Raw genomic sequence first — 54,634 nt, 5'->3', positions numbered from 1 at the left:
GCTATGGCGTACGTCGGGTACATCGCCCGGTACAGGTCCGCCGCCTCCTCGACCCGCTCGGCCGGGAACCAGTTGACCAGTTCGTCCTCCAGGGGCGGCCCCAGCCGGGTGACGACGAGATCGGCGTCTATGTGGGTGCCGGTCCGCTCGGCCAGCGCCAGGTAACAGGCGCGGATACCGGGCCGGGAGTCGATGAGCGTCATGTCGAGGTCGAAGCCGACGGTGAGCGGCGCGGACGGAAACGGGGCGGACGGAGGAGGGGTCATAAAGGCCATACCCGCCATTGTGCCTGCGACTCTTGCGAGGTCAGCGGGGGCGTTGGGAGCGCCAGGCGAGGAACAGGGCCGAGGCCACCGCCGCGGCCCGGACCACCCAGGGCCAGGTCTCGGAGACGGCGTCGTCCATGGTGCCGTCGGCGATGGGGGTGCCCCAGCGTTCCTCGGTCCGGCCCCAGAGCCAGACGATCCCGCCCGCGGTCGCGAGGCCCGGCAGGACGACGACCGCCCACTTGATCTCGGCCTGGGTGAGGCGGCGGGAGGCGTAGGCGATGACCCAGCCGAGGAGCAGGGCGAACCAGTTGCCCAGGAGGGCGCCCACGACCAGCAGGCCCGCGGCGACCAGGAGCAGGGGGTTGCTCCAGCGGCCGGACGGGAGGCGTGGGAACCGGCGCCCGGCGGAGCCGGTTCCGGTCTCGGCCTCGGTTCCGGGTCCGGCTTCGACGGCGGCCGGCGCGGGCGTCTTCCCGTGGGGGCCCTTCGTCCCGTCCGGTTCCCTCGACGGCGGGGGCTTGAGCAGTTCGGGGATCTCCACGCCGCCGACGAAACCGGTGACCTCGTCGCCGACGCCGAAGGGGCTGTCGTCCACCCGCCACCAGTCGGGCTGGGTGGTGCTGTCCCCGAGTTCGTCCGTACCGGCCTGGTGCGGCGGGGACGGTACGCCGGTGGAGGGGGGCGCGGGGTGCGGGTTCCCGGCCGGACGGGGGCGGGGGACGGCGCGGCGCAGGACGTCCCTCGCGCGCCCGCCGCGGTCCCCGCTCCGCTGGGCGGGGACCGCGGCGGGCGGCGGTGCGGGTCTGTTCGCGGTGGGCCCCTCCGGCCGGAGATCCGCGCCGCCGGTCCCGGCCGCCCCGGCCGTCCCGGAGGGGTCCGCGGCCGCCGCCACGACCTCGTCCGGGGTGCCCATGCGGGAGATGATGCGGCGCACGGCGGCCGGGGAGTCGACCGCGGACCTCGCCCGGCGCCGGTCGATCTCGTCGCGCAGCCGGGCGACCAGACCCATCCGGGTCGCCGACGGCAGCTGCCGCTGCTGCGCCACGTCGCCGACGCGGCTCAGGTACTCGTAGACGACCTGGTCACTCTCGATACCCACGAAGTCCCCTCCGGGGCGGATGCGTTGGTACACGACGTCGGACGACGGTACCGCGAGTCCGGCCGGCCGTCCCAACTCCGCGCACCCCACCGGCGTACCCACCCGCTACCGTGAGGCGGATGAGCACCGAGGAGAAGCCCGCGGCGGCCCCCCGATCCCTCGCGGAGGCACTCCGGGGACGGGACGACGCCGGGCTTGCCGCGCTCCTGCGCAGCAGGCCGGACCTCATCACGCCCGTGCCCACCGACCTCACCCAGCTCGCCACCCGGGCCGGGACCCGTGCCTCGGTCGTGCGGGCCCTGGAGCGGCTGGACCGGTTCGCGCTGCAGACCGCGCAGGCGCTGGCCGTGGCGGCCGATCCGGCGTCGTACGACGAGCTGCTCGGGCTGCTGGCGGGCGACGAGGGCGACCCCGCGGTGTCCGCCGCGCTGCCGCAGGCCGTGCGGACACTGCGCGAACAGGCGCTGGTGTGGGGCGGCGACGACCGGATGCGGCTGGTCCGCACGGCCCGTGAGCTGCTCTCCCCCTCCGCGCAGCACCCCTCGCCGACCGGTCTCGGCCCGAGCGTGCGGGAGGCGACGGCCGGGATGTCCCCGGGGCGGATCCAGGAGATCGTCACGGCGGCCGGGCTGCCGTCCACCCATGACTCGGTCTCCGCGGTGACCGCCCTGACCGGGCTGTTCACGGACCGGGCGCGGATGTCGGCGTTGCTCGCCGAGGTGCCGTCCGAGTCGATGGAGGTGCTGGAGCGGCTGGTGTGGGGACCGCCCTACGGCCAGGTCACCGCCGAGCCGGCGCCCCGGCTGCGCCTGCTGCTGGACCGGGGGCTGCTGCTGCCGACGGGGCCCGGGACGGTCGTCCTGCCGCGTGAGGTGGCGCTGCATCTGCGGGGCGGGCGGGCGCACCGGGTGACCGAACCGGTGGCGCCACCTGTTGAACCCGTGCCTGCGACCGCGCACCGTCCACAGGCTGTGGACGCGGCGGCGGCCGGGCAGGCGTACACGGCGCTGGCGACCGTCGAGGAGCTGCTGAAGGACTGGGACGAGGGCGGTCCGACGGTGCTGCGGTCCGGCGGGCTGAGCGTGCGGGACCTGAAGCGGACCGCCGTCGCCCTGGACGTGCCCGAGCCGGTCGCCGCGTTCTGGGTCGAACTGGCCTACGCGGCGGGATTGTTGGCCTCCGACGGGGAGGCCGACGAGCGGTACGCGGCGACCCCGGCCTACGACACCTGGCTGGAGCGGCCCGCCGCCGAGCGCTGGACGGTGCTGGCCACGGCGTGGCTGGCGGCGACCCGGACCCCGGGGCTGGTCGGCGGGCGGGACGCGAAGGACCACACGGTGGCGGCGCTCGGCCCGGGGCTCGACCGGTCGGCGGCGCCCGAGGTGCGGCACCGGGTGCTGGCGCTGCTGGCGGGGCTTCCGGAGGGGGCGGCTCCGGTGGCCGAGACGGTGTGGGCGCGGCTGCGGTGGGAACGCCCGCCGCGCGCCGGCGGGGGCGACGGCGAGGACCTGCGCTCCCGGCTCGCCCGGTGGACGCTCACCGAGGCGGAGATGCTGGGGATCACCGGCCGGGGGGCGCTGTCGGCCCACGGGCGGGCGCTGCTCGGTCTGCCCGCGCCGAAACCGGCCCCCACGGCGGAACCGGAGCCCCGGGGGCCGGGCGACCGGTTGCCGGTCCACCATCGGCCGGTCCACCACCGGTCGGCCCCGCAGCCGGCCCCCCTCTCCCCCGCCGAGCCGAGGAACATCGCCGCCGCAGCCCGGCTGCTGGCCCCGCTGCTGCCCGAACCGCTGGACCACGTCCTGCTCCAGGCCGACCTGACGGCCGTCGCGCCGGGCCCGCTGCAACGGCCGCTCGCGGACATGCTGGACATACTCGCGGACGTGGAGTCGAAGGGCGGGGCGACCGTCTACCGGTTCACGCCGGGCTCGGTACGCCGTGCCCTGGACGCCGGACAGGCCGCCGCGGACCTGCACGCCTTCCTCGCGGCGCACTCCCGCACACCGGTTCCGCAGCCGCTGGCGTATCTGATCGACGACGTGGCCCGCAGGCACGGGCATCTGCGGGTGGGCGCGGCCTCCGCGTACGTGCGCTGCGACGACGAAGCGGTACTGAACGAGATCCTCGCCGACAAGCGGGCCGCGGGGCTGGGGCTGCGCCGTCTCGCGCCGACCGTGCTGGCCGCGCGGGCCGATCCGGCCGGCCTGCTGGAGGGGCTGCGCCAGATGGGGTTCGCTCCGGCCGCCGAGTCCGCCGAGGGCGACGTCCTGATCACCCGCGCCCATGCCCGCCGCACCCCGCCGCGCACCCCGCCCGAGCCGGTTCCGGAGGGGCCGCCGGTGCCCGACGACACCCTGCTCACGGCGGCGATCCGGGCCGTACGGGCGGGTGACCTCGCCTCCACCGCCCCCCGCAAGCCCCGGGCCGGGGCAGGGGAGGCGACCGGAGCGGGGAGCGGGGGCGGCGAGCTGCCGCGCACCGGGTCCGCCGAGACCCTCGCCACCGTGCAGGCCGCCGTCCTCACCGGCGAGGCGCTGTGGATCGGCTACGTCAACGCCGAGGGCGCGGCCAGCCAGCGCGTCATCGCCCCGGTCCGCGTCGAGGGCGGCTTCGTCACGGCGTACGACCACACCGCCGACGAGGTCCGTACCTATCCGCTGCACCGGATCACGGGCGTCGCGGAACTGGCAGAACCGGCGGACGACGAAAGCTGAGCCCGCTCCGCGGCGCGGCGTAGGCTCCACCCATGGTGCGGAGCACGGTGCAGGACGTCGAAAGCTACCTCGCGGAGGTCCCGGAGCCACGCAGGGCCACGCTGGCCGAACTGCGGCGGTTGTGCAGGGCGGAGCTCCCGGGCTTCACCGAGGTGATGGCGTACGGCATGCCCGCCTACGAACGGGACGGCAAGGCCGAGATCGCCTTCGCCTCCCAGAAGCAGTACCTGTCCTTCTACCTCCTGCGTGGCGACGTCCGTGCGGCCTTCGAGAACCGGCTGGCCGGGCAGGACATGGGCAAGGGCTGTCTGCGGTTCCGCAAGCCGGAGGATCCGGCGACCATCGACTTCGACCTGGTGCGCGACCTGCTCCGGGCCACAGCGGCCGAGCCGGGCCCGATCTGCTGACGTACACCGGCGATCCGCTGACGAGCTCCCGCCCTCCGGACCCAAAGTGACGGGCGTCACTCCGGATCCCGGAGGGCGGGCGATCAGGCAAACTGGGCGTTTGGCCGAGCTGTGCCCGTGCCGAGCCCGTCGCAGAAAGGCAGCCGCGCGTGAATGGTCCGCTCATCGTCCAGTCCGACAAGACGCTTCTCCTGGAAGTCGACCACGAGCAGGCGGACGACTGCCGTCGCGCCATCGCGCCCTTCGCCGAACTGGAGCGGGCCCCGGAGCACATCCACACCTACCGGGTGACCCCGCTCGGCCTGTGGAACGCGCGGGCCGCCGGCCATGACGCCGAGCAGGTGGTGGACGCGCTGGTGCAGTACAGCCGCTACCCGGTGCCGCACGCGCTGCTCGTCGACGTCGCCGAGACGATGGACCGCTACGGGCGGCTCAGCCTGCTCAAGCACCCGGCACACGGCCTCGTCCTCACCAGCACCGACCGGCCCGTACTGGAGGAGGTGCTGCGCTCCAAGCGGATCGCCCCGCTGGTCGGCGCCCGCATCGACCCGGACACCGTCGCCGTGCACCCCTCGGAGCGCGGGCAGATCAAGCAGACGCTGCTGAAGCTGGGCTGGCCCGCCGAGGACCTCGCCGGGTACGTGGACGGCGAGGCGCACCCCATCGAGCTGGTCGAGGACGGGTGGGCGCTGCGCCCGTACCAGAAGCAGGCCGTGGAGAACTTCTGGCACGGCGGCTCCGGCGTGGTCGTCCTCCCCTGCGGCGCGGGCAAGACGCTGGTCGGCGCCGGTTCGATGGCCCAGGCGAAGTCGACCACGCTGATCCTGGTCACCAACACCGTCTCGGCCCGGCAGTGGAAGCACGAGCTGGTGAAGCGGACCTCGCTGACCGAGGACGAGATCGGCGAGTACAGCGGGACGAGGAAGGAGATCCGCCCCGTCACCATCGCCACCTACCAGGTGCTGACGACCCGTCGGAAGGGCGTCTACCCCCACCTGGAACTCTTCGACTCCCGGGACTGGGGCCTGATCCTCTACGACGAGGTGCACCTGCTGCCCGCCCCCGTCTTCAAGTTCACGGCCGATCTGCAGGCCCGGCGGCGGCTCGGCCTGACGGCGACCCTGGTGCGTGAGGACGGCCGCGAGTCGGACGTGTTCTCGCTGATCGGGCCGAAGCGGTTCGACGCGCCGTGGAAGGAGATCGAGGCGCAGGGCTACATCGCGCCCGCCGACTGCGTGGAGGTCCGGGTCAACCTCACCGACTCCGAACGGATCGCGTACGCGACGGCGGAGACCGAGGAGAAGTACCGCTTCTGCGCGACGACCGCCACCAAGCGGAAGGTGACGGAGGCGATCGTGCGCCGCTTCGCCGGTCAGCAGATCCTCGTCATCGGGCAGTACATCGACCAGCTGGACGAGCTGGGCGAGCACCTGGACGCCCCCGTGATCAAGGGCGAGACGTCGAACGCGCAGCGGGAGAAGCTGTTCGAGGCGTTCCGGCAGGGCGAGATCGGCGTGCTGGTCGTGTCCAAGGTCGCGAACTTCTCGGTCGACCTGCCGGAGGCCACGGTCGCCGTCCAGGTGTCGGGCACCTTCGGGTCCCGGCAGGAGGAGGCCCAGCGGCTGGGCCGGGTCCTGCGGCCCAAGGCGGACGGCCACCAGGCCCACTTCTACTCCGTGGTCGCCCGCGACACCATCGACCAGGACTTCGCGGCCCACCGCCAGCGCTTCCTGGCGGAACAGGGCTACGCCTACCGCATCGTCGACGCGGACGAACTCCTCGCGGAGAGCTGAGCGGGCGCCTCCGGGGCGTCGTCCCCGGGAGCGTCGTCCCCGGGAGCGTCGTCCCTCGGGTCGTCGTCCCTCGGGAAGGTCGAACGCCGGCGGGAAGGTCGAACACCGGCAGGATGATGAACAGCGGCGGCACCGGGGAGAGGAAGGCCGCCGCGACACACGGGGCCGACCTACGGGTTCTCCAGGGCGGCAGCCAGGACGTGAGCCAGGCGCAGAAGGTGAGGACGCCGCCGAGGAGCCTCGCCCAAAGGACCACGCCCAGGGCGGTCCTCAGGTCCTGCGAGCAGTCGTCGGGGCCGCGACTGCCGGTCGCCACGGGGGACATCGCTCCCACCGGCAGCTCCACCGGTCCCGGGACCGCCGGGAGCACGGCCGCGACGGTGGGCGCCGTCCAGGCCCGGCGGGCCCGCTCGGCCGGGTGGGGCACCGGGGGCCTCAGGGGGCGAAGGCGGTCGTGGCTCATGGTGCCCCGGTCAAGCCGCGTGACCGGTGCCCGCGCATCGGCGTACGTACTCGGACGGACGGGGGCGGGTCACTCACTTCAGCACCCGAACGGACGCGTGTCGGTTGCCCGGTCGGCGGACCGCCGATGGTATGACAGCGGGTCCGCTGCCGCGGGCCCGACTCCCGGTCGCCGCGAGGGAAGGGCCTGCCCATGCCACGGACCGCCACCGCCACACGGATACCCCTCACCCGAGCCGCCGGCGCGGCGGCCGGAGCACTGGTGCTGCTGCTCGGGGCGGTCGGCCCGGCGTCCGCGGGCGGACCGGGCGGCGGCGACGGCGTGGTGCTGCGGTGGCGGGACTGCCCGGACGTCGCGCAGACCGGGTTCGAGTGCGCGACGGCGAACGTGCCCCTGGACCACACCCGCCCCGGGGACCGCACCATCGAGCTGGCGGTGATCAGGCACCGCGCCGCCGCGCCGGACCGGCGGGTCGGCACGCTGTTCTTCAACCCCGGCGGCCCGGGCAGCCCCGGCACCGTGGGACTGCCGCAGCTGTACGACAGGTTCCCGGAGGAACTGCGGGACCGCTACGACATCGTCAGCTGGGACCCGCGCGGGGTCGGCGAGAGCACGGCCGTACGCTGCTTCGACACCGCCGAGGAGGCCGCCGCCTGGCAGACGAAGGTCCCGCCGTTCCCGGTGGGCGAGCGCGAGCAGCAGGCGTTCGCCGCCGCGTACGCCGACCTCGCGAAGCGGTGCGAGCAGCGCGATCCGCAACTGCTGCGCCATGTCTCGACCGCCGACACCGCCCGCGATCTGGACCTGCTGCGCGCCGCGGTGGGCGAGCGGCAACTGCGGTACTGGGGCGTCTCGTACGGCACACTGCTCGGCGCGACCTACGCGAACCTGTTCCCCGAGCGGGTCGGACGGCTCGTCCTGGACGGGAACGTGGATCCGCTCGCCTGGCTGGGCGAGGGCGGGGCGGCGGGTGGGTCCGAGGAGGTGAACACGTTCCTGCGGCTCGGCTCCCACCTCGGTTCGGCCGACACGCTGGCGCAGTTCCTCGACCACTGCGGGCGCGCACCCGTGACCGCTTGCGTCTTCTCGGCGGGCACCCCGGCGGCCACCCGCGACAAGTACGACACCCTGCTGCGGCGCCTCGCCGCACGGCCGGCCGGCGACTGGACGTACGCGAGGGCCGTGAGCGAGGTGCGCGGCGGGCTCTACACCGTGCACCCCGGCTGGACCGGTGTCGCGGACCTGCTGGAGGCGCTGTGGTCCGGCCGGCCCCTCCTGGCACCAGGCGTCCCGGCGGGTGGCCCGGCGCGCTACCCGGGCTTCGAGCAGCCGCTCGCGGTGATGTGCGCGGAGAGCCCCAACCCGCGGTCACCACTGCGCTACCCCGAGCTGGAGCGGCGGGCGGTGGCGGAGTCCGGGGAGCTGGCTCGCTGGTGGGTGTGGGCCAACGAGCCGTGCGCCACGTGGCCGGCCCGGGCGGCCGACCCGTACACCGGCCCGTGGGACCGGGCCACCGCCCATCCGGTGCTGGTGGTGAACACGACCCACGACCCCTCCACCCCGTACCGGGCGGCCCAGGACATGGTCGGGGAACTGGGCGACGCGCGGCTGCTGACCCTGGACGGTTACGGGCACACCGCGCTGGACAACCCGAGTGCGTGCGTGGGACGGCACGTGGTGCGGTACTTCCTCACCGGCACGCTGCCGCCGAAGGGCGCGCGGTGCACGCAGGACCTCCCGCCGTTCGCCCCGCCGGCCGAGGCGCCGTCGGCGTCGGAACCGATGCGGGCGCAGCCCGGGACTCCCGCCGGAGACCTGCCGCGGGCCGCGACCCCGGGCGGGCCACTGCCGTCGTCGTACGGCGCCTGGCCCCTGGAGGTCGTCGAGGGCCTGCTTCCGCCGCGTACGTGATCAGCGGCGGCGGACGCCGGCCTCCTCGTCGTACTTGCCGAGGACGGTGACCGAGAAGAAGGCCTCGGCGAAGACCCTGACGGCGCGCAGGGCGCTGCCGACACGGTGCGGGCAGTGGTGGACGGAGCCGGTGGCGGTGGCACCGCGGCGCAAAGGGCCCCGGTCACCGGCCCGGTCGCCTGCGATGAAGGTCGCTGCGCTCATGTGTCCAGAGTGCGCCGGATCACCCGTTCGGAGCATCAGCCCTCGGGCCCTGCTTCGGGTCCCACCCGGTCCCCCCTGAGGCGGCCGGCCTCCCCTGCGAGGAGGACCCGGAACCTCGAGAACCCCTGAGGGGTACGGCCGGGAGGGAAACCGTTCGCCCTCGGGGCCGGCGGCCGACTAGAATCTCCCGCTCGCCCCGGCCGCGTTGTCAGCGCTGTCAGCGCTGTCAGCGCTGTCCGCGTTGTCCGCGTTGTCCGGGGATTCCCGCCTCCCTCGCCGGAGCGCCACCGCCCGGACGGAAACCGGCCGGTCAGCCATGCCGTGATCATGCGGCATCACCGTCAGCACCAGCCGGAGGCAGCCCCGTGCCCGCGCACGTCCCCGAACCCGCCCCCACGCCCGCGCCCGCCGATGCCGGCCCGCTGGACCGCGAACGCGCCCACCTCGCCGCATCCCGTACCGCCCTGCGGGCCATGCGCGCGGACGTCGAGGCCCTCGACCTGAGTGACGTCACCGCGAACTGGGTCAACGCGCAGATCCTGGAACGCCAGATGGCGGAGCGCGTCAAGGCACTGGCCGACCTCAGCGACACCCCGCTGTTCTTCGGCCGGCTCGACTACCTGCACGCCCCGGGCGCCGAGGGTGCGGAAGGAGTCGAGGGCGAGGTCTTCTACGTCGGTCGCCGCCATGTGCACGACGCCGACGGCGACCCGATGGTGATCGACTGGCGGGCGCCGGTCTCGCAGCCGTTCTACCGGGCGTCCAAGAAGGACCCGATGGACATCGCGCTGCGCCGCCGTTTCGGCTACACCGGTGGCGACCTCACGGCGTACGAGGACGAGCACCTGTCCGACCCGGCCGAGGCATCGGTCACCAGCAAGCTGCTCCAGCAGGAGATCGAGCGCCCGCGCGTCGGCCCGATGCGGGACATCGTCGCCACCATCCAGCCCGAGCAGGACGAGATCGTACGGTCCGGCCTGTCGGGCAGCGTCTGCGTGCAGGGCGGCCCCGGCACCGGGAAGACCGCCGTCGGCCTGCACCGGGTGGCGTACCTCCTGTACGCCCACCGCGAGCGGCTGGCCCGCACGGGCACGCTGGTCGTCGGGCCGAACCGGTCCTTCCTGCACTACATCGAGCAGGTGCTGCCCGCGCTGGGCGAACTGGCGGTCGGGCAGGCGACGGTGGACGACCTGGTGGCCCACGTCGAGGTGCGCGGGACGGACGACGCGCGGGCCGCGCTCGTCAAGGGCGACGCGAGGATGGCCGAGGTCCTGCGCCGGGCCCTCTACGCGCACGTGACGATGCCCACCGAACCGGTCGTCGTCGTACGCGGCTCACGTCACTGGCGGGTACCGGCGTACGAACTGGAGGAGATCGTCCGCCAGTTGCTCGACCGCGACATCCGCTACGGCGCCGCCCGCGAGGCCCTGCCGCAGCGCGTCGCGCACGCCGTGCTGGTGCGGATGGAGCGTGCCGGGGAGGCGCCGGACGACAGGGTGCAGGACACGGTGGCCCGCAACAGCGCGGTGAAGGCGGCGGTGAAGACGGTCTGGCCGGCCGTCGACCCGGCGAAACTCGTCCTGCGCCTGCTGGCGGACCCGGACTTCCTGGCCGATCACGCGGCCGGACTGCTGGACGAGGACGAGCAGAAGGCGATCCTGTGGACGAAGCCGGCGCGGTCGGTGCGGTCCGCGAAGTGGTCGGCGGCCGACGCGGTCCTGATCGACGAGGCCACCGACCTGATCCGGCGCACCCCCTCCCTCGGGCACGTGGTGCTCGACGAGGCGCAGGACCTCTCCCCCATGCAGTACCGGGCAGTGGGCCGGCGCTGCACCACCGGCTCGGCGACCGTCCTCGGCGACCTGGCACAGGGCACCACCCCGTGGGCGACCCGGAGTTGGCAGGAGGCACTGGCCCACCTGGGCAAACGGGACGCGGCTGTCGAGGAGTTGACCGCGGGTTTCCGCGTCCCGACGGACGTGATCGCGTACGCCTCCCGGCTGCTCCCGCACATCGCGCCGGGGCTGACGCCGGTGGCGTCGATCCGTGACAACCCGGGCTTCTTCGAGGTCCGCCCGATCAGCGGCAGCGGCGAAGTGGTGTCGGCCTGCCGTGAGTTGCTGGGCCACGAGGGTTCGGTCGGCCTGATCGCCACGGACGCCCGCTTCCCGGAACTGGCCCGGGAACTCACCGCGGCGGGCCTCGGGCACGTCGCGCCCGGCCAGGAGACGACGCACGACACCCGGCTCACCCTGGTCCCGGCGTCCCTGGCGAAGGGCCTGGAGTACGACTACGTCGTCCTGGACGAGCCCCGCGCGGTCGTCGACGCCGAGCCCGACGAACGCACCGGCCTGCGCCGCCTGTACGTCGCCCTGACCCGAGCGGTCTCGGGCCTGATCGTGACCCACGCGGCCCCGCTGCCGGAGCATTTGCTGAACTGATCCGGCCCATGGAGCCGGTGTCAGCCGGTGTCAGCCCCCGTCCACCACCCGGCGCCACTCGGCCACGGCCTCCGCCGAGACGGGCCCGTCCCACCCGTCCGGCCGCGCCGCGCCGCCGATGTGAAAGGCACGGATCCCGGCGCCGAGCAGCGTGGGCACCTGCTCCAGCCGCAGCCCGCCGCCCACGAGCAGCTGCTGCTCGTACCCGGGTTCGCCCTGCCCCCCTCGCCGGGCCTCGGCGAGCAGCGTCGGCAGCCCGTCGGCCACCCCGCCGGGCGCGCCGGCCGTGAGGTAGGCGTCGAGGCCCGGCAGCCCGTCGAGTTGCTTGCGCAGGGCGTCGCGGTCGGCGGCGCGGTCGATGGCACGGTGGAAGGTCCAGCGGCAGCCGTCCAGCGCGCCGACCACCCGCTCCACCGCGCCCAGATCCACACCGCCGTCCGCGTCCAGGAACCCGAGGACGAACTCCTCGGCCCCCGCGTCCCGCATCTCCCGCGCCGTGTCCACCAGCCGGCCGAGGTCACCCGCGGCGAACCCGTCCGCCAGCCGCAGCATCACCCGCGGCGGGATGTCGACGGCCCCGCGCACGGCGGCGACGGTGCGGGCGGACGGGGTGAGCCCGTCGGCGGCCATGTCGGTGACCAGCTCGAGCCGGTCCGCGCCCCCGGCCTGCGCGGCGACGGCGTCCTCGACGTCGAGGGCGATCACCTCCAGGACTGCACGCTTGCTCATGGGACCCCATTCCTCGGCATCGGTCGGCGGCGACTAGAGGTCTAGTCCAATCCACCCTACGCCCGCCACCCGAGGATCCGCGCCCCTGGAGCCCTCGCCGCGCCTCACTCGTCGAAGATGTTCAGCTCCGCCGCCTGTGCCCCGGCCAGCTCGTACGCGGCGCCGTCCACCGGCCGTCCCGCGTAGAGCCGTACGAGCGTCGGCCCGTCCCCGATGTACCGCGCCGGGGGCCTCCGGCCCGAGGTGTCGCCCAGCCGCAGGGGCTCGTCCACGTCGTCGAGGTCGGCATGCAGCGGAAGGTGCCCCTTGCGACCGGTCACGTAGGCCAGCAGGGAGAACGCGGACGGCAGCCCCGCACCCGCGTACGCGCCGGGCTCCCCGAACGCCTCGCGCACGTCCCCCGCGTGCACCCACTCGCCCAGCGCGAGGACGTCCAGCGCCCCGTCCGCCTTCGCGATCACCGGCCCGGCCTCGGTCATCCCGCGCTCGAGCTCGTCCACGACGCGCCGGTTGCTCCATTCGGCCCGCTCGGCGATGTCCCGGTCGTTCGACTCGGGCGAGAACACCCCCTCCTCGAACCGGCGCTCCACCACCCGCGTCAGCGCGGCCGAGCAGTGCGCCAGCACCCCCCGCACCGTCCACCCCGGACACGCCACCACCGGCAACGCGAAGTCCGCGTCGGACCTCCTCCGCAGCAACGGGATCAGCGCGTCCCGCTCGACGGTCAGCAGCCGCCCGGGCAGCTCCGGGTCTCGTACGTTCTGCACATCCGCAGGAGTCGTCATGCCATCCACGCTAGTGGCGGCTCCGCCCACGGGAGGGGAACCGTTGCGGGGCGGGCGCGGGGGTCATTCCGTGAACGGGGCCGGGGCCGGGAGCGCGGCGAGTTCGCCCAGGGTCCGGGCCGCCGGCGCCGGATCGACCAGCCACTTCAGGTGACTGCCCGCGAGCGTGCGGACGTCGTACGGGTTGTCCGGCGTCAGCTCGTCGCCCTCGCGGATCAGCCGGTCCTGCAGGGCGAGCGGCATGCTCGCGTCGTCGGCCAGGCGGACGAAGGTCTTCGGGACACGCCCCCAGGTCGCCGCCTGCGCCCGGTCGGCGGAGGTGCCGACGTCCAGGTTCTCGTCGGGCTGGAAGGTGTTCAGGAAGGTCAGGAACTCCTCGTCGGTGCCGTCGGCGAGGAAGGCCGCCTTGAGCGCCGCGAGGGCGGCCGGGTCCGCGGTGCGGAAGTTGGCGCGGAGCAGGCCGAGTTCGGCGGGGTTCCCGGCCATCGCCAGGCCCAGGGAGGCGGCGTCGACCGTGGCCATCTCCGGCTCGGCGTAGTAGTCGCCGACGTCGAGCGCGACCGGGCACCAGGCCGCGACGTAGACGATGCGGTCGATCAGGTCGGGCCGCGCGTTGGCCGCGGCCGTGGCCGTGACGCCGCCGCGGCTGTGGGCGACGAGGATCACCGGGCCGTTCCGCCTGGCCCGCTCCAGGACCCCGATCAGGTGCGCGGCGTTGTCGGCGAGCGTGACGCCCTTGATCGCACCGGGCGCGGTGGCGAGCCCTTCGGGATCCTGCGGCGCCTGGTAGGCGCGGGTGTAGGTCGCCGCGAAGCCGTGGCCGGGCAGGTCGACGGCGACCGAACGGTGCCCGAGCAGGCCGAGTTCGGCCTGGAGCGGCGCGAAGGAGAAGGAGTTCGCGAAGGCTCCGTGGACCAGTACGAACGTCGGTTGCACCTGGCGGCTCACTTTCTGCTTTCTCGCGGCATCGGCGATCTTTTCCGGAAAGCACTCGGGCCGCTCCCGAAGGAGCGGCCCCAGGACCTGGTGCAGCCATGTGCACCGTGTTCTGTCTGCTGCCGCCAATGCTGCCAAGGCCGACGGAAGCGGTCCAAGCCGACGCCACGCCATTCTTTTCTTTACGGCGTTTTTCGGTCAGTGCGTGTGGCGTGCATGAGCGATGAACGCGGACCAAGCGGCCGGGGCCACCGTGAAGGTGCCTCAACCGGTGTCCTTGGAGTCGCGGACATGGACGCGGGCGGAGAGGGCGGCGCCCGCGTCAGAAGGAGGGCCGGGCAAGACGGTACGGGCCGAGCTGGAGCTCTGTGGCGAAGTTCCCGCGATCCGCCGGGTCGGGAAGAATGGCCGTATGGTCGACACCGACGTCCTGCGCGCCCGTTTCGCCCGTGCTCTGGAGGGGGCCCGGGGTTCCGGGGGCGGGCCCGACCCTGTGCCGTATGCCGAGAACCTGCTCGCCCGCTGGCAGGAGCCGCAACGGCACTATCACACGCTCGCCCACCTCACCGCCGTGCTCGATCACGTCGACGAGCTGGAGGCGTACGCGGACGACCCGGACGTCGTGCGGCTGGCGGCCTGGTTCCACGACGCCGTGTACCTGCCCGACCGCTCCGAGAACGAGGAGCGGTCCGCGCGGCTCGCCGAGCGGGCGCTGGCCGAGGCCGGGGTTCCGGAGGCGAAGGTCGCCGAGGTGGCGCGGCTGGTGCGGCTCACCGTCACGCACGATCCGGCCGAGGACGACCGGGACGGTCAGGTGCTGTGCGACGCCGACCTGGCGGTCCTCGCCTCGCCCCCGTCGGCGTACGCCGTCTACACCGCCGCCGTCCGCGCGGAGTACCACTTCGTGCCGGGCGACGCCTTCCGCGAGGGCCGGGCCGCCGTCCTGCGCCAACTCCTCGCCCTGCCCCGCCTGTTCCGCACCCCGCACGGACAGGAGCACTGGGAGGCCACCGCCCGGTACAACATCGGCTCCGAGCTGGAACTGCTGACGCAATGAGGCCGACCGGAGTAGCGTCATAGACCAGCTCTCTGCTGGAAGGATCACATTCCGTGAGTGAGCAGCCCGTCCATCCGGAAGCGCCTGTCGAACCGCCGCCCATGCGGACCCTCGGCGAAGTCCGGGCCGCCCTTGCCGCCGGGCTTGGTTTCCCGGGCGACCTGGCCCGCCTCGAAGCCGAACTGGCTGCCACCCTCAACCGTGTCGACTTCACGGACCTGCGTGAGGTGTCCGAGCTGATCGCGACGTATCGCGGGCATGTCCTGACACGCTGCGATCCCGGCTTCGAGGCCTCCCCCGCCGAGGGCGTCGAGCTGGCCCGCGCGTTGAAGCTGGAGAGTCCCCTTTGACCGAGCCGACGGCCGTCGTGGAAGTCACGCACACGCACGCAAGCGCCTCGACCTCCTGGGCCCCGCCGCTGAGGCGGTCGTCGAGGCGTTACGTACAGAGCTGGAGCGGACGCAGCAGCTGGGCCGTCGCGTCCGTGTACTCGACCGGGGCGCGGAGGTCTGGGTGACGCGTGTCGAAGCCCGTGCGAACTGCCCCGCCTTGTCCGTCACGTATGTCCACCTTCCCCACCCGGCTCCCCCGACCTGCGCCATCGTGTCGGTCGTACCGGACGACTCGGGGAACGAAGGGGGCGAGGATGACAAGGGCTGACGAGCCGGCGGGCGAGAGCACGATCCGCATACCCACCGACCGCCTCACCCTGGCGAGCATCACTCCCGCGGTCGCGTCCGACCTGTCGTCGAGCGGTGACGGCGGCTACCGGTGGGTCGGTTCCGCTCCCGCCGACGGGACCCGGGTGGGGGCCGGGTTGATGGTCAAGCAGTACGAGGAAGGGACCTTCCACCCGGAGTGGACCATGTATGTCCTGGTCCGGCGGGAGGACGACCTCGCGGTGGGCGCCATGGGATTCCACCGCGCTCCGGACGGGGACGGCCGTGTGGAGATCGGCTACGACCTCGTCGAGGGCGCCCGCGGTCACGGCTACGCCACCGAGGCGCTGCGCGCGCTGTCGGCGTGGGCGCTCGCGCAGGACGGCGTGCGGACCGTCACCGCCGTCATCGACCGCGCCAACGTGCCCTCGCAGAACGTCGTCACCCGCGCCGGATTCACCCGGGTCGCCGAGAACGCGGGTGAGAACGCAAGCGAGTACGTCTACGAAATCCGCCGCTGAACCACGCCGTCACGCACCACGCCGTCGCGCACCGTGCTCTTGCGCACCCGCAGCCCCGCCCCGTACAGCAGCCGCACCACCTCGCGGCTGCTGACCTCCACCGCCCCGGCGAGCACGACGTCCGGGTACCGGTGCTGGGGGATGTCGTAGTGGTCGCGTTCGAAGGCGCGGCGGGGGACACCGAGGGAGGCGGCGAAGGCGTGCAGTTCGTCGTAGGAGACGTCGCTGACGAGGTGGGACCAGAGTCGGCCGTGTCCCGGCCAGGTGGGCGGGTCGATGTACAGGGTCACGTCGAGGCCGCCCCGCCCAGCGAGCCGACCGCCGCGACCTTCACGCCCGCCAGGTGGCACACCCAGTGCGGATCGGGGCCCAGTTCCGGTTCCACCTCCAGCGCGTGCGGGTCGCCGGAGCCGCACACCGGGCACAGCGGCCAGCGGCCGTACCGCTCCAGCAGGGCGTCCTGCACGTCCTGGGCGACCAGGCCGGCGACGAACCCGGCGCCCTCCGGCCACTGCTCGACCCACCAGCGGCGGTGCGCGACGGACTCCTCGACGAGCGAGACGACGTCCGCCTCGGCGACCTCGTGCGCGACCAGGTCCGCGAGCACGAGCGCGCGGGCCGCGTGCAACGCCTGCTCCAGGGGACTGACAGGGCCGACGGGGGTGTCGTCGGGATCGCCGGGATCGCCGGGATCGTCATGGGGGGCCATACCCCCATTGTGCGCACCCTTGACCGCACCACCGAAACGAAAATATCTTTCAAGGGTGACCCAGGACGTGAAGGAAATTTTCGCTCCGCCCGCCCCCGCCGCCCTCGCGGCCAAGGTGCGCACGCTGGCCCCCTCGATGACCCGTTCCATGCATCGGGTCGCCGAGGCCGTCGCGGGTGACCCGGCCGGCTGCGCGGCCCTCACGGTCACCGGCCTCGCCGAGCTCACCGGCACCAGCGAGGCCACCGTCGTCCGCACCGCCCGCCTGCTCGGCTACCCCGGCTACCGCGACCTGCGGCTCGCCCTCGCCGGGCTCGCCGCCCAGCAGCAGTCCGGCCGCGCGCCCTCCATCACGACCGACATCGCGGTGGACGACCCCATCGCCGACGTCGTCGCCAAGCTCGCCTACGACGAGCAGCAGACCCTCGCCGACACCGCGGCCGGGCTGGACACCGTCCAGCTCGGCGCGGCCGTCGCGGCGCTGGCCGGCGCCCGTCGGACGGACGTGTACGGCATCGGCGCCTCCGGCCTGGTCGCCCAGGACCTCACCCAGAAGCTGCTGCGCATAGGCCTGATAGCCCACGCCCCCAGCGACCCGCACCTCGCCGTCACCAACGCGGTGCAGCTGCGCGCCGGTGACGTGGCCGTCGCCATCACGCACTCCGGGTCGACGGGGGACGTCATCGAACCGCTGCGGGTGGCCTTCGAGCGCGGGGCGACGACGATCGCGGTGACCGGCCGCCCGAACGGCCCCGTCACCCAGTACGCCGACCACGTACTGACCACGTCCACGGCCCGCGAGAGCGAGCTGCGCCCGGCCGCGATGTCGTCCCGGACCAGTCAACTCCTGGTGGTGGACTGCCTGTTCGTCGGCATCGCCCAGCGCACCTACGAGTCGGCGGCCCCGGCCCTGTCCGCGTCGTACGAGGCCCTGGCCCACCGGCACCGGAGCGGCCCGCGGTAGCGGACGGGGGCTCGGGGGACACAGCGGGGCCGAGCACGCCCCGCCACGGTTCCGGCGCCGGCCGGAGACACCGGACACAGACACCGCACACAGATCACCGGACACAGACCACCGGACACAGACCACCGGAGAGAACCGTTCCATGAGCCACACGTCCGAACCCCGTGGTCTCCGCGCAGAGTTGGAGACTCTGACCACCGAGGCGTTCCGTCCGGAGCTGGCGGACGTCGACCGGCTGCCCACCCTCGACATCGCCCGGCTGATGAACGGCGAGGACGCCACCGTGGCCGGTGCCGTGGCCGAGCAGCTGCCGCGGATCGCCGCCGCGATCGACGCCATCGCCGACCGGATGGCCCGGGGCGGCCGGCTGGTCTACGCGGGCGCGGGCACCGCCGGCCGGCTCGGCATCCTGGACGCCTCCGAGTGCCCGCCGACCTTCAACACCGACCCCGCCAGGGTCGTCGGCCTGATCGCGGGCGGCCCCGGCGCCATGGTGACCTCGGTCGAGGGCGCCGAGGACTCGGCGGAGCTGGCCGCGTCCGACCTGGCCGCGCTGGGGCTGACCGCCGACGACTCGGTGGTCGGCGTCTCCGCCTCCGGGCGCACCCCGTACGCCGTCGGCGCCGTCACCCACGCCCGCGCGCGGGGCGCGCTGACCGTGGGCCTCTCCTGCAACCCGGGCAGCCCGCTCGCCGCGGCGGCCGAGCACGGCGTCGAGGTGGTCGTCGGCCCGGAACTCCTCACCGGCTCCACCCGCCTCAAGGCCGGCACCGCCCAGAAACTCGTCCTGAACATGGTCTCGACGATCACGATGATCCGGCTGGGCAAGACGTACGGGAACCTGATGGTCGACGTCCGCGCCTCCAACGAGAAGCTGCGCGCCCGCTCCCGCCGCATCGTCGCCCTCGCGACCGGCGCGGCGGACGCCGACATCGAGCGCGCCCTGGCCGCCACGGACGGCGAGGTCAAGCACGCCATCCTGGTCCTGCTCGCCGACGTGGACGGCCCGGCGGCCACCCGCCTGCTGACCGAGGCGAACGGCCACCTGCGCGCGGCGCTGGCGGCTGCGGCCGGCCGGCCGTGACGGCTGGGATACTGGACCTCCCCCCACCCGGAGACGAACCATGAACCACGCGCAGCTCACCGCCCTGGGCCGCGCCCTGCGCGTCCTCGGCGAGCACGGCGAGGCGCTGGCCGCCGACACGCCGGACGCCAAGCTGCACGAGGTGCGGGCCGACCTGAAACGCGCGCTGGACCGGCTGGAGGAGAGCGTCGAGACGGCCGCGCCCAGCACCCGCTGCCCCGAGCACCCGACCGGGCCGGTCGACGAGAGCGCCCCCGACCTGTGCCTGCTGTGCGAGACCCGGCGCCGGACCGCCCGCCGCGCCGAGTTCAACGGACCGGCGCCCCACCACCCGCCCACCGAGCCCGTCCCGTCCCGGTACGGGATGCACGGCGACCGCCCCCAGCCGCAGCAGCGCTGGCTGCCGGAGCTGTGGAACGGTCAGGCGTGGCAGCTGTGCGGCACCCCGCGCCGGGACCGGCGCGAGGCCGAGCTGTACATCGCGGCGCAGCGGCGCGGGCCCCGGCCCGCCATGGCGTACCGGGTCGTGCACGAGTTCACCGACTACGAGGTGCTGCGCGTGTGGGGGACGCCGGTCCGGGCCGACATCGAGCCGTTGGGCGGCCCGTAGCCGACGGGGCCTGCAGGCCACGCACCGGAACCGCCCGCAGCCCGGCGCAGCTCAGCTCAGTGTCCGCAGCGACGCCGCGTCGTACGGCTCGAGCTCGTCGAAGCGCCCGCCGAGGACCTTCGCCGCCCAGTCCGGGTCCTGGAGCACCGCGCGCCCCACGGCGACGAGGTCGAACTCGTCACGCTCCAGCCGGTCGAGCAGGTTGTCGAGGCTGCCCAGTTCGGCGCCCTTCCCCCGGAACGCGTCCTGGAAGTCCCCGTTCAGGCCGACCGAACCGACCGTGATGGCGGGCCTGCCGGTCAGCTTCTTCGTCCAGCCGGCCAGGTTCAAATCCGAGCCCTCGAACTCCGGGAGCCAGTAGCGGCGGGTGGAGGCGTGGAAGGCGTCGACACCGGCCGCCGCGAGCGGGGCGAGGATCGCCTCCAGCTCCTCGGGGGTCTCGGCGAGGCGGGAGTCGTAGGCGTCCTGCTTCCACTGGGAGTACCGGAAGATGACCGGGAACCCGGGCGAGACCCGCTCGCGGACCGCCGCGACGACCTCCGTCGCGAACCTCGCCCGCGCCACCGGGTCGCCGCCGTAGGCGTCGGTGCGGCGGTTGGTGCCCGCCCACAGGAACTGGTCGATCAGGTAGCCGTGGGCGCCGTGCAGCTCCACGCCGTCGAAGCCGATGCGCTCGGCGTCCGCCGCGGCCTGCGCGAACGCCTCGACCACGGCGTCGATGTCGGCCTGCGTCATGGCCTTGCCGGTGCCTTCGGTGCCGTCGGTGCGTACGCCGGACGGGCCGACCGCCGGGGCCTCGGGATACGGCGCCTGCCCCTGCTTGCGGACCATCCCGATGTGCCACAGCTGCGGCACGATCGTGCCGCCCGCCGCGTGCACCGCCTCGGCTACCTTCGTCCAGCCGGCCAGCTGCTCCTCACCGTGGAACCGCGGCACCCGGTCGCTCAGCCCGGCCGACTCGTGCCCCACGTAGGTGCCCTCGGTGACGATCAGTCCGACACCGGCGGCGGCCCGCCGGGCGTAGTACGACACCACGTCCTCACCGGGAACCCCGCCCGGCGAGAACATCCGGGTCATCGGCGCCATCGCGATGCGGTTCGGCACGGTGAGGCCGTTGATGGAGACCGGGCGGGACAGGATCCCCGAGGCTCGGGCGGCGGTGGTGGAGGCGGCGACGGTCATGTGGGGGCTCCTCATGGGATGTACCAGTCGGTATGTGCGCGTGCATCAATCGCACTCCATCCCCAACCGCCAAGCCCCGAAGGGCATTCCACCCACCGGCACACCCGCCTGTGACCCCGACCACATCCGCACCGAAGCTCAGGCGCCGGACCGGTCCCGCACACGAGGGAACGCAGGAACGCGGAAACGCCCGAGGGCGGTACCCCCTGTCGGAAACAGGGGGTACCGCCCTCGGTACTGACGGACCGGGTCCGAACCTGAGGTGAGTCAGGCTCAGAAGTCCATGTCACCGCCCGGCATGCCGCCCGGAGCGGCCGCGGCGGCCTTCTCCGGCTTGTCGGCGATGACGGCCTCGGTGGTGAGGAACAGCGCGGCGATCGACGCGGCGTTCTGCAGCGCGGAGCGCGTCACCTTGGCCGGGTCGATGATGCCTTCCTTGACCAGGTCGACGTAGTCGCCGGTCGCGGCGTTCAGGCCGTGACCCGGGGTCAGGTTGCGCACCTTCTCCACCACGACGCCGCCCTCGAGGCCGGCGTTGACGGCGATCTGCTTCAGCGGGGCCTCGAGCGCGAGCTTCACGGCGTTGGCGCCGGTCGCCTCGTCACCCTCGAGCTCCAGCTTCTCGAACACCTGGGAGGCCTGGAGCAGGGCCACGCCACCACCGGCGACGATGCCCTCCTCGACGGCCGCCTTCGCGTTGCGAACGGCGTCCTCGATGCGGTGCTTGCGCTCCTTGAGCTCGACCTCGGTGGCGGCACCGGCCTTGATGACCGCGACACCGCCGGCGAGCTTCGCCAGGCGCTCCTGCAGCTTCTCGCGGTCGTAGTCCGAGTCGCTGTTCTCGATCTCGGCGCGGATCTGGTTCACGCGGCCCTGGACCTGCCCCGAGGAGCCGGCACCGTCGACGATGGTGGTCTCGTCCTTGGTGATGACGACCTTGCGGGCCTTGCCGAGCAGGTCGAGGCTGGTGTTCTCCAGCTTGAGGCCGACCTCCTCGGAGATGACCTCGCCGCCCGTGAGGATGGCGATGTCGTTGAGCATGGCCTTGCGGCGGTCGCCGAAGCCCGGGGCCTTGACGGCGACGGACTTGAAGGTGCCGCGGATCTTGTTGACGACCAGGGTCGACAGGGCCTCGCCCTCGACGTCCTCGGCGATGATCAGCAGCGGCTTGCCCGACTGCATGACCTTCTCCAGGAGCGGCAGCAGGTCCTTGACGTTGCCGATCTTGGAGTTGGCGATCAGGATGTACGGGTCGTCGAGCGACGCCTCCATACGCTCCATGTCGGTGGCGAAGTACGCCGAGATGTAGCCCTTGTCGAAGCGCATACCCTCGGTGAGCTCCAGCTCCAGACCGAAGGTCTGGGACTCCTCGACGGTGATGACGCCTTCCTTGCCGACCTTGTCCATCGCCTCGGCGATGAGCTCGCCGATCTGGGTGTCGGCGGCGGAGATGGAGGCCGTGGAGGCGATCTGCTCCTTGGTCTCGACGTCCTTCGCCTGCTCCAGCAGGGCACCGGAGACGGCCTCGACGGCCTTCTCGATACCGCGCTTGAGGGCCATCGGGTTGGCGCCGGCGGCTACGTTGCGCAGGCCCTCCTTGACCAGGGCCTGGGCGAGGACGGTCGCGGTGGTCGTACCGTCACCGGCGACGTCGTCCGTCTTCTTGGCGACTTCCTTGACCAGCTCGGCGCCGATCTTCTCGTACGGGTCCTCGAGCTCGATCTCCTTGGCGATGGACACACCATCGTTGGTGATCGTGGGGGCGCCCCACTTCTTCTCGAGGACGACGTTGCGGCCCTTGGGGCCGAGCGTCACCTTGACGGCGTCCGCGAGCTGGTTCATGCCGCGCTCGAGGCCGCGCCGCGCCTCCTCGTCGAACGCGATGATCTTGGCCATGTGAAGTGGTCCCTCCAGGACTGGGGGTGATTACTTCGGACCGCGCCCGCGCCCGCGACGGACGGCTCACAGAACCGGTGGTTCCTTGCCCCACCGGCCTGCGGGCCTCACCGACCCGGTCCTTACGTTGTCACTCTCACCTTCAGAGTGCTAACGCCAATGATTAGCACTCGACCCATGCGAGTGCAAGCGCCCCCGGGGGGATCGCCGGGGGAGTCAGCCGCACGCGAACAGCGTGGGCGGCGCGGAGCAGGCCGCGCGCGAACACCCCCGGGCACCGGTCACCACCCGGGCCCCGGCACGGCGAAGGGTCCGCACCCCGGGGGGTGCGGACCCTTCGCCAGCAGGAAATTCTTGCGGTGGGTAGCGCGTTCAGGCGCTGAGACGAACCATGTCGGCCTGCGGGCCCTTCTGACCCTGCGAGATCTCGAACTCGACCCGCTGGCCTTCTTCGAGGGTGCGGTAGCCGTCCATCTGGATCGCGCTGTAGTGGACGAAAACATCCGCACCACCGTCGACCGCGATGAAGCCGTACCCCTTCTCCGCGTTGAACCACTTGACGGTGCCCTGAGCCATGCCTAACTCCCCTATTACTGGCCCTTGCACAGATCCACACTTCGCGGATCCGGGTCAGACCTCACCCCCCGACGATCGGGGGCGTGCGCCGGAACGCGTCGACCGCGGCCGAATGTATCCGTCCAACTGCCCTCTGCAACAGGTCAATCAGACGAGAAATCCGGACGGCACCGGTCCGGAATATGACGGGAATTCACCTGATTTCAGGGCAAGTCGGGTCGGACAAAGCCCGCAAATGCCGCAGAAGTGGCCCAGACTTTGGCTGTATCCAGTCGGGCGTGCGGCAGGAATTGACGGTTCCAGAACGGGGAGTCGGGACCGCGTTCCCCAACCTTACCGCGCTCAACCCCATGGAATTGCCCCCTCCGCTTCCCTCACGGAGGGGGCAACACGGTAAACATTCGGTAATCTCGATTACCGAGGGTAATGATCAGCCGCCGGCGACGGCCGGGATGATCGACACGCCGGCACCGTCCGGGGTCACCGTCTCCAGGCCCTGCTCGAAGCGGACGTCGTCGTCGTTGACGTAGACGTTGACGAAGCGGCGCAGCTTGCCCTGGTCGTCCAGGACCCGGGCGGAGATCCCGGTGTGGTTCTTCTCCAGGTCGGCGATGACGTCGCCGAGGGTCGCCCCCTCGGCGTTCACCTCGGCCTTGCCGCCGGTGTAGGTGCGCAGGATGGTCGGGATGCGAACGGTCACGCTCATGTGACTTGACCTCCAGTGACGATGAAAATGCTTTGCGTGTCGGCCGCCGGGCCGGCGGTGTCGGCCTGTGGAGCCGGTGCGAGACCTCGAACTGGGTACGTCCCGGGGGCCGTCGGCCGTGAAGCAGTACGCCCGGCGGGTGACCGCCGGCCTCCTCGGGACTGGCGAGAAGGAGGTCAGGCGAGGCCGGCCTCTCGGAACGACTCGAGGTTGGGACGGATGGTCGCGGTGAGGCCGGTGTCGGCCACCGCGTCCAGCGTCTTGAGACCGTCGCCGGTGTTGAGTACGACGGTGGTCAGGGACGGGTCCAGGACGCCGTTCTCGATCAGCTTCTTCGTGACGCCGACGGTCACACCGCCCGCGGTCTCGGCGAAGATGCCCTCGGTCCGGGCGAGCAGCCGGATGGCCTCCACGACCTGCTCGTCCGTCACGTCCTCCACCGCGCCGCCGGTGCGGCGCGCGATGTCCAGGACGTACGGGCCGTCGGCCGGGTTGCCGATGGCGAGCGACTTGGCGATGGTCTTCGGCTTCTGCGGCCGGACGACGTCGTGGCCCGCCTTGTACGCGGTCGACACCGGCGAGCAGCCCTCGGCCTGCGCGCCGAAGATCTTGTACGGCTTGTCCTCGACGAGGCCGAGCCGGATCAGCTCCTGCAGCCCCTTGTCGATCTTCGTGAGCTGCGAGCCGGAGGCTATGGGGACGACGATCTGGTCGGGCAGCCGCCAGCCGAGCTGCTCGCAGATCTCGTACGCGAGGGTCTTGGAGCCCTCGGCGTAGTACGGCCGCAGGTTGACGTTGACGAAGCCCCAGCCCTCGCCGGCCGGGTCGCCGATCAGCTCGGAGCAGAAGCGGTTCACGTCGTCGTAGTTGCCCTCGATGCCGACGAGTTCACCGCCGTAGACGGCGGCCATGACGACCTTGCCCTGCTCCAGGTCGTGCGGGATGAACACGCAGGAGCGCAGGCCGGCGCGGGCGGCGGCGGCGCCGACGGCACCGGCGAGGTTGCCCGTGGAGGAGCAGGACAGGGTGGTGAAGCCGAAGGCGCGGGCGGCCTCCAGGGCCTGGGCGACGACCCGGTCCTTGAAGGAGTGGGTCGGGTTGCCGGAGTCGTCCTTCACGAACAGGCCGCCGGTGACACCGAGTTCGCGGGCCAGGTTGTCGGCCTGGACGAGCTGGGTCCAGCCGGGGTTGATGTTCGGCCTGGTCGCCACGTCGGCGGGGACGGGCAGCAGGGGCGCGTAGCGCCAGATGTTCGCGGGGCCCGCCTCGATGCGCCGGCGGAGTTCCTCGGTGTCGTAGGCCGAGAAGTCGTAGGCGATCTCCAGCGGGCCGAAACACTCCTCGCACGCGAAGACGGGGCCGAGGGGGACGCGGTGGCCGCATTCGCGGCAGGACAGCGCGGCGGCGGGACCGAGATCGACGGAGGGCTCGGCGGATCCAGCGGCGGATACGGTGGTGCTTGCGACAGTCTGCGCAGCCATGTGAGGCGAGGCCCTTTCTCCTCATCTTCCTCACGACGTGTTTCGCCGTGAGACGGATTTGGCACCTTCCCTAGCCGGGAGCCTCGCGTGGACGATCAGCGATCAGCGTTCGGTGTTCCGCTGTGATCGTCGATCGACGGTGATCCACGAGAGCCGGCTGGAGGGTTGCCGGGGCTTCATCGGGCCGTGTCCCTCTGCCCCTCTGGATGAGCTGTATTCGGTTGTGTGTCATGCGGTGGTGCGATCGTGCACCGCGGACGCGAGGAGGGCCGTGACCCCCGGTGTGCAAGGGGCGTCCGCGTTGTTCAAGACTGTAACCGACGGCCAGGACGACGGAGAGGGCGCGTCCGAACCGCGAGATGGATCAACAGGTGTCAGGTGTATGGATCACAGAGGTGAGGAGCCGCAGACCGTGCTGGAAGAAGTCGAGCGCTGGCTGGCCGACCGCTCCTGGTCCGTGGCCGACCGCCCGCTGCACCGCGTCCTGGCCGCGAAGCGCGCCACGGGCCGGACGGTGAGCGTGGTACTGCCCGCGCTCAACGAGGAGGCGACGGTCGGTGACATCGTCGGGGTCGTCCGGCACGAGCTGATGCTCCGGGCCCCGCTGGTCGACGAGATCGTGGTCGTGGACTCCGGCTCGACCGACCGCACGTCCGAGGTGGCCGCGGCGGCGGGCGCGACGGTGGTGCACCGGGACACGATCCTGCCCCGCCTCCCCGCCGTGCCCGGCAAGGGCGAGGTGCTGTGGCGCTCCCTGCTCGTCACCCGGGGGGACATCGTCTGCTTCGTCGACGCGGACCTCAGGGAGTTCTCCGCCGACTTCGTCTCCGGCATCGTCGGCCCGCTGCTCACCGAGCCGGACGTCCACCTGGTGAAGGCGATGTACGACCGCCCCTTCACGCCGTCCGACGGGAGTGCCCCCGACACCGCAGCCACCGCCGCCACGGCCGGTCAGGGCGGCAGGGTCACGGAGCTGATGGCGCGCCCGCTGCTCAACATGCACTGGCCGCAGCTGGCAGGCTTCGTCCAGCCGCTCGGCGGCGAGTACGCGGCCCGGCGCTCGCTCCTGGAACAGCTGCCCTTCCCCGTCGGCTACGGCGTGGAACTGGGCATGCTGGTCGACGCCCTGCACCTGGTGGGGCTGGACGCCCTCGCCCAGGTCGACGTCGGCGTCCGCCTCCACCGCCACCAGGACGGCCGGGCCCTCGGCCGCATGGCCGCCGCGATCTACCGCACCGCCCAGCTCCGCCTGGCCCGCGGCCACCTGATCCGCCCCGCGCTCACCCAGTTCGAACGGATCGGGGGCACCTTCGAGCCCCGCACCTACTCGGTGGACACCGAGGAACGCCCCCCGATGGCGGAGATGGCCGAGTACCGGTCCCGCCGGGTGGCCTGAGCACGACGGGCACGCCCCGGCCGGAACGCCGGAACGAGTGACAACCGAGCCGTATACGGCTGATCCGTTACGTTTGAGCGTTTCGGAGGCGGGCTAGGTTGAGGCGTATGGCTTCCATGCAGGGTGCTCGGGTGCTGGTCGCGTCGAATCGCGGCCCCGTTTCGTACGCGGTGGAGGAGGACGGTTCACTGCGGGCCAGTCGCGGTGGCGGCGGGCTGGTGTCCGGGCTGTCGGCGATCGGGCCGGACGCGGGGTCGCTGTGGGTGTGTTCGGCGCTGTCCGACGGCGACCGTGAGGCCGTGCGGCGCGGGGTCGGCGAGGACGGCGTGCGGATGCTGGACATCCCGGCGGACGTGCACGCCGACGCGTACAACGGCATCGCCAACTCGGTGCTGTGGTTCGTGCACCACATGCTGTACCAGACGCCGGTGGAGCCCGTCTTCGACGCGGAGTTCCGGCGGCAGTGGGCCTCCTACGAGGCCTACAACCGGGCCTTCGCCGAGGCGCTGGCCGAGGAGGCGGCGCAGGGGGCCGCAGTGGTGGTGCAGGACTACCACCTGACGCTGGTCCCGGGGCTGCTCCGGGAGCTCCGCCCCGACCTGCACATCGGCCACTTCTCGCACACGCCGTGGGCGCCGCCGGAGTACTTCGGGATGCTGCCCGACGACATCGCCGTGCAGGTGCTGCGCGGCATGCTGGGCGCGGACCGGCTCGGCTTCCTCACCCACCGCTGGGCGGACGCGTTCACCGCGTGCTGCGAGCGGTTCGCGGGCGGGCTCGGCGACACCCGGATCGGCGTGCACGGGCTGGGTGCCGACGCGGACTTCCTGCGCGGGCGCGCGCGGGAGGCGGATGTCGAGGAGCGGCTCGGCGTGCTGCGCGAGGAGATCGGCACGGCTCCCGACGGCACCGCGCGGCGGACGGTCGTCCGGGTCGACCGGACCGAGCTGTCGAAGAACATCGTGCGCGGTCTGCTGGCGTACCGGCAGCTCCTCGAGGACCACCCCGAGTGGCGCGAACGGGTGGTGCACCTCGCCTTCGCCTACCCGTCCCGGCAGGACCTCGCCGTGTACCGCGACTACACCGCCGAGGTGCAGCGGGTCGCCGAGGAGATCAACGAGCGGTACGGGACACCCGGCTGGCGTCCGGTCGTGCTGCACGTCAGGGACGACTTCGCGCGCTCGCTGGCCGCGTACCGGCTGGCCGACGTGGCGCTGGTCAACCCCATCCGGGACGGTATGAACCTGGTCGCCAAGGAGATCCCGATCCTCGCCGAGGGGGGCTGTGCGCTGGTGCTGTCCCGGGAGGCGGGCGCGCACGAGGAGCTGGGCGAGGACGCGATCACCGTCAACCCGTACGACGTGGTCGACACGGCGCGCGCCCTGCACGAGGCCCTCACGATGGGCCCGGCGGAACGGACCGAAGGCGCCAAGCGCCTGACCGCGGCGGCGACCGCGCTGCCACCGGAACAGTGGTTCCTGGACCAGTTGAACGCCCTCCGCGAGGAGTCGTAGGCCCTGCGGGGACCGGCCCTGGACGGCCGGTCGGGGTGGCGTGCGGCGGGGTGGGCGTGGATAGGTTGGCGGTATGGGCAGTCACACGGATTCCACGGACCCGAATGCCACGCACTCGAACACCGTCGGCCCGGACGCCGCGGAGCCCCTGCCGACGCCCGCCACGCGGGCCGGGCGGGAGGGGCTCGACGCGTTGCTCGCGCGGCCGGGGAAGGCGTTGATCGGCCTCGACTTCGACGGCACGCTCTCGCCGATCGTGCCCGACCCGGAGCAGGCCCGCGCCCACCCGGAGGCGGTGCCCGCGCTCACCGCGCTCGCCCCGGAGGTGGCCTCCGTGGCGGTGATCACGGGCCGGCCGCCCGAGGTCGCGGTGCGCAACGGCGGCTTCGCGGGCGCCCCCGGTCTGGAGCGCCTGGTCGTCCTCGGCCACTACGGCGCCGAACGCTGGGACGCCGCCACCGGCGACATCACCGCGCCTCCCCCGCACCCCGGCGTCGCCTGCGTCCGCGCGGAACTGCCGGGGCTGCTCGACCGGGTCGGCGCCGACGAAGGCGTGTGGACCGAGGAGAAGGGCCGCGCGGTGGCCGTCCACACCCGCAGGGCCGCCGACCCCCAGGCCGCGTTCGAGGCGCTGCGCGGGCCGCTGTCCGAGCTGGCGGCCCGGCACGGCCTGGTCGTGGAGCCCGGCCGCATGGTCCTGGAGCTGCGTCCGCCGGGGACGGACAAGGGCGTGGCCCTGCTGGAGTACGCCCGCGAGATCGGCGCCGGGTCCGTCCTCTACGCGGGGGACGACCTGGGTGACCTTCCCGCCTACGCCGCCGTCGAGGAGCTCCGCTCCGACGGCGTCCCCGGCCTGCTGGTCTGCAGCGGCAGCGACGAGGTCACCGAGCTGAGGGAACGCGCGGACCTGGTGGTCGACGGCCCCGCCGGAGTCGTGCGCCTGCTCCGGGCGCTGGCGTCGTCCCTGCGCGCCGCCTGACCCGCCCTGCTCCACGAGCCCTGCCCGGCGTCCGGCGCCCGGCGTCCGGCCCTGGGCGCGGGCCCGGCGTCTTGGCCCCGGGATCGTCCGAGTGCGGCTCCCGGCACCCGGGCCCGCCCGGCGGGCGCGCCTCCGCGTCCCGCGTCCCGGTGCCGCTCCGGTGTCCCCCGCGCACAAATGCGTCCGCCGCCGGCTGCTCGGGCTCCCGGACGCATCCGAGCACGGCTCCGGCACCCCGGCCCGCCCGCCGGGATCGGCTCCGGCGCTCCGGTCGGCCGCGTTCAGCGCTCCGTGCGGCGGGACTCGCGGATGCGTCTGAGCCGGTTCACCGTGACCGGGTCGTGGGCCAGGGCGCGGGGGTCGTCGAGCAGGGCGTTGAGGAGCTGGTAGTAGCGCACCGGGGGCAGGCCCAGCTCCTCGCGTATCGCCCGTTCCTTCACGCCGGGGCCGAGGAAGCCGCGGCGCTCCAGCGCGATGATGTCCTGCTCGCGCCGGGCCAGCCGTTCCTCATCCATGCCCCGACGGTAGCCCCTGCCACTGACATCCGGTCACCGGCAAGGGCTGCGGGGAGAGTCCTAGCGCGAGCTCTCCGCGCGCGTCGCGGTCGCCTGGAGGCCGCCCAGCACGCCCTTGGGGCTGCCGCCCGGGGCGACCGCCTTGCCGATCTGCTCCTTGATGGCCACGTTGACCGCGGCCCAGGAGGTGTTGCCGACCGGGTAGAGCTCCGAGGTGGCCAGCTCGTCGAGGAAGGGCTTGAGGTCCTTGTCCCGCTCGGACCCGTCCATCGCCCGGGACGCGGAGCTGGTGACCGGCAGCAGGCTGTAGTCGCGGGAGAAGTCGAGCACGTTCTCCTCGCTGTAGACGAAGTCGAGGAACTCGCCGATCTCGTCACCGTGGCCGTTCTTGTTGAAGGCCATCATCCAGTCGGCGACCCCGAGCGTGGCCCGGCTCTCGCCGTCGATCCCCGGCGTCGGCACGGTGCCGAACTCCACGCCCTTCTTCTCGGCCGTCTCGATCAGCGAGGGATGGCCGTTCAGCATGCCGACGTCGCCGTCGGCGAAGGCGGCGAACGCTTCGGCGCGGTCGAGCTTGCCGGGCGCCACCGGGCCGGTCAGGCCCTTGCCGACCAGCTCGTCCTTCAGCCAGGTGACGGTCGCGGTGTTCTCCGCGGAGTCGAAGCCGTAGGAGCCCAGGGAGTCGATGTAGCCGCCCTTGCCGCTGAGCAGCCACTGCATGGTCTCGGCCTGCGCCTCCTCCGGGCCGAGGGGGAGCGCGTAGGGGTACTTCACGCCCTCCGCCTTGAGCACCTCGGCGTTCGCGGCGAGCTCGTCCCAGGTCTTCGGCGGGGTGAGGCCGGCGTCCTCGAACAGGGTCTTGTTGTAGAACAGCACGCGCGTGGAGGAGGCGAACGGCATACCGTACTGCACGCCGTTGACCTGGCCCGCGTTGGCCAACTGCGAGACGAAGTCGGCCTGGACGGGGATGGAGAGCACGTCGTCGGCCTTGTAGAGCAGGCCCTCGGCGGCGTAGTCGGCGTAGGCGCCGATCTGGGCCATGTCCGGCGGGTCGCCCGCGTCGACCATCTTCTTGACCTCGCGGTCGACGTCGTTCCAGGAGTGGACGCTGACGTCGATCTTCACGCCCGGGTGCTCGGCCTCGTACTGCTTCGTCAGGGCGGCCCAGTACTTCTCGGAGCTGTCGGCCTCGCCGGTGCCGTAGTCGGCGGCAACCAGTTTCAGCGTCACGTCGGAGGAGCCTTCGCCGACACCGCATCCGCCGAGGACTCCCGTCAGCCCCAGTGCGGACACCGCCGCGATCGTCCTTGCCAAGCCCCGCCGCTGCACTGCTTCTTTCCCCAACCCGGCGCCCCGCGCCATCCGTTCGAAAGTTTTCCGGTAGTCCGATAGTCGGAATAAGGTCTACACCACACAAGTGGACTAGACCTCTTGTGGGTCCCGGGGCCACACTGTTCCACGTGAAACACGTCATCGCCCTCGATGTGGGCGGCACCGGGATGAAGGCTGCCCTGGTCGGAGCGGACGGCGAGCTGCTGCACCGGGCCCGCCGCGCCACCGGCCGGGACCGCGGCCCGGACGCGGTCGTCGCCGGCATCCTCGGCTTCGCCGCCGAACTCCGCGCCCATGGCGTCGAGCACTACGGCGAGCCCGCCTCCGCCGCGGGCCTCGCCGTCCCCGGCATCGTCGACGAGGCGGAGGGCGTCGCCGTCTACTCCGCCAACCTCGGCTGGCGCGACGTCCCGCTGCGCGCGCTGCTCGCCCAGCGGCTCGGTGGTCTCCCCGTCGCCCTCGGCCACGACGTCCGCACCGGCGGGCTCGCCGAGGGCCGCGTCGGGGCGGGCCGGGGCGCCGACCGGTTCCTGTTCGTCCCGCTGGGCACCGGCATCGCGGGCGCCATCGGCATCGACGGCCGGGTGGAGGCGGGCGCGCACGGCTTCGCCGGAGAGATCGGCCACATCGTCGTACGGCCCGGGGGCGCCCCCTGCCCGTGCGGTCAGCGCGGCTGCCTGGAGCGGTTCGCGTCCGCGGCGGCGGTCAGCGAGGCCTGGGCGGCGGCCTGCGGCGACCCGGGGGCGGACGCGGCCGACTGCGCCAAGGCCGTGGAGTCCGGCGACGCACGGGCCCGGGAGGTCTGGCAGGAGGCCGTCGACGCCCTCGCCGACGGGCTGGTCACCGCGCTCACCCTGCTGGACCCGCGCACCCTGATCATCGGTGGCGGGCTGGCCGAGGCAGGAGAAACCTTGTTCACGCCGCTGCGGGAGGCGGTCCGACGACGGGTCACCTTCCAGAAACTGCCGTCCCTGGTCCCGGCCGCCCTCGGGGACACCGCCGGATGCCTGGGCGCGGGACTCCTCGCCTGGGATCTCCTCGAGACCACCGTCACCACTGTCACCGCCACCACCGCCCCCTCGGACGACTCCTCGGAGGTAACCGCCTGATGGCCCCCACGAAGGTTCTCACCGGTGCCCGGGTGGTACTGCCCACCGGGACCGTGGACGACGGCCGCGTGATCGTCGACGGCACGCGCATCGTCGCCACGGCCCCCGCGAACGCCTCCTCCGGCACTCCGGGGAACACCTCCTCCGACGTCCCCGGGAACGCCGCCGAGACGCTCGACCTGACCGGTCACTGGCTGGTCCCCGGCTTCGTCGACCTCCACAACCACGGCGGCGGCGGCGCGTCCTTCACCTCCGGAACGGTCGACGACGTCCTCAAGGGCATCCACACCCACCGCCTGCACGGCACCACCACTCTGGTCGCCTCGACCGTCACCGGCGACCTGGACTTCCTCGCCCGGCGCGCGGGCCTGCTGGCGGAGCTGGCCGAGCAGGGCGACATCGCCGGCATCCACTTCGAGGGGCCGTTCATCTCACCGTGCCGCAAGGGCGCGCACTCCGAGGAGCTGCTGCGCGACCCCGACCCGGCGGAGGTCCGCAAGCTGATCGACGCGGCGCACGGCCACGCGAAGATGGTCACCCTCGCCACCGAACTCCCCGGCGGCCTCGACTCCGTACGCCTGCTGGCCGAGCACGGCGTGATCGCGGCCGTCGGCCACACCGACGCGACGTACGAGCAGACCGTGGCGGCCGTCGACGCGGGCGCCACGGTCGCCACCCACCTGTTCAACGCGATGCCGGCGCTCGGCCACCGCGCCCCCGGCCCGGTCACCGCCCTCCTGGAGGACGAGCGGGTCACGGTCGAGCTGATCAACGACGGTACGCATCTGCACCCGGCCGCCCTTCAGCTGGCGTTCCGTCACGCGGGCCCCGGGCGGGTGGCGTTCATCACCGACGCGATGGACGCGGCCGGTTTCGGCGACGGCCGCTACATGCTCGGCCCGCTGGAGGTGGACGTCGAGGACGGCGTGGCCCGCCTGGTGGAGGGCGGCTCCATCGCGGGGTCGACGCTCACTCTGGACCGTGCGCTGAAGCGCGCGGTGACCGTCGACGGACTGCCCGTCGAGCACGCGGTGGCGGCCCTGTCCGCCAATCCGGCCCGGCTGCTGGGCACGGACGACAGGATCGGCTCCCTGGAACCCGGCAAGGACGCCGACCTGGTGGTTCTCGACGCGGAGTTCACCCTCAAGGGCGTGATGCGCCGGGGTGAGTGGGTGGTCGATCCCCGACTGGGCTGATCCGTCCGCCGGTCAGGAGCCGGCGGCCGGTCTCGGGGGTGGGCCGACCGCCGTCCGTTTGGCATGATCAGGACTCCGGGGTTCCGGAACCCCGGAGCCTCAGAGTTTCGGAACCCGGAACGCACGGCAGACGACAAACTGCAGACGGCAACCGCCGGACGTAGCCAAGGGGGAGGTCGGCCCGGTGATCCTCACGGTCACGCTGAACACCGCTCTCGACATCACCTACCGCGTACCGGTCCTGCGCCCGCACGCCTCCCACCGGGTCACCGAGGTGACCGAACGCCCCGGTGGCAAAGGCGTCAACGTGGCCCGGGTGCTCGCCGCCCTCGGCCACGAGGTGACGGTCACCGGCTTCGCGGGCGGCCTCACCGGGCGGCTCCTGCGGGACCGGCTCACCCCCGTACCGGGCCTGGTGGACGCGCTGGTCCCGGTGTCCGGCACGACCCGGCGCACCGTCGCCGTGGTCGACGAACGCTCCGGCGCCACCACCCAGCTCAACGAGCCCGGCCCCACCGTCTCCGCCGCCGAGTGGAACGCCTTCCAGGAGGTCTACGAGGACCTGCTGACCGGTGCCTCGGCGGTGGCCCTGTGCGGCAGCCTGCCCCCGGGCGTCCCGGTCGGCGCCTACGCCGGGCTGACCCGCACCGCCCGCGCCGCCGGAGTCCTCGTCCTCCTCGACACCAGCGGCGCGGCCCTGCGCCGCGGGGTCGCGGGCCGCCCCGACATCCTCAAGCCCAACGCCGACGAACTGGCCGAACTCACCGGCTCCCACGAGCCCTCGCGCGCCACCCGGGACGCCCGCCGCCGCGGCGCCGGCGCGGTGGTCGCCTCCCTCGGCCCGCAGGGGCTGCTCGCGGTGACCCCGGAGGGCCACTGGCACGCGGCTCCACCGGCCGCCCTGCACGGCAACCCCACAGGCGCCGGCGACTCGGCCGTCGCGGGCCTGCTCTCGGGCCTGGTCACCGGCCTCCCCTGGCCGGACCGCCTCGCCCGAGCGGTCGCATTGTCGGCGGCGACGGTACTGGCGCCGGTTGCGGGCGAGTTCGACCGGGAGGCTTACGAGGAACTGCTCGGGCGGGTGGCGATCACAGGGGAGGCCAGCGCGGCCTGAGGCATGCCATGCGCAGTCATCACAGACGGCTCACTTCATGTCATGCACCGATCGCAAGCTCCGCCGAGAACGACACTCAGACGAATGGTGGCGCCGCCGCATGCCCCGAAAGGCGAAGCGGCGGCGCCCCCCTTTTCAACTCTCTCCACCATGAGCCGGCCACAGTCGTCTCATGTGGTCAGCTCGGTGGTTCCTCCGTCAGCCAGAACTGGTCGAGGATGGCGTTGCACTGGTTGCCCTCGTTGCAGACGAGCTCGATGGTGTTCGTGCCGTCGGTCAGGTTCACGTTGGACCAGGTGTTCTTCCAGCCCTTTTCCCAGTCACCCTTGGGTGTTCCGCCGAAGTTCTCCATGTTCAGCGGACGGGTCGCGGCCTCGCCGTTGACCACCACGGTCGCGTTGGTGTCCTCACCCGGGGTGCTGTAGCCCACGTAGAACCGGTAGGTGCCTTCCTTGATGCCGTTGACGGTCCAGGTGACCTTCGCACCCACCTTGTCGAAGCCCGCCACATAGACGCCGCCGTCGGCCTTCGCGCCCTTGATGTCGGAGACCGTGGTCATCCCCTCGCCCAGGCTGAGCGCCTTCGCGTCGATGGTCGGCAGTTCGGCCGCTTCCTCCTCGTCACCGCCGCCGCTGCTCGCCGACGGGCTCGGCTCGGAGCTTTCCTGGGGCTGGGTCGGGCTCGCGTCCGCCTGGTTGCCGCCCTTGTCGTCCTCGCCGTCGCCGCTGAGCATGGCCACGCTGATGCCGACGACCACCGCGGCGACCACCGCGACGGCGCCGATGAGCAGGCCCTTGGTGTTCGGGCCGCGGCCGCGGCCGCCCCCGCCGCCGTGCCCGCCGCGGGGCTGCTGGACGCCGGAGCCGCCCGGCAGCGTCTCCGGTGCCGCGTAGTGCGCGGCCGGCTGGCCGTAGGTGCCCTGCTGCGGCGGTGCCTGCGGAGCGGGGGCCTGCTGGCCGTACTGACGGGTTCCGACCGGCCGCACCCGGTTGACCGAGTTCGGGTAGCCGTAGCCCCCGGACGGTGGCTGGGCTCCGTTGGCCTGCCCGTCGGCGTAGAGGTAGCCGAACGGGTCGTCGTCCTCGGGCGTGCTCGCGCCGTTGTTGCCGGGCGTCATCCCTTGGTGCTCCTAGCTGCGGATCGGTTGCGGTACGAGGTGAGAAAGGCGAGCCTACCCCCACCCGGTGACCCGAACGGGTGACTCCGGCCGCTTCAACTCACTGAGCTGCGGTTCATCCCGCACGCCGGTGCTGTTTGGGACGAGATCGTTTCTCGACGTACATCCGTTCGTCAGCGGATTTCAACACCTCGTCCGCGGTCATGCCGCAGTGTGCCCATCCGATGCCGAAGCTGGCGCCCACCCGCACGGCCCGCCCCTCGGCCCGGATGGGCTGGATGATCTCGTTGCGCAGCCGCACGGCGAGGTCCTGGGCGTCGGCCCGGCCGAGCCCGTTGGCGAGGATCACGAACTCGTCGCCGCCGAGCCGGGCGACGGTGTCGCCGTCCCGGACACCGCCGCTGAGCCGGCGGGCGACCTCGATGAGGACAGCGTCACCCGCGTTGTGCCCGAACCGGTCGTTGATCGACTTGAAGCCGTCGAGGTCGCAGAAGAGCACGGCGAGACCCTTGACTCCGTCGTCGCGGTCCTCGTCGGGGGCGACGGCGTGCACATGGTGGTCGTAGCCCTCGAACGTGCCGGCCTCGGGCGGGAAGTCGAAGTCGTGGCCCCGGTCGAAGGCGGGCGGGCCGTGGGCGGCGTCCTGGGAGTCGAAGGGCTCGAAGGACTCGAAGGCGGCCAGGGAGTCGGCGACGGCGGCGGGCAGTGCGCCCTGCGGGCGCTGCCGGCACAGGCGGGCGGAGAGCCGGGCACGCAGCTCGGCGGAGTTCGGCAGGCCGGTGAGGGAGTCGTGCGAGGCGCGGTGGGCGAGGTGCAGCTCGCGGCGCTTGCGCTCCTCGATGTCCTCGACGTGGGTGAGCAGGAAGCGCGGCCCGTCGGCGGCGTCGGCGACGACGGAGTTGCGCAGGGACACCCAGAGGTAGGTGCCGTCCCTGCGGGCCAGCCGCAGTTCGGCGCGGCCGCCCTCGGCGGAGGTCCGCAGCAGCGTGCCGATGTCCTCGGGGTGCACGAGGTCGGAGAAGGAGTAGCGGCGCATCGCGGAGGCGGGGCGGCCGAGCAGTCGGCACAGCGCGTCGTTGGTGCGCAGGATGCGGCCGTGCTGGTCGCCGCCCAGCTCCGCGACGGCCATGCCGGAAGGGGCGTACTCGAAGGCCTGCCGGAAGCTTTCCTCACTGGCGCGCAGGGCCTGCTGCTCGCGCTCCAGGCGGACCAGGGCGCGCTGCATGTTGGAGCGCAGCCGGGCGTTGCTGATCGCGATGGCGGCCTGGAAGGCGTACATCTGGAGCGCTTCGCGGCCCCAGGCGCCGGGCAGCCGGCCGTTGCGCGGGCGGTCCACGGAGAGCACGCCGATCAGCTCGCCGCAGGCCCCGCCGCCCTGCGGGGCGGGCGCGTGCATCGGGGCGAAGAGCCGGTCGGAGGGGTGCCACTCGTCCTCGAAGCGGGGGGCGGGGCCGTCGGTGTACCACTGCGGGACGTCGTCGTCGTCGAGGACCCAGCCCTCGGTGTGCGGTATGAAGATCAGATCGCCCCAGGCCTCGCCCATGGAGAGGCGGCGCTCCCAGGACTCGCGTGAGCCGACCCGGCCGATGACGAGGGCTTCGGCGGCGGCGTTGCCCGAGAAGGCGGCCACGACCAGGTTGTTGTCGGGGCGCACGAGGTTGACGCAGGCCAGTTCGTAGCCGAGGGCGTCGACGACGCCGTCGGCGACGGTCTGCAGGGTGTCGGCCAGGCTGCGGGCCGTGTTCATGGCGGCCATGGCCTGGTGCAGTTGCCGCAGGGAGGCAAGACGGACGTAGGGCTCCGAATCGGTCTCCATGCTCACCCTCCCCCCGGGACCTCGCGGCGGATCAAGCGACCTCATCGACGTATCGTCCTGGCAGTATCCCCGCCACTGAATCACAGCGCGCTGCCCACCCGGTACACAGGGTCAACAATTACCTCCCCTTGTGACTCAAGTCACAATCAAACGTGAACAATTGGGAGGCCTTTCCGGGGTTTCCCCGCGAATTCACCGAAGGTGCCGAGTGCGAATTCCGCACCTTTTTCACAGGGTTTCCCCGGCCCGCTCCGTGGGTGACCCGCACTCCGCTCCGCCGCTGGTCCTAGGTCCCTGCTCGGGCCGGGGTCCGATGCGGTGCGTACGGAGCGGAGATTAGCGTTTCCGGTGTGCCGAACACTTCTGTACCCCCCTCACCCCCGCCGCCCCTGCCCGCGCCCGCCGCCCTGCATGCTGAGGGGGTGAGCAACGACGAGTTCCGTGCCGCCATGTCCCGTCTGGCCGCCGGCGTGGTCCTGGTGACCGCGCAGGAGCCACCGCTGGACCCGGACGACCCGCGGGCACCGGCCGGCGAGGACGTGGGCATGACGGCGACGGCGTTCCTGTCGGTGTCCCTGGACCCGCCCCTGGTGCTGGTCAGCCTGCGCGAGGGCTCCCGCATGGACGACCTGCTCGACGAACAGCCGCTGTGGTCGGTCTCCGTGCTGTCCGAGAGCCAGCGGCACATCGCGGGCCGCTTCTCGATGAAGGGCCGGATCAGCGACCGCCTCCTCTTCGCCGACATCCCGTACATACGGGGTGAGCACAGCGGGGCCCCGCTGGTGGGCGGCGCCCTCGCGACCCTGGAGTGCCGAACCGAGCAGCGGGTACCGGCCGGCGACCACACCCTGGTGATCGGCCGCGTCCTCGCGGCGAACCTGCCCAGCTCGGACGGCGGCCCCCTGACCTACTTCCGAGGCCGCTACCGCCACCTGGCCTGAGCGCCGCCGTCCCGGTCAGCCCCAGTCCCGCGCGGAGCGCCCCCGTTTCGTCTCCGAGCGCTGCTTCTTCTCCCGCAGTCGGCGTTCGTTGATGCCGCGCGGGATGCGGGTCGGTTTGCGGGGCCTGGGCGGGGGCGCGGTGGCCTCGGCGAGGAGCGCGGCGAGGCGCACGGCGGCGGCCTCCCGGTTGCGCCACTGGGAGCGGTGCTCGGACGCGCGGACGGTGACGACGCCGCCGGACAGCCGCCCCGCCAGCCGCTCCAGTGCCCGCTGCTTCCACACCTCGGGCAGCGCGTCGGTGGCGGCGAGGTCGAAGCGGAGCTCCACCTGCGAGTCACTGGTGTTCACATGCTGCCCGCCCGGCCCCGAGGACCTGGAGAAACGCCACATCAGCTCGGCCTCGGGCAGGGAGACGGAGCCACGGATGACATAGGGACCGGACATGCCGTACATGTTCCCGCCTCTGACCGGTCCACGTCACCCGGTTATCCCGGTCACCCTGGTTGTCCCGGTCACCCCGGCCGCCCCGGTCATCTCGGTAAAGAAAGTAAAGCGACCTGGAACCTCGCGTCCCCCTCTCGCGTTCAAGGGGGTAGCTGTAGCTTCGTAGCCGTACGTACACGAGGGAAGGGACTCCCAACAATGGCTGTAAGCCTGTCCAAGGGTGGCAACGTCTCGCTCACCAAGGAGGCTCCGGGCCTGTCCGCCGTCACCGTGGGTCTCGGCTGGGACGTCCGCACCACCACCGGCACGGACTTCGACCTCGACGCCTCCGCGATCGCGGTCAACCCGCAGGGCAAGGTCTACTCCGACAGTCACTTCGTCTTCTTCAACAACAAGCAGACCCCGGACAACACCATCGTCCACACCGGCGACAACCGCACCGGTGAGGGCGCCGGCGACGACGAGGCCATCAACGTCAACCTCGCCGCCCTGCCCGCCGACATCGACAAGATCGTCTTCCCGGTCTCGATCTACGACGCCGAGAACCGCTCGCAGAACTTCGGCCAGGTGCGCAACGCCTACATCCGCATCGTCAACCAGGCCGGCGGCACCGAGATCGCCCGCTACGACCTGTCGGAGGACGCGGCCACCGAGACCGCCATGGTCTTCGGCGAGCTGTACCGCAACGGCGCCGAGTGGAAGTTCCGCGCCGTCGGCCAGGGCTACGCGTCGGGCCTGACGGGCATCGCCCAGGACTTCGGCGTGAACGTCTGACGGACGCCCCGCAGCCCCCTCGGAGCCCCCGGCCGCCCGGCGCTTCGCGCACCGCACCACGCATCGCGAAGCACACCGGCCGGGGGCTCCGGCACGCCCCGAGCGAGGGCGCCGGCGCACGGTCCGCCCCCCACCCGGGGACCGTCGGGTGGGGCACCGCGTCCGTCGTGACACCATCACCTCCGTGCTCGACATCGGCTACGCCCTCTCCAACCGCTTCCCCGACCCCCCGCAGACCGACTACCGCCGCGTGGACGTCCACGCCCTGCGCCACGACCTCTTCTGCGGCGACGTCTACCTCGCCGACACCGAGGCGGACCGGGAACTGTCCACAGCCTGGGGATGGGTGCCGGTGCTCGACTTCGCATGGGCGCTGTGCGACATCGTGGAACGGATCGACCAGGATCCGGCGGGCTCCCGCGCCTCCCGCCCCCAGTGGGCGGAGCTGGACTTCACCGAATCCACCGACCGGCTGCTCTTCGAGCGCCGCTTCGGATGGGTGGACATCGAGGCCGAGTGGCTGCCTGCGTCGGAACCGCCCCTGACGTTCTCCCACACCGAACTCCGCCGCGAGGCCCGCGACTTCCTGCACGATCTGCTCGCCGACCTGATCGACCTGCACGAGGACCTCGGCGAGAACCCGGCCGTCTGGACCCTCCAGGCCCGCTACCCCCGCCTGGAGTGACCCACCGCGCCCCTCCGGCCCTTCCCCGTCGGCTCCCTCCCCGTCGGCTCAGCCCTCCACCCGGATCCCCAGCTCCCCGGCCAGCACCGGCGCCAGATCCAGCAGTTGCCCCGTACTGATCACCGCCCCCGCCAGCCTGTCCACACCCCGGGCGATCTCCAGCGAAGCGGCACCGCGCAGATCGACGTCCGTCAGGGTGGCCCCGCTGAGATCCGCGCCCTTCAGCGCGCAGTCCACGAACTCCACCCGCTCCAGCCTCGCCCCGCCGAAGTCCGGCTCGACCAGGACACAGCCCTCGAAGACGACGTCCCTGAGCCGCGCGGACCGCAGGTTCAGGAAGTCGATCTTCCCGCCCCGGACCAGGACCCGCTCCAGCCCCGCCCCGTGCAGCTGTGTCCCCCCGAGACGCGCGTCCGTCAGCTCGACGTCGCGCAGGGTCGCCCCGGCGAGGTCCGTGCCCACACCCCGCACCTCGGCGAGGACGGAGTCCAGCACCCTGGCCCGGGACAGCCGGGTCTCGTCCAGCGCGCACCCCGTCACCGCGCAGTCCATGAACCGCGCCCCCGCGCCGTCCTCCCCCGAGAGGTCCACCTCCCGGAACTCCAGCCCGTCGTAGTCCCCGTCCGGCTCCAGCCCACCCCTCTCGTACCTCTCCAGCACCGGCAGCCGCAGCTCCGGCCGCCGCGCTCCCCTCACCCCCGCACCGCGCACCGCACCCGCACCGCGCACCGCCCCCGCACCGCCCGCCGCTCTCCTCGCCATGCGCCCATCCTGCACCCCACCACTGACGATCCCCCTGACCTGCGAGAACCCCGCACATGTCACATCCCGGGGCCCTGGGCCGTCGTAGCCGCGAACCACCTGATCCACCCCGATCCCCCCGATCCAGCAGGCGCGACCCCGACCAAGGGAGACCCCAGCCATGCACCGCATCACCGTCATCGGCGGCGGCTTCGCCGGACTGACCGCGGCCATCACCGCCGCCGAGGCCGGCGCCGAAGTCACCCTCCACGAGGCCCACCACACCCTCGGCGGCCGGGCCCGCACCGCCGAGGGCCCCTACCGGACCAACGAAGGACCCCACGCCCTCTACAGCGGCGGCCCGCACTGGTCCTGGCTCCGGCAACGCGGCCTCATCGGCCCCCTCGCTCCCCTCCCGCCCCTGGAAGCCACCCGCTTCCGCCTCCGCCACCGGGGCGCACTGCGCCGCACCCCGCCCCTCGCCATGCTGAAGCTGCTGCGCCGCAGCCACGCCCACGCGCCCGTCGACACCGACTTCCACACCTGGGCGACCGGCATCGCGGGCGAGGAGGGCGCACGGGCCGCCGCCCACTACTGTGCCGTCGCCCTCTTCCACCACGACCCCGGCTCGCTGTCCGCCGCCTACGTGCAGGAACGCCTGCGCCGCGCCACCACACTGCCTCCGGAGGCCCACTACCCGCGCGGCGGCTGGGGCAGCCTCATCGACCGGATGGCCGCCCGCGCCTGGGAGCTGGGCGTCCGCGTGGAGACCCTGTCCCGCGTCGACGTCCTCCCCACCGACACCCCGGTCGTCGTCGCCACCTCCCTGGACGCCGCCCGCCGGCTCCTCGGCGACCCCACCCTGACCTGGCCGAGCGGCCGTACCGTCCTCATCGACCTCGCCCTGCGCACCCGGCGCGGCGACGCGTTCGTCGTGTCCGACCTGGACGCGACCGGCTGGCTGGAGCGGTTCACCGCCCAGGACCCCACCCTCGCCCCCGCCGGCGAACAGCTCGTCCAGGGCCAGATCCCCATCGCCCCGCACGAGTCCAAGTCCCACGGCACCGCCCGCGCCGAAGAACTCCTGGACCTCGCCTTCGACGGCTGGCGGGAGCGCGTCACCTGGCGGCGGGAGGCGGTGGCGGCCGGACGCACCGGCGCCGTCGACCTGCCGGGCACCAGCTGGCGCGACCGGCCCGCCGTCGACCGCGGCGACGGCGTCTACCTCGCCGGCGACCAGGTCGCCGCCCCCGGCGTGCTCTCCGAGGTCTCCTTCACCAGCGCCCTCACAGCCGTCTCCCTCGCCCTGGGGCATCACGAGCTTGACCTCAAGCGAGCTTGAGGTTGAACAGTGGGGGCGCTGTCGAAGCCGCATCGCACCCCTGGGGGCCTCATGTACGCCGTCCGCCTGCACGCCTTCGGCCCGGCCGAGAACCTCGTCCACGAACAGGTCGAGGACCCGCGACCCGGCCCCGGCCAGGTCCGTATCGCCGTCCGGGCCGCCGGAGTCCACCTCCTGGACACCGCGCTACGGCAGGGACATCAGGGGCCCGCGCCCGCCCCGACGGCCCTGCCCACCGTCCCCGGCCGTGAAGTCGCCGGAGTGGTCGACGCCCTGGGCGACGGCACGCCGGCCGACTGGCTCGGCAAGCGCGTCGTCGCCCACCTCGGCTTCGCCCCCGGCGGCTACGCGGAACTCGCCGTCACCGACGCCGACCGCCTCCACAAGATCGCCGAGCGCCTCGACTTCGCCCAGGCCGTCGCCATGATCGGAACCGGCCGCACGGTCATGGGCATCGTGCAGTTCGCCGAGCCCGGACCCGGCGACGTGGTCCTCGTCCCCGCCGCGGCCGGCGGCATCGGCACCCTCCTCGTCCAGTACGCCAAGAACGCCGGCGCCACCGTCATCGGCCTCGCCGGCGGCCCCGGGAAGACCGCCCGCGTGGCCGCGAACGGCGCCGACCTCGCCGTCGACTACACCGACCCGGCCTGGCCCGAGCGGCTCTCCGCCCACCAGGGCAAAATCACCCTCGTCTACGACGGCGTCGGCGGCGACACCGCCCGCGCGGCGGTCGCCCTCCTCGCCCCCGGCGGCCGCCACGTCGTCTTCGGCTGGTCCGCCCAGGGCCTCGACAGCACCGACCCCCACCTCGTCGACGGCGTCTCCCTCAACGTCCTCGGCCCCGAGATGATGCGCAGGGCCGGCGGCGCCAACCCCGTACGCACCCTCGAACTGCGCGCCCTCACCGAAGCCGCCGAAGGCCGGCTCACCCCCGCCGTCCACCGCTTCCCCCTCGCCGAGGCCGCCACCGCCCACCGCGCCCTGGAGAGCCGGGGCACGATCGGAAAGGTCGTCCTGGAACCGTGAGCGCCGTACTACCGTGCCCACCGTGATCCACGTACCCGAGGAACTCGCGGCGGCACAGGAGAAGTTCAACGGCGAGGCGGGCCGCGCCTTCGTCTCCGGGCTGCCCGGGCTGGCCGCCGCCTTCCTGGAACACTGGGACCTGCGGGTCACCGGCGCGCCGATGCACGGCGTGAGCGCCCTGGTTCTCCCCGTCGACCGCGCGGACGGCACACCGGCCGTACTGAAGCTCCAGATCCTGGACGAGGAGACCGAAGGCGAGCCCGTCGCCCTGCGCACCTGGAACGGCGACGGAGCCGTCCGCCTCCTCGACCACGACGAGACCACCCACGCCCTGCTCCTGGAACGCCTCGACCCCGCCCGGACACTGGCCGGCCTGCCCGACGTCCGCGAGGCCGTCCTGGTCGTCGCCCGCCTCCTGGCACACCTCGCCAGCGCCCCCGCCCCGGCGGGCCTGCGCCACCTCGGCGACATCGCGCACGCCCTGCTGGAGCGGACGCCCGGGGCCCTGCGCCGTATCCCGGACCCGGCCGTCCGCCGCACCGTCGCCGACTGCGCCGCGGCCCTGCGGGAGGTGGCGGACGAACCGGGCGACCGCCTCCTGCACTGGGACCTGCACTACGACAACGTCCTGGCCGCCGGCCGCGCCCTCTGGCTCGCCATCGACCCCAAGCCCCTGGCGGGCGACCCCGGCTTCGACCTCTGGCCCGCCCTGGCCAACCGCTTCGACGCCGACAACCCCGCCGACACCGCCTGGCGCTTCGACGCGATGACCGACGTCCTCGGCCTGGACCGCGACCGGGCCCGCGCCTGGACCTGTGCCCGCCTGCTCCAGAACTGCCTGTGGCACATCGAGGACGGCCGCTCTCCGGCCCCCCACGAACTCGAGATCGCCCACCGCCTGCGCCCCCACCCCCGGGCATGAGAAAGCCCAGGCCGAAACCGTCCGGACCTGGGCTTCGAAGAGAGCCCCCTGTCGGACTCGAACCGACGACCTACGCATCACAAGGGCCGGAAAGATCGTCCCGGATCGTGCCAGGCGGTGCCGCCGAATCTTGTTTCCGCTGGTCAAAGACGTGCAACCGTGATCGGTGTGACGCCGGGTCCGCCCTGTGCCGCCCCGTCCGCTCACGCATCGCTCACGCAATCCGGCGGGCTCTCCCCGCCCTGCACGAACGGGCTGCGGCACGGGGCCGCCCCAGGGCTCTGCCGTGCTGTGCAACCGCGTGATCGGTTCACACAGAAGAGGGCCCCGGAATCGCAGAACCGCCCTTGTACGCCGAGCGGACGCTCGAGGAGCGCCCCAGGGCCGACCGTGCCACCCCAAGCAGTCTCAGTGCCGTCTCCGGCAGTTCATGGCCTTTGAGCCACACCGCGTGCAGCAGCCTGCGCAGCGGGACCGCCGGGTCGACCTCGACCTCGACCAGACGGCCGTGGTCCACGTCCTCGTGAACGGCCAGCGCGGAGAGCACCGCGGGGGCCATGCCCCGGACGACCGCGCTGCGCAAGGGCGCGGTGGAGCCCAGTTCGAGGACCGGCACGGCCACACCGTCGTACGGGCGCAGCGCCTTCTCCAGGGTTTCGCGGCTGCCGGAGCCGGGCTCGCGCAGCAGCAGCGGGGTGTCGGCGAGTTCGCGGCCGCTCAGCGGGCGGCGGCGCCGGGCCCATGGGTGACCGGGGGCCACGACCACGGCGAGGCGGTCCCGGCCGACCACGGTGCGGTGCAGGTCGTCCGGCACCCAGGGGCCCTCGACGAAGCCCAGGTCGCACCTCCTGCGGCGCAGCGCCTCGATCACCCCTGAGCTGTTGGTGACGGTGAGCCCGACATGGGTGTCGGGCTCCTCCTCGCGCAGCGCGACCAGCCAGCCCGGCATCAGTTCCTCGGCGATGGTCAGGCTCGCGGTCACCAGGAGCCGGTGGTCCTGCCGGGAGCGCAGCGCGGCGGCGCCCTCGACCAGCGCCTCGGCCTGTTCGAGCAAGGAGCGCGCCCAGTCGCCGACCACGGCACCGGCCGGGGTGAGCCGGGAGCCCGAGGGGGAGCGCTCGAGCAGCCGCAGGCCCAGGCGCCGCTCCAGCGTGCGCATCCGGGCACTCGCGGAGGGCTGGCTGATGCGCAGCCGCACGGCAGCCCGCCCCAGGCTCCCGGTCTCGGCGACGCAGACCAGCAGTTGCAGGGCGTGCAGGTCGGGGAGCGGTCGCGGATGCGCGTCGGAGGACTCAGGGGTCATAGGGAAACCCTATGACCCGCCCAAAAGATCACGTCTAGTGGGCGCCGCACACCCGGCGCACGCTGAAAATCATGGTTCTCTCCGGCCCCGAACGCCGCACGTCCGTGCGCCGCACCCCGCCCCCCGCCGCCCCGCGCAAAGAAGGCGTCGTGCCGGGCCTCGCGCTCGCCGCCATCGGTGTGGCGGCGGCCTTCGGGGTGCACGCGTCGGTGCCCGCCGTGCCGGTGCTCACCGCGGCCGTCGCGCTCGGTGTCGTCGTGGCGCATCTGCCAGGAGTCGCTCCTCTCGTACGCGGTGTCGCCCGGCCCGGCCTGTCCATGGCGGGCAAGCGGCTGATGCGGCTCGGCATTGTGCTGCTCGGCCTGAGACTGAGTCTCGGCGACGTGGCCGGACTCGGCTGGCAGGCCCTGGTCATGGTGGTCGGCGTCGTCCTGGTCACGTTCTTCGGGACGCAGTGGCTGGGCCGCGGGATCGGCCTCTCCGACGGCCTGTCGCTGCTCGTCGCCACCGGCTACTCGATCTGCGGCGCCTCCGCGATCGGCGCGGTCAGCGGCGTGCTCGGCAAGGACAAGGGCGACAAGCAGCACGAAGCCGAGGTCGCCTCGTCGGTCGCCCTTGTGACGCTCTGCGGCACGCTCGCCATCGCCGTACTGCCGCTGTTCAAGGCCCCGCTCGGCCTGGACGCGACGGAGTTCGGGCGCTGGGTCGGCGCCGGCGTGCACGATGTCGGGCAGGTCGTCGCCACCGCCCAGACCGCCGGGCCGCAGGCGCTGACCGAGGGGGTCCTGGTCAAGCTGATCCGGGTCGCGATGCTGGCGCCGCTGGTCGCGGGAGTGGCGCTGAGCCGCCGCAAGAACGCCGGGCACCCCGTGGACGGCGACGGCCGCCGGCCCGCACTGCTGCCCCTGTTCGTCGTGGGTTTCCTGGCGATGGTCGTACTGCGCAGCACCGGACTGCTCGGCAGCGGAGTGCTCGACGCCGCGCACACTGTGCAGGAACTGCTGCTCGCCGCCGCCCTGTTCGGCCTCGGCAGCGCCGTACACCTGCCGGCCCTGGCCCGCTCCGGCGGCCTGCGGATGACACTGCTCGGCCTGGGTTCGTGGCTGGTCGTCGCGGCCGCAGCGTACGCCGGGGTCATGCTGACGACCTGAGGGCCCGTCGCGGCGCCACGCGCCCCTCGTCAGGGCCGATGAGTGGCCTCGTACCCACGTACCCTGCCCCAGGACCACGCGCTCTCAGCCGTACGCCGAGACGCTCCAGGACGGACGGCGGGCCGTCGGTGATCCACTCACCCACCGCCAGCAGGGAGGTCGCTCCGGCCAGAACCGCGCACGCGGTCAGCGCGAGCATGACGACCAGAGCGTGCCGTACGCCGCGTGGACCGCGGGGGTCGGGCACCTCGGCCAGTCGCTCCAGCAGGCCCGGGATGTCCCTGGGCACGGCCCCGGGATGCTCGCGGAGTTGGTCAAAGGCAGGCGGGATCGGCGATGACGCGTCGGCAGGCACGGTTCATTCGCCCGCGGTGTCCTCGGCCTCCCAGCGCAGCAGATCGCCCGGCTGGCACTCGAGCACTTCGCAGAGCGCGGCGAGCGTCGCGAAGCGCACCGCCTTGGCGCGGCCGTTCTTGAGTACCGCCAGGTTGGCGGGCGTGATGCCTACGCGGTCCGCGAGCTCGCCCACGGACATCTTCCGCCTGGCCAGCATCACGTCGATGTCGACGGCGATCGGCATCAGATCACCTCGTCCAACTCGGCCTGCATCTGCGCCGCTTCGACGTCGCGCGCGACGGCCTGGGCGAGCAGCATCCGCAGCACGAGCACGATGAGCGCGACCCCCAGGATGGCCACGCCGACCCCGCCCATGATGACGGTGACGCCCGGGTCGTCCCGCTGGCCCGGCGCATTGATGACCGTGACCGCGAACCACACGAGGGCAGCCGCCACGATCGCGCCGATCACGCCGTCCACGTACCGGAAGGCGGTGTGGGAGAACACGGTTCCGCGTCGCACCATCGTCACCAGCCGCCCTACGCAGACCAGGGCGACCTGGGCCGACACCATGCCCAGGATCGTGATCAGGCGCAGCGCGGTCAGCGGGAGCGACCCGTCCTCCGGGTCGCTCCCGCTGACCAATGTCCACACCATCGATGCCTGCACGAACACGGTGCCGGCGAGCACCACCACGAGCACGGCGCGCAGCGCACGCACGGTCAGCTTTCCCATGACTCATCCTTCCATCGAATTGCGATGGAAATCTATCGATATTCGATAGATGAAGCAAGGGCTGGGTCGGAGAGCGGGGGACGGTTTCGCACCATGGCGGGACGCCGCCGCCCCCTCCCGCGGCATGGCGCGATGCGAAGGTTTTCGATCTTGCCGAAGTCGACCTCGCCCAGCCACAAACCGGACGCCATACGACTACGCCGAAGCCTTGGGCGGCGGGTTGACCGACGCCAGGAGGGCCGTGAGGGAGCGGGTCCGGCTGCAGCCGTGGAACGCTTCGAAGACGAGCAGGCGCATTCGGGCTTCAAGCCGCGAAGACACCCCGGTCATAGTCCGAGACATTGACGAGCGCCCGTCCGGGAGCATCCTCTGGTGCCCGGCTACCGGGTGCCTGGCGAGGGGTTGGCGTTTCTGGACCTCGGCTACGGGGGGTTCGGGGAACCGCTCGCAGTCCTCAAAATCCTCAGCTTCCTCGGTGACATCCCGCCCCTCGCCGAGACTGATGACCAGGCCGGTCACGACGGCGATGACCGCGCCGCCGACGAAGAGGATCTTCGTCTTGATTCTTCTTGAACAGATTTTTCATGGTCTCGGCGGTGAAGGCGGCCTCGCCGTCCTCCGAGGGGGGGGTCCGGCCAGGCATGAAGGCGTTCACCCGCACAGATCTACCGGACCCACCCCTCAACTGTCAGACAATCACCCGACATCGCCCAATGAAGTTCAGTACTACGCCCGGACCAGACACCCGGTACGCCCCCACGCTCACGCAAGCCATCCCGCGGCACCCGGGCCGTGGGACGCGTCATGCCCCGAGCACCACAAAAGGCCAGGTCACGGGCTGTGTGACCTGGCCTTTTCCGGAGCCCCCTGTCGGATTCGAACCGACGACCTACGCATTACAAGTGCGTTGCTCTGGCCATCTGAGCTAAGGAGGCGCCGCGCGGAACGCGCGAAGGCTGCTCCACTGTACACAGACCGGCAATCGCCGAGCCACGCACTTGGGGGCGGCGGGCCCGGCCCGCTCACTCCAGCCCGTACGCGAAGGTGTACGGCACCTTCGTCTCCCCCTGCCGGTAGGTGAACTCGCCGGTGCCGCGCAGCCCGGCCAGTTCGCCGGTGCCCGAGCCCTCGACGACCTCGAAGGAGCAGTGGACGGTCCCGTCAGGGTCGAAGCGCCCGCGCTCCTCGAGGACGAAGCTGCCCTGCTGCCCGTCGACGCGACCGCGGACGAGTTCCATTCCCGCGAAGGAGCCGGTCGTGCCGGTCAGATAGGAGATCGCGTAGTCGCAGGTCGTGGACTCGGCCTCGATGCCGCCCGTGAAGGCGTTGGTGACGGTGGCGTGTGCGAGCCGGGGGTGGGTGTCCTCCGGGCCTACGGGGACCTCCTTCCAGTCGGCGAAGGTGAAGTGGCCGGTGGTCCGGGTGGTGGGCATGGGTGGTTCCCCTTCGGTCGTGTCGTTCGGTCGTGTCGTTCGGTCGTGTCGTTCGGTCGTGCGGTCGTGCGGTCGGCGAGGACCGTCCCGCGCCGGACCGGCACGACCATCCTGGGAGCCGTACCTGACATCTCCTGTCAGGTACGTCCGAGGGGCGGGAGAATGCCTCCCGTGCGTGCCGACCGGCTTCTCTCCCTGCTCCTGCTGCTGCAGAACCGCGGTCTGATGACCGCCCCCGAACTCGCGGCGGAACTGGAGGTGTCGGTGCGCACCGTGTACCGGGACATCGAGGCGCTCGGCGCGTCCGGGGTGCCGGTCCGCGGCGAGCGCGGGCCGGAGGGCGGCTACCGCCTGATGGAGGGATACCGCACCCGGCTGACCGGGCTGACGGACGCGGAGGCCGGCTCGCTGTTCCTGGCCGGGCTGCCGGGACCGGCCGGGGACCTCGGCCTGGGGGCCGTACTGGCGAGTGCCCAGCTGAAGGTGGAGGCCGCCCTGCCCGGCGCACTCGCGGATCAGGCCCGGCGGGTGCGTGAGCGGTTCCACCTGGACGCCCCCGCCTGGTTCCGCGACGCGGACCCGGTGCCGCACCTGGAACGGATCGCCGGGGCGGTGTGGGAGCGGCGGGTGCTGAGCACCCGTTACCGGCGCTGGCGGGGCGAGGTGCACCGGGAGGTCCGCCCCCTGGGGCTCGTGCTGAAGGGCGGAATCTGGTACCTCGTGGCGCTGTCCGAGAACTCCAAAAACTCCGGGGACTCCAAAAACTCCGGGGACTCCGAGAACCCCGAGAACATCGTGCGCACCTACCGGGTGTCTCGTTTCCAGGCGGTGGAGGAGACGGGTGACCTGTTCGCCCGTCCCACCGGGTTCGCTCTCGCCGCGTACTGGGCGGAGTCCTCCCGGCGGCTGGAGGGGGCGCTGCGGCAGGGCACCGCGCGGCTGCGGCTCTCGCCCCGCGGACAGAAGCTGCTGCCGATGCAGTTCGGGGCGGCGGGCGCACGGGCACTGCGGGAGGCGGGGCCGCCGGACGGCGCGGGATGGGTCGAGGTGGAGCTGTCCGTCGAGTCGGAGGCGGTCGCCGTCGGCGATCTGCTCCGGCTGGGCACCGAGGCGGAGGTGCTCGGTCCGCCGGGGCTGCGGCAGGCGGTCGCGGGGGCCGTGACGGTCCTCGCCGAGCGTTACGCGGCCGAGCGGTGACACCGGCCGGCGAAAGTTTCCGCGAAGTTCACGAGGCTTCGGCTACTGACAGATCAGGTGAACGCCGGTACCGTCCTGTGCCAGTTCGCTCGCGTGGACTGCACCACTCGGAACCACAACGGAACATCCCGTCGTGGCACCGCCTTCCTACTCGGATCGTCCGGCACGTTCCTGCCGGTAGAAGGGGGCCCATTCACCATGGCCACTGTCACGTTCGACAAGGCGACCCGGATCTACCCCGGTTCGACCAAGCCCGCCGTGGACGCGCTCGAGATCGACATCGAGGACGGGGAGTTCCTCGTACTCGTCGGCCCGTCCGGCTGCGGCAAGTCCACCTCGCTCCGCATGCTCGCCGGGCTCGAGGACGTGAACGCCGGCGCGATCCGCATCGGTGAGCGCGACGTCACGCACCTGCCGCCGAAGGACCGGGACATCGCCATGGTGTTCCAGAACTACGCCCTGTACCCGCACATGACGGTCGCCGACAACATGGGCTTCGCGCTCAAGATCGCCGGTGTCAACAAGGCGGAGATCCGGCAGAAGGTCGAGGAGGCCGCGAAGATCCTCGACCTGACGGAGTACCTGGACCGCAAGCCGAAGGCGCTCTCCGGTGGTCAGCGTCAGCGTGTCGCCATGGGCCGCGCCATCGTGCGTGAGCCGCAGGTGTTCCTCATGGACGAGCCGCTGTCCAACCTGGACGCCAAGCTCCGCGTCTCCACCCGTACGCAGATCGCGAGCCTGCAGCGCCGCCTCGGCATCACCACGGTGTACGTGACCCACGACCAGGTCGAGGCCCTCACCATGGGCGACCGGGTGGCGGTCCTCAAGGACGGTCTGCTCCAGCAGGTCGACACCCCGCGCACCATGTACGACAAGCCCGCCAACCTCTTCGTGGCCGGCTTCATCGGCTCCCCCGCGATGAACCTCGTCGAGGTGCCCATCACGGACGGCGGCGTGAAGTTCGGCAACTCGGTGGTCCCCGTGGACCGCGACGCGCTGGCCGCCGCCACCGACAAGACCGTCACCGTCGGCGTCCGCCCCGAGCACTTCGACGTGGCCGGTGCCGAGTCCGACCAGGGTCTCGCGGTCACCGTCAACGTGGTCGAGGAGCTGGGCTCCGACGCGTACGTGTACGGCACCGCTCAGGTCGGCGGTGAGGCCAAGGACCTCGTCGTCCGTGTCGGCGGCCGCAACGTGCCGGAGAAGGGCAGCACGCTGCACGTCGTGCCGCAGTCCGGTGAGACCCACGTGTTCTCGACGTCGTCCGGCGCGCGCCTGTCCGACTGAGGGCCGTGACCGAACCGTCGCACCACACCGGGTGATTCACTCGACTTGATGAAGAGGGCCCCGCAGACCGCTGCGGGGCCCTCTTCAGTGCGTCCGCGTTGTCGACGAACACCCTGACATTCGGCGCGTTTCGAGCGGCGTGCGTCAACGCGCTACCCAGGAAACGTCCCGCTCATGTCACCCGAACCAGTGACTGAATGTTTCCACGCCATCACCGGGCGCTACCCTCACACGCGTGAAGCACTCCACTACGCCTCAGACGCGAAGCGGCCGGGGCCCCGCCCGCCGGGTCGGCCGCACCCTCGCCTTCGTCCTGCCCGTCGTCCTGGTGTTCTCCGGAACCCTCGCGGTCGCCCGGGTCAACTGGTCGGGGAGCCCTTCGAGCCCGGTGCTCGCCGCCGCCGACACGGCTGTGCCCGGCGCGTCCTCGGCCGGCGCATCCTCGCGTGCCGCCGCGCGCGCCCCGCACGAGGTGCTGCGGGACACGCTCCTGGTCGAGTCGCAGAGGGAGAACCCGGGCGTCGCCCTCACCCACCTCCAGCAGGCGGTGGACGACCGCCCGTCGCTGGCGCGGCACTGCGCGTCGATCGCCCGTGCGCTGGGCAAGGCGGCGGTCCGGATGTACGGCCCCACCAGGGCCCAGTCCTTCGCCCGTCCGGTCTGCGACACCTCCTTCGCGTCGGGGGTGCTCACCGCCCACGGCTGAGTCCGTCCCAGGGCCCGGCCCCACGGCCCGCAGGCGGGTCCGCCGCCGGGCCCGCCCGGCCCGCCCGGTCCCTCGACCGCCACGTACAGTGCGCTCATGACCGATCCGAGCGCCGCGTCGCGGCCCGTGCAAGCCGTCGTCCTGGCCGGTGGCCAGGGTTCCCGGCTTCGTCCGTACACCGACGACCGGCCCAAGCCGATGGTCGAGATTCCCGGTACGGGGACCCCGATCATCGGCCATCAGCTCTCCTGGCTCGCCGAGGAGGGCGTCACGGACGTGGTGGTCTCCTGCGGCCATCTCGCCGAGGTGCTGCAGAAGTGGCTGGAGACCGCGGATCTTCCCCTCTCCGTCACCACCGTCGTCGAGACGGAGCCGCTCGGCCGCGGCGGCGGTCTGAAGTACGCCGCCGCCCGCCTCCCGCACCCGGACCGGCCCTGGTACGCCACGAACGGCGACATCTGGACCCGTTTCTCGCTGCGCGACATGGCCGACTTCCACACCGAGCGGGACGCCGTCGCGACCCTCGCCCTGGCCCGCCCGCGCCTTCCGTGGGGCGCCGTGCAGACCGACGGGTTCGGTCACATCACCGACTTCATCGAGGCCCCGCCGTCGACGGTCGAGATCAACGCGGGTGTGTACGTCTTCTCCCCCGGGTTCGCCGACCTGTTGCCGGAGCGCGGCGACCACGAGCGTACGACGTTCCCGCGGCTGGCCCGGGAGCGCCGGCTGGCCGGGTTCCCGATCCCGCAGGGCTCCTACTGGCGGGCGATCGACACCGCGAAGGACCTGACCGAGGCGGCAAAGGAACTGGCGCCCCAGAACCGCTGACCCACCATCCGGACACGACCGTCGTCCGGACACGAGGACGGGGTCCCGCACGTCACCGTGCGGGACCCCGTCGTCGTCAGCGCGCGGGCGGGCTACCCCAGGAGGCCGCCCACGAGCCGGCCGGGTTCCTCGGGGGCCGGGGCCTCGTCCTCGCCGCCGTCGCTCGGGACACCGCCGTCGCCGCCGCCCGTGGTGCCGCCGCCGGAGGTGGGGCCGGAGCTGGTGCTCGGGGCCTGGTCGACCGGGGAGGACTGCTGGGGCGGGGCCTCACCGGTGGTGCCCTGGGTCTGGCTGGGCGCGCCGGTGACGGCGCCGCCGGTGTCCCGGGTCGCGCCGGGGCTGGTGGTGCCGGCGGACGGGCCGGTCGTTCCGGAGGAGGCGCTCCGGCTGGGCGAGGTGGAGGCTGACGGGGTCCCCTGCCTGCTCCTGTCCGGCTTCTTCGGGAGCGGGGAGCCGGGCAGTTCGTTGCGCGGGGCCTCGCCGGGCCCGGGGACGACCACGCGGTCGGAGTCGCGCACGGCACCGCCGAGCAGCGAGCCGACGAGCAGGGTGAGCCCGCAGACGACGACGGTGACGAGGGCGCCGCGGCGCAGTACGTATCGGCGCAGGTCCCACAGGTCGGAGCGGGGGCCGAGGCGGCGCCAGGCGCGGGCGGCGAGGCGGCCGTCGACGGAGTAGACGGGGGCGCCGGCGATGACCAGCGGGGACCAGGCGGCGAGGTAGATGATGTCGGGCGCGTCGTAGGCGGGGGCGCTCTTCCAGCTGACGGTGACCAGCAGTGCGGCGGAGAGCACGGCGCCGACGACGGCGGCGACGCGCTGCCAGCAGCCGAGGACGGTGAGGACGCCTACGACGACCTGGAGGAAGGCGATGACGAGTCCGGCGCCGACGGGGTGCTCGAGGGCGAACTGCTGGAGCGGCTGGGCGACTTCCCAGGGGTGCAGGGTGTTCAGCCACGTCACCATGGAGCCGCGTTCACCGCCGTCGAAGTAGACGGGGTCGCAGAGTTTGCCCATGCCGGCGTAGATGGAGATGAAGCCGAGGAAGACGCGCAGCGGGAGCAGAACGACGCCGAGGTTCATCCGGCGGCCGGGGTAGTAGGCGTGCCGGGCCGGGTCGTCGCCTTGGCGCCTGGCCCGGCGGCCGCCGGATTTCCGGTCGGCGGCCCGGTGGCCACCGGTGCCCTCGAACTCGCCGGTGTCGTGGCCCTGTTCGTCGTAGCCGTGCTCGTCGTAACCGTGCTCGTCGTAGCCGTAGTCCCCGTAGCCACCGTAGGCCGGTTCGTCGTAGGCGCTGCCGACGGGGCGCATGGGGGGCAGCAGGGGCGGTGCGCCGCCGTGGGTGCGCTGGGGGCCGATGACGGGCACTTCGATGGGCTGGGTGGCGGCCGGGTCGTCGGCGTAGCCGTACCCCTCACCGACGCGAGGGATGACCCGGGTCGCTCCGGCGTCGGTGAGCGGTTCGTCGGCGTGCCGGACGCCTTCGTGGCGCACTGCCTG

54 protein-coding genes, 1 tRNA gene and 1 riboswitch (2 of these 56 only partly in view) are annotated in these 54,634 nt (G+C 72.6%); of the genes, 29 read left to right on the top strand and 26 right to left on the bottom strand.

What is annotated here, in order from left to right; translation table 11 throughout:
- Both AC6F7H_RS15345 and AC6F7H_RS15340 read right to left on the bottom strand, forming a co-directional pair.
- Window positions 1-275 carry the 5' portion of an HAD family hydrolase gene (locus AC6F7H_RS15345; protein WP_500757535.1) on the bottom strand. Its footprint begins 382 nt before the window's first position, so 275 of the gene's 657 nt are visible here — the first part of the coding sequence; the start codon lies at window positions 273-275; its stop codon lies off the left edge, out of view.
- A 31-nt stretch (window positions 276-306) separates the two neighbouring features.
- Window positions 307-1,368, bottom strand: a complete 1,062-nt coding sequence (locus AC6F7H_RS15340; RefSeq protein WP_500757534.1) for a hypothetical protein — start codon at window positions 1,366-1,368, stop codon at window positions 307-309.
- Window positions 1,369-1,487: 119 nt separating this feature from the next.
- On the opposite strand from AC6F7H_RS15340, the gene AC6F7H_RS15335 reads away from it, so the two are divergent.
- The 4 genes from AC6F7H_RS15335 to AC6F7H_RS15320 all read left to right on the top strand — a co-directional run bounded on the left by AC6F7H_RS15335 (window position 1,488) and on the right by AC6F7H_RS15320 (window position 8,656).
- On the top strand, window positions 1,488-4,082 hold the full coding sequence (locus AC6F7H_RS15335) for a helicase C-terminal domain-containing protein (RefSeq protein WP_500757533.1): 2,595 nt from the start codon (window positions 1,488-1,490) through the stop codon (window positions 4,080-4,082).
- Window positions 4,083-4,114: 32 nt separating this feature from the next.
- Window positions 4,115-4,489, top strand: coding sequence for an iron chaperone (locus AC6F7H_RS15330; protein ID WP_500757532.1), 375 nt, complete (start codon window positions 4,115-4,117; stop codon window positions 4,487-4,489).
- 149 nt (window positions 4,490-4,638) lie between these two features.
- The gene (locus tag AC6F7H_RS15325; RefSeq protein ID WP_500757531.1) at window positions 4,639-6,282 is read left to right on the top strand and encodes a DNA repair helicase XPB; all 1,644 of its coding nucleotides are present in this window, start codon (window positions 4,639-4,641) and stop codon (window positions 6,280-6,282) included.
- Window positions 6,283-6,937: 655 nt separating this feature from the next.
- The gene (locus tag AC6F7H_RS15320) at window positions 6,938-8,656 is read left to right on the top strand and encodes an alpha/beta hydrolase (protein WP_500757530.1); all 1,719 of its coding nucleotides are present in this window, start codon (window positions 6,938-6,940) and stop codon (window positions 8,654-8,656) included.
- Here AC6F7H_RS15320 and AC6F7H_RS15315 read toward each other — a convergent pair whose 3' ends face one another.
- Window positions 8,657-8,860, bottom strand: a complete 204-nt coding sequence (locus AC6F7H_RS15315; RefSeq protein WP_500757529.1) for a hypothetical protein — start codon at window positions 8,858-8,860, stop codon at window positions 8,657-8,659.
- 365 nt (window positions 8,861-9,225) lie between these two features.
- Between AC6F7H_RS15315 and AC6F7H_RS15310 the strand changes: the two genes are divergently transcribed.
- Entirely contained in the window at window positions 9,226-11,301 is a 2,076-nt protein-coding gene (locus tag AC6F7H_RS15310; RefSeq protein WP_500757528.1) for a HelD family protein, read from the top strand.
- 30 nt (window positions 11,302-11,331) lie between these two features.
- Here the strand turns inward: AC6F7H_RS15310 and AC6F7H_RS15305 are convergent, their stop codons facing one another.
- From AC6F7H_RS15305 to AC6F7H_RS15295, 3 genes are all read right to left on the bottom strand, one after another.
- The gene (locus AC6F7H_RS15305) at window positions 11,332-12,030 is read right to left on the bottom strand and encodes a copper homeostasis protein CutC (protein ID WP_500757527.1); all 699 of its coding nucleotides are present in this window, start codon (window positions 12,028-12,030) and stop codon (window positions 11,332-11,334) included.
- Between the two features lie 104 nt (window positions 12,031-12,134).
- On the bottom strand, window positions 12,135-12,815 hold the full coding sequence (locus tag AC6F7H_RS15300; protein WP_500757526.1) for a maleylpyruvate isomerase family mycothiol-dependent enzyme: 681 nt from the start codon (window positions 12,813-12,815) through the stop codon (window positions 12,135-12,137).
- Window positions 12,816-12,878: 63 nt separating this feature from the next.
- On the bottom strand, window positions 12,879-13,763 hold the full coding sequence (locus tag AC6F7H_RS15295) for an alpha/beta hydrolase (protein ID WP_500757525.1): 885 nt from the start codon (window positions 13,761-13,763) through the stop codon (window positions 12,879-12,881).
- 400 nt (window positions 13,764-14,163) lie between these two features.
- On the opposite strand from AC6F7H_RS15295, the gene AC6F7H_RS15290 reads away from it, so the two are divergent.
- The 3 genes from AC6F7H_RS15290 (at window position 14,164) to AC6F7H_RS15280 (ending at window position 15,988) form a co-directional block, all read left to right on the top strand.
- Entirely contained in the window at window positions 14,164-14,808 is a 645-nt protein-coding gene (locus tag AC6F7H_RS15290; RefSeq protein WP_500757524.1) for an HD domain-containing protein, read from the top strand.
- 53 nt (window positions 14,809-14,861) lie between these two features.
- Window positions 14,862-15,158: a hypothetical protein gene (locus AC6F7H_RS15285; RefSeq protein WP_500757523.1), complete on the top strand. Its 297-nt coding sequence runs from the start codon at window positions 14,862-14,864 to the stop codon at window positions 15,156-15,158.
- Window positions 15,159-15,454: 296 nt separating this feature from the next.
- The gene (locus AC6F7H_RS15280; protein WP_500757522.1) at window positions 15,455-15,988 is read left to right on the top strand and encodes a GNAT family N-acetyltransferase; all 534 of its coding nucleotides are present in this window, start codon (window positions 15,455-15,457) and stop codon (window positions 15,986-15,988) included.
- Here AC6F7H_RS15280 and AC6F7H_RS15275 read toward each other — a convergent pair.
- Together AC6F7H_RS15275 and AC6F7H_RS15270 are read right to left on the bottom strand one after the other, a co-directional pair.
- Entirely contained in the window at window positions 15,970-16,278 is a 309-nt protein-coding gene (locus tag AC6F7H_RS15275) for a DUF4031 domain-containing protein (protein WP_500757521.1), read from the bottom strand. The genes AC6F7H_RS15280 and AC6F7H_RS15275 overlap by 19 nt on opposite strands.
- Complete coding sequence (locus AC6F7H_RS15270; RefSeq protein WP_500757520.1) at window positions 16,275-16,697, bottom strand: DUF8819 family protein; 423 nt, start codon at window positions 16,695-16,697, stop codon at window positions 16,275-16,277. Before AC6F7H_RS15270 ends, AC6F7H_RS15275 begins: the two co-directional genes overlap by 4 nt.
- Window positions 16,698-16,752: 55 nt before the next feature.
- On the opposite strand from AC6F7H_RS15270, the gene AC6F7H_RS15265 reads away from it, so the two are divergent.
- The 3 genes from AC6F7H_RS15265 to AC6F7H_RS15255 all read left to right on the top strand — a co-directional run bounded on the left by AC6F7H_RS15265 (window position 16,753) and on the right by AC6F7H_RS15255 (window position 19,355).
- The gene (locus AC6F7H_RS15265; RefSeq protein WP_500757519.1) at window positions 16,753-17,661 is read left to right on the top strand and encodes a MurR/RpiR family transcriptional regulator; all 909 of its coding nucleotides are present in this window, start codon (window positions 16,753-16,755) and stop codon (window positions 17,659-17,661) included.
- A 142-nt stretch (window positions 17,662-17,803) separates the two neighbouring features.
- Window positions 17,804-18,745: an N-acetylmuramic acid 6-phosphate etherase gene (gene murQ, locus AC6F7H_RS15260; RefSeq protein ID WP_500757518.1), complete on the top strand. Its 942-nt coding sequence runs from the start codon at window positions 17,804-17,806 to the stop codon at window positions 18,743-18,745.
- Between the two features lie 40 nt (window positions 18,746-18,785).
- A complete protein-coding gene (locus AC6F7H_RS15255; RefSeq protein WP_109379304.1) occupies window positions 18,786-19,355 on the top strand; it encodes a hypothetical protein in 570 nt (189 codons plus the stop codon).
- Between the two features lie 51 nt (window positions 19,356-19,406).
- Here the strand turns inward: AC6F7H_RS15255 and AC6F7H_RS15250 are convergent, their stop codons facing one another.
- From AC6F7H_RS15250 to thrC, 5 genes are all read right to left on the bottom strand, one after another.
- Window positions 19,407-20,537: an NADH:flavin oxidoreductase gene (locus AC6F7H_RS15250; RefSeq protein ID WP_500757517.1), complete on the bottom strand. Its 1,131-nt coding sequence runs from the start codon at window positions 20,535-20,537 to the stop codon at window positions 19,407-19,409.
- Between the two features lie 273 nt (window positions 20,538-20,810).
- Window positions 20,811-22,433: a chaperonin GroEL gene (gene groL / locus AC6F7H_RS15245; protein ID WP_500757516.1), complete on the bottom strand. Its 1,623-nt coding sequence runs from the start codon at window positions 22,431-22,433 to the stop codon at window positions 20,811-20,813.
- A 372-nt stretch (window positions 22,434-22,805) separates the two neighbouring features.
- Window positions 22,806-23,009 carry a cold-shock protein gene (locus AC6F7H_RS15240; protein ID WP_004929928.1) on the bottom strand — a complete coding sequence of 68 codons (204 nt, stop codon included), beginning with the start codon at window positions 23,007-23,009 and terminating at the stop codon, window positions 22,806-22,808.
- A gap of 430 nt (window positions 23,010-23,439) precedes the next feature.
- Window positions 23,440-23,715: a ubiquitin-like small modifier protein 1 gene (locus tag AC6F7H_RS15235; protein WP_109379301.1), complete on the bottom strand. Its 276-nt coding sequence runs from the start codon at window positions 23,713-23,715 to the stop codon at window positions 23,440-23,442.
- Between the two features lie 176 nt (window positions 23,716-23,891).
- Entirely contained in the window at window positions 23,892-25,196 is a 1,305-nt protein-coding gene (gene thrC / locus AC6F7H_RS15230; RefSeq protein ID WP_500757515.1) for a threonine synthase, read from the bottom strand.
- Window positions 25,197-25,214: 18 nt separating this feature from the next.
- Window positions 25,215-25,409, bottom strand: a riboswitch (SAM riboswitch).
- A gap of 199 nt (window positions 25,410-25,608) precedes the next feature.
- Between thrC and AC6F7H_RS15225 the strand changes: the two genes are divergently transcribed.
- From AC6F7H_RS15225 to otsB, 3 genes are all read left to right on the top strand, one after another.
- Complete coding sequence (locus tag AC6F7H_RS15225; protein ID WP_500761834.1) at window positions 25,609-26,592, top strand: glucosyl-3-phosphoglycerate synthase; 984 nt, start codon at window positions 25,609-25,611, stop codon at window positions 26,590-26,592.
- 107 nt (window positions 26,593-26,699) lie between these two features.
- Window positions 26,700-28,106, top strand: coding sequence for an alpha,alpha-trehalose-phosphate synthase (UDP-forming) (locus AC6F7H_RS15220; protein ID WP_500757514.1), 1,407 nt, complete (start codon window positions 26,700-26,702; stop codon window positions 28,104-28,106).
- Window positions 28,107-28,179: 73 nt separating this feature from the next.
- Window positions 28,180-29,085, top strand: coding sequence for a trehalose-phosphatase (gene otsB / locus AC6F7H_RS15215; protein WP_500757513.1), 906 nt, complete (start codon window positions 28,180-28,182; stop codon window positions 29,083-29,085).
- 281 nt (window positions 29,086-29,366) lie between these two features.
- Here the strand turns inward: otsB and AC6F7H_RS15210 are convergent, their stop codons facing one another.
- Both AC6F7H_RS15210 and AC6F7H_RS15205 read right to left on the bottom strand, forming a co-directional pair.
- A complete protein-coding gene (locus AC6F7H_RS15210) occupies window positions 29,367-29,600 on the bottom strand; it encodes a DUF3263 domain-containing protein (protein WP_109379298.1) in 234 nt (77 codons plus the stop codon).
- 60 nt (window positions 29,601-29,660) lie between these two features.
- Entirely contained in the window at window positions 29,661-30,929 is a 1,269-nt protein-coding gene (locus AC6F7H_RS15205; RefSeq protein WP_500757512.1) for an extracellular solute-binding protein, read from the bottom strand.
- A gap of 170 nt (window positions 30,930-31,099) precedes the next feature.
- Here AC6F7H_RS15205 and AC6F7H_RS15200 point away from each other — a divergent pair, with 170 nt between their 5' ends.
- The 3 genes from AC6F7H_RS15200 to AC6F7H_RS15190 all read left to right on the top strand — a co-directional run bounded on the left by AC6F7H_RS15200 (window position 31,100) and on the right by AC6F7H_RS15190 (window position 34,351).
- Window positions 31,100-32,041, top strand: a complete 942-nt coding sequence (locus AC6F7H_RS15200; protein ID WP_500761832.1) for an ROK family protein — start codon at window positions 31,100-31,102, stop codon at window positions 32,039-32,041.
- Entirely contained in the window at window positions 32,041-33,237 is a 1,197-nt protein-coding gene (gene nagA / locus AC6F7H_RS15195; protein ID WP_500757511.1) for an N-acetylglucosamine-6-phosphate deacetylase, read from the top strand. Before AC6F7H_RS15200 ends, nagA begins: the two co-directional genes overlap by 1 nt.
- Window positions 33,238-33,421: 184 nt before the next feature.
- Window positions 33,422-34,351, top strand: coding sequence for a 1-phosphofructokinase family hexose kinase (locus AC6F7H_RS15190; RefSeq protein WP_500757510.1), 930 nt, complete (start codon window positions 33,422-33,424; stop codon window positions 34,349-34,351).
- A gap of 178 nt (window positions 34,352-34,529) precedes the next feature.
- On the opposite strand, the gene AC6F7H_RS15185 is transcribed toward AC6F7H_RS15190, so the two are convergent.
- Window positions 34,530-35,468 carry a CBM35 domain-containing protein gene (locus AC6F7H_RS15185; RefSeq protein ID WP_500757509.1) on the bottom strand — a complete coding sequence of 313 codons (939 nt, stop codon included), beginning with the start codon at window positions 35,466-35,468 and terminating at the stop codon, window positions 34,530-34,532.
- 115 nt (window positions 35,469-35,583) lie between these two features.
- Entirely contained in the window at window positions 35,584-37,284 is a 1,701-nt protein-coding gene (gene cdgB, locus AC6F7H_RS15180) for a diguanylate cyclase CdgB (RefSeq protein ID WP_500757508.1), read from the bottom strand.
- A 350-nt stretch (window positions 37,285-37,634) separates the two neighbouring features.
- Between cdgB and AC6F7H_RS15175 the strand changes: the two genes are divergently transcribed.
- A complete protein-coding gene (locus AC6F7H_RS15175; protein ID WP_500757507.1) occupies window positions 37,635-38,225 on the top strand; it encodes a flavin reductase family protein in 591 nt (196 codons plus the stop codon).
- 15 nt (window positions 38,226-38,240) lie between these two features.
- Here the strand turns inward: AC6F7H_RS15175 and arfB are convergent, their stop codons facing one another.
- Window positions 38,241-38,678 carry an alternative ribosome rescue aminoacyl-tRNA hydrolase ArfB gene (gene arfB / locus AC6F7H_RS15170; RefSeq protein ID WP_279335278.1) on the bottom strand — a complete coding sequence of 146 codons (438 nt, stop codon included), beginning with the start codon at window positions 38,676-38,678 and terminating at the stop codon, window positions 38,241-38,243.
- A 189-nt stretch (window positions 38,679-38,867) separates the two neighbouring features.
- Here arfB and AC6F7H_RS15165 point away from each other — a divergent pair, with 189 nt between their 5' ends.
- Complete coding sequence (locus AC6F7H_RS15165; RefSeq protein WP_109379289.1) at window positions 38,868-39,443, top strand: TerD family protein; 576 nt, start codon at window positions 38,868-38,870, stop codon at window positions 39,441-39,443.
- 184 nt (window positions 39,444-39,627) lie between these two features.
- Window positions 39,628-40,128: a hypothetical protein gene (locus AC6F7H_RS15160; protein ID WP_500761830.1), complete on the top strand. Its 501-nt coding sequence runs from the start codon at window positions 39,628-39,630 to the stop codon at window positions 40,126-40,128.
- 48 nt (window positions 40,129-40,176) lie between these two features.
- On the opposite strand, the gene AC6F7H_RS15155 is transcribed toward AC6F7H_RS15160, so the two are convergent.
- Window positions 40,177-40,890, bottom strand: a complete 714-nt coding sequence (locus tag AC6F7H_RS15155; protein ID WP_500757506.1) for a pentapeptide repeat-containing protein — start codon at window positions 40,888-40,890, stop codon at window positions 40,177-40,179.
- A 160-nt stretch (window positions 40,891-41,050) separates the two neighbouring features.
- Between AC6F7H_RS15155 and AC6F7H_RS15150 the strand changes: the two genes are divergently transcribed.
- Genes AC6F7H_RS15150 through AC6F7H_RS15140 form a run of 3 tightly spaced genes read left to right on the top strand, consistent with a single transcriptional unit; the run spans window position 41,051 to window position 44,159 of the window.
- A complete protein-coding gene (locus tag AC6F7H_RS15150; RefSeq protein ID WP_500757505.1) occupies window positions 41,051-42,211 on the top strand; it encodes an NAD(P)-binding protein in 1,161 nt (386 codons plus the stop codon).
- A 51-nt stretch (window positions 42,212-42,262) separates the two neighbouring features.
- Window positions 42,263-43,237, top strand: coding sequence for a zinc-binding dehydrogenase (locus tag AC6F7H_RS15145; protein ID WP_500757504.1), 975 nt, complete (start codon window positions 42,263-42,265; stop codon window positions 43,235-43,237).
- A 13-nt stretch (window positions 43,238-43,250) separates the two neighbouring features.
- Complete coding sequence (locus tag AC6F7H_RS15140) at window positions 43,251-44,159, top strand: aminoglycoside phosphotransferase family protein (protein ID WP_500757503.1); 909 nt, start codon at window positions 43,251-43,253, stop codon at window positions 44,157-44,159.
- 310 nt (window positions 44,160-44,469) lie between these two features.
- Here the strand turns inward: AC6F7H_RS15140 and AC6F7H_RS15135 are convergent, their stop codons facing one another.
- The gene (locus tag AC6F7H_RS15135) at window positions 44,470-45,462 is read right to left on the bottom strand and encodes a LysR substrate-binding domain-containing protein (RefSeq protein WP_500757502.1); all 993 of its coding nucleotides are present in this window, start codon (window positions 45,460-45,462) and stop codon (window positions 44,470-44,472) included.
- Between the two features lie 71 nt (window positions 45,463-45,533).
- Between AC6F7H_RS15135 and AC6F7H_RS15130 the strand changes: the two genes are divergently transcribed.
- Window positions 45,534-46,613 (top strand): YeiH family protein, encoded by a 1,080-nt coding sequence (locus AC6F7H_RS15130; RefSeq protein ID WP_500757501.1) that lies wholly within the window; start codon window positions 45,534-45,536, stop codon window positions 46,611-46,613.
- Here the strand turns inward: AC6F7H_RS15130 and AC6F7H_RS15125 are convergent.
- From AC6F7H_RS15125 to AC6F7H_RS15115, 3 genes are all read right to left on the bottom strand, one after another.
- On the bottom strand, window positions 46,597-46,902 hold the full coding sequence (locus AC6F7H_RS15125) for a transposase family protein (protein WP_500757500.1): 306 nt from the start codon (window positions 46,900-46,902) through the stop codon (window positions 46,597-46,599). The genes AC6F7H_RS15130 and AC6F7H_RS15125 overlap by 17 nt on opposite strands.
- Before the next feature lie 69 nt (window positions 46,903-46,971).
- Complete coding sequence (locus AC6F7H_RS15120; RefSeq protein ID WP_133024831.1) at window positions 46,972-47,193, bottom strand: helix-turn-helix domain-containing protein; 222 nt, start codon at window positions 47,191-47,193, stop codon at window positions 46,972-46,974.
- Entirely contained in the window at window positions 47,193-47,684 is a 492-nt protein-coding gene (locus AC6F7H_RS15115; protein WP_500757499.1) for a DUF2975 domain-containing protein, read from the bottom strand. Before AC6F7H_RS15115 ends, AC6F7H_RS15120 begins: the two co-directional genes overlap by 1 nt.
- A gap of 372 nt (window positions 47,685-48,056) precedes the next feature.
- On the opposite strand from AC6F7H_RS15115, the gene AC6F7H_RS15110 reads away from it, so the two are divergent.
- Complete coding sequence (locus AC6F7H_RS15110) at window positions 48,057-48,257, top strand: hypothetical protein (protein WP_500757498.1); 201 nt, start codon at window positions 48,057-48,059, stop codon at window positions 48,255-48,257.
- Between the two features lie 288 nt (window positions 48,258-48,545).
- Here the strand turns inward: AC6F7H_RS15110 and AC6F7H_RS15105 are convergent.
- A tRNA-Thr gene (locus AC6F7H_RS15105) sits at window positions 48,546-48,619 on the bottom strand.
- 87 nt (window positions 48,620-48,706) lie between these two features.
- Window positions 48,707-49,117, bottom strand: coding sequence for a DUF3224 domain-containing protein (locus AC6F7H_RS15100; RefSeq protein WP_500757497.1), 411 nt, complete (start codon window positions 49,115-49,117; stop codon window positions 48,707-48,709).
- Window positions 49,118-49,288: 171 nt separating this feature from the next.
- On the opposite strand from AC6F7H_RS15100, the gene AC6F7H_RS15095 reads away from it, so the two are divergent.
- The 4 genes from AC6F7H_RS15095 (at window position 49,289) to AC6F7H_RS15080 (ending at window position 53,135) form a co-directional block, all read left to right on the top strand.
- Window positions 49,289-50,314: a helix-turn-helix transcriptional regulator gene (locus AC6F7H_RS15095; protein WP_500761828.1), complete on the top strand. Its 1,026-nt coding sequence runs from the start codon at window positions 49,289-49,291 to the stop codon at window positions 50,312-50,314.
- A 198-nt stretch (window positions 50,315-50,512) separates the two neighbouring features.
- Complete coding sequence (locus AC6F7H_RS15090; RefSeq protein WP_109379281.1) at window positions 50,513-51,601, top strand: ABC transporter ATP-binding protein; 1,089 nt, start codon at window positions 50,513-50,515, stop codon at window positions 51,599-51,601.
- A gap of 235 nt (window positions 51,602-51,836) precedes the next feature.
- A complete protein-coding gene (locus tag AC6F7H_RS15085) occupies window positions 51,837-52,307 on the top strand; it encodes a hypothetical protein (protein ID WP_500757496.1) in 471 nt (156 codons plus the stop codon).
- Between the two features lie 96 nt (window positions 52,308-52,403).
- Window positions 52,404-53,135 (top strand): nucleotidyltransferase family protein, encoded by a 732-nt coding sequence (locus tag AC6F7H_RS15080; RefSeq protein ID WP_500757495.1) that lies wholly within the window; start codon window positions 52,404-52,406, stop codon window positions 53,133-53,135.
- A gap of 92 nt (window positions 53,136-53,227) precedes the next feature.
- On the opposite strand, the gene AC6F7H_RS15075 is transcribed toward AC6F7H_RS15080, so the two are convergent.
- Window positions 53,228-54,634, bottom strand: partial view of a DoxX family membrane protein gene (locus tag AC6F7H_RS15075; RefSeq protein WP_500757494.1) — the 3' portion only. It continues 327 nt past the right edge of the window; the window shows 1,407 of its 1,734 coding nt (coding positions 328-1,734); the start codon falls outside the window, past its right edge; the stop codon is at window positions 53,228-53,230.

The organism is Streptomyces sp. MMS24-W38 (genome assembly GCF_059889265.1).
The sequence above is the reverse complement of the archived record's forward strand: the minus strand, read 5'-3'. Positions and strand labels throughout refer to the sequence as shown.

Excerpts from the sequence above, each read along its gene's own strand:
- AC6F7H_RS15335 (WP_500757533.1), top strand. The coding sequence starts at position 1,488 with ATGAGCACCGAGGAGAAGCCCGCGGCGGCCCCCCGATCCCTCGCGGAG.
- AC6F7H_RS15330 (WP_500757532.1), top strand. The coding sequence starts at position 4,115 with ATGGTGCGGAGCACGGTGCAGGACGTCGAAAGCTACCTCGCGGAGGTC.
- AC6F7H_RS15320 (WP_500757530.1), top strand. The coding sequence starts at position 6,938 with ATGCCACGGACCGCCACCGCCACACGGATACCCCTCACCCGAGCCGCC.
- AC6F7H_RS15315 (WP_500757529.1), bottom strand. The coding sequence starts at position 8,860 with ATGAGCGCAGCGACCTTCATCGCAGGCGACCGGGCCGGTGACCGGGGC.
- AC6F7H_RS15305 (WP_500757527.1), bottom strand. The coding sequence starts at position 12,030 with ATGAGCAAGCGTGCAGTCCTGGAGGTGATCGCCCTCGACGTCGAGGAC.
- AC6F7H_RS15300 (WP_500757526.1), bottom strand. The coding sequence starts at position 12,815 with ATGACGACTCCTGCGGATGTGCAGAACGTACGAGACCCGGAGCTGCCC.
- AC6F7H_RS15290 (WP_500757524.1), top strand. The coding sequence starts at position 14,164 with ATGGTCGACACCGACGTCCTGCGCGCCCGTTTCGCCCGTGCTCTGGAG.
- AC6F7H_RS15280 (WP_500757522.1), top strand. The coding sequence starts at position 15,455 with ATGACAAGGGCTGACGAGCCGGCGGGCGAGAGCACGATCCGCATACCC.
- AC6F7H_RS15270 (WP_500757520.1), bottom strand. The coding sequence starts at position 16,697 with ATGGCCCCCCATGACGATCCCGGCGATCCCGGCGATCCCGACGACACC.
- murQ (WP_500757518.1), top strand. The coding sequence starts at position 17,804 with ATGAGCCACACGTCCGAACCCCGTGGTCTCCGCGCAGAGTTGGAGACT.
- AC6F7H_RS15255 (WP_109379304.1), top strand. The coding sequence starts at position 18,786 with ATGAACCACGCGCAGCTCACCGCCCTGGGCCGCGCCCTGCGCGTCCTC.
- AC6F7H_RS15250 (WP_500757517.1), bottom strand. The coding sequence starts at position 20,537 with ATGACCGTCGCCGCCTCCACCACCGCCGCCCGAGCCTCGGGGATCCTG.
- groL (WP_500757516.1), bottom strand. The coding sequence starts at position 22,433 with ATGGCCAAGATCATCGCGTTCGACGAGGAGGCGCGGCGCGGCCTCGAG.
- AC6F7H_RS15240 (WP_004929928.1), bottom strand. The coding sequence starts at position 23,009 with ATGGCTCAGGGCACCGTCAAGTGGTTCAACGCGGAGAAGGGGTACGGC.
- AC6F7H_RS15235 (WP_109379301.1), bottom strand. The coding sequence starts at position 23,715 with ATGAGCGTGACCGTTCGCATCCCGACCATCCTGCGCACCTACACCGGC.
- thrC (WP_500757515.1), bottom strand. The coding sequence starts at position 25,196 with ATGGCTGCGCAGACTGTCGCAAGCACCACCGTATCCGCCGCTGGATCC.
- AC6F7H_RS15220 (WP_500757514.1), top strand. The coding sequence starts at position 26,700 with ATGGCTTCCATGCAGGGTGCTCGGGTGCTGGTCGCGTCGAATCGCGGC.
- otsB (WP_500757513.1), top strand. The coding sequence starts at position 28,180 with ATGGGCAGTCACACGGATTCCACGGACCCGAATGCCACGCACTCGAAC.
- AC6F7H_RS15210 (WP_109379298.1), bottom strand. The coding sequence starts at position 29,600 with ATGGATGAGGAACGGCTGGCCCGGCGCGAGCAGGACATCATCGCGCTG.
- AC6F7H_RS15200 (WP_500761832.1), top strand. The coding sequence starts at position 31,100 with ATGAAGGCTGCCCTGGTCGGAGCGGACGGCGAGCTGCTGCACCGGGCC.
- nagA (WP_500757511.1), top strand. The coding sequence starts at position 32,041 with ATGGCCCCCACGAAGGTTCTCACCGGTGCCCGGGTGGTACTGCCCACC.
- AC6F7H_RS15185 (WP_500757509.1), bottom strand. The coding sequence starts at position 35,468 with ATGACGCCCGGCAACAACGGCGCGAGCACGCCCGAGGACGACGACCCG.
- cdgB (WP_500757508.1), bottom strand. The coding sequence starts at position 37,284 with ATGGAGACCGATTCGGAGCCCTACGTCCGTCTTGCCTCCCTGCGGCAA.
- arfB (WP_279335278.1), bottom strand. The coding sequence starts at position 38,678 with ATGTACGGCATGTCCGGTCCCTATGTCATCCGTGGCTCCGTCTCCCTG.
- AC6F7H_RS15165 (WP_109379289.1), top strand. The coding sequence starts at position 38,868 with ATGGCTGTAAGCCTGTCCAAGGGTGGCAACGTCTCGCTCACCAAGGAG.
- AC6F7H_RS15155 (WP_500757506.1), bottom strand. The coding sequence starts at position 40,890 with ATGGCGAGGAGAGCGGCGGGCGGTGCGGGGGCGGTGCGCGGTGCGGGT.
- AC6F7H_RS15150 (WP_500757505.1), top strand. The coding sequence starts at position 41,051 with ATGCACCGCATCACCGTCATCGGCGGCGGCTTCGCCGGACTGACCGCG.
- AC6F7H_RS15145 (WP_500757504.1), top strand. The coding sequence starts at position 42,263 with ATGTACGCCGTCCGCCTGCACGCCTTCGGCCCGGCCGAGAACCTCGTC.
- AC6F7H_RS15135 (WP_500757502.1), bottom strand. The coding sequence starts at position 45,462 with ATGACCCCTGAGTCCTCCGACGCGCATCCGCGACCGCTCCCCGACCTG.
- AC6F7H_RS15130 (WP_500757501.1), top strand. The coding sequence starts at position 45,534 with ATGGTTCTCTCCGGCCCCGAACGCCGCACGTCCGTGCGCCGCACCCCG.
- AC6F7H_RS15120 (WP_133024831.1), bottom strand. The coding sequence starts at position 47,193 with ATGCCGATCGCCGTCGACATCGACGTGATGCTGGCCAGGCGGAAGATG.
- AC6F7H_RS15115 (WP_500757499.1), bottom strand. The coding sequence starts at position 47,684 with ATGGGAAAGCTGACCGTGCGTGCGCTGCGCGCCGTGCTCGTGGTGGTG.
- AC6F7H_RS15100 (WP_500757497.1), bottom strand. The coding sequence starts at position 49,117 with ATGCCCACCACCCGGACCACCGGCCACTTCACCTTCGCCGACTGGAAG.
- AC6F7H_RS15090 (WP_109379281.1), top strand. The coding sequence starts at position 50,513 with ATGGCCACTGTCACGTTCGACAAGGCGACCCGGATCTACCCCGGTTCG.
- AC6F7H_RS15080 (WP_500757495.1), top strand. The coding sequence starts at position 52,404 with ATGACCGATCCGAGCGCCGCGTCGCGGCCCGTGCAAGCCGTCGTCCTG.